Genomic DNA, 56,355 nt, shown 5'->3' with positions numbered 1-56,355 from the left:
CTGTCGACCCACGCACGGCTTGCACGGTGGTGGGACCGGCCCGACGAAGACGGAACGGCCTCATCGCAGTTCGGGCGCGCAGGGCAGTTCGGGTACAGCGCGGTTCGGGAACTCAGAGCAGTTCGAGCAGGAACGGAAGCTCCTGCGTCGCATACCAGGCGAGGTCGAAGTCCTCGACATCGCCGATCGCCAGTTCGGCGTCCTCGTCCCCCAGGTCGGCCGCGTCCACGACGACGACCGCGGTACGGACCGCCGCCTCGGCGTCGGCGCCGTCGACGTGCACCGACGCCACCGCCGACCGCGCGATCGGCCCGGCCACCTTCACCACCGCGTCGTCGAGTTCGGGGCGCAGCGTGACGGCCTCGACATCGGCGGCCACCACCGCGCGTCGGGGCGGGAGTCTGGGCGTGTCACCGGGCTTGGTCTCCCCGGCATCGGCGGCGAGATCCGCATCGGCCTCGGCGTCGGCGGGTTCGGGCGCCTCCCCGGCGAGCAGCCGCAACGACGCCCGGGCCGCCTCGCGCATCGCGACCTCGGCGAGTTCCTCGTCGTCTCCCGAGAGGAAGGACTCCCGCAGGGCCGGGGTCAGCGCGAACCCGGTGCCCCCGATCGGCCGGAACTCGCCGGTCGAGTCCAACTCCATCAGCATCGCCAGCGTCGCCGGAAAGTAGACCCTCATCCCTCGATCCTTCTCCACTGCCAGACCGTCGCGTCTGCCGGTCCCGACCCTAGTCGCCCGGCGCGCACCCGGCTCACCCGGCGCCCGCGAGTTCGTCATAGGCCTCCCCGACGTAGTCGGCGAGTGCCGGTAGGTCACCGATCACGCCGCGGTCGGCGATGAACCCGAAGCGCAGCCTGCCGCGATACTCGACCACCCCGATCGCCAAGGCATGGCCCGCGATCAGGCCCGGCACCGGATAGATCTCAGAAACCTTGCGGCCCAACACGTATCGGTCCGGGACCGGTGCGGTGAACAGTGACACCGGGACGTTGTACCCACGGTTGCCCAGCGACCGGAACGCCCACGAGCTCAGCTCGGGGAACGGGACCATCCCGAGATCACCGAGGATCGGGCTGGGCCCCGGCGTGACCCGCCGCGCCGACTGCGCATAGCGATCCGCGAGACCGGCCACCTGCGCCAGACGAACCGTCGGATTGTCTTCTCCGACAGGAAGATCGGTGACGAATCCCGGTGCTCCCACATCGACCCAGCCGGGCTCGTCGTCGAGCCGGCCGACACCGGGATCGCGGGTGGCGAGCGGGATCTCGACGCGCACGGTGTCGGTGATGGTGGCCGCCACGTCGTAGGACAGCAGCCAGCGCCGGATCACACCGGTGATGATCGCCAGTTCCACGTCGTGGACGGTGCAGCCGTGGTGTTCGGCGATCTTCGCGCATCCTCGACGCGGCACCGAGGCGACCGCGAAGATCTGCGACGAACTGCCCGGGGTGTTGAGCGGACTGTCCGGTGCGGCGTCGGTGACGTCGCGGATCAGGTCACCCGCGCGCCGCACCACGCTGCCGATCATCGACCGTGCGGTCCCGACGACCCCGTTGCCGGTGACCATCGACTCGACGAACTCGCCGGGCCGGGAGACGGCCTCGGCGATCGCCCCGATCACCAGGGCCGTCGACCCGGGCAGGTGGCGCGGCATCCACAGGTCCTCGTCGAACGCACGCACCGTCGGCCCGTCGTCGCAGATCACCTGGCTGATCTCCGGGCCGGAGAAGTCGTCGACGAGGCACCGGTGGGTCTTGGTGAGCACGGCGAACCCGCCGTCGGGCAGGCCCTCGATGAGATACATCTCCCACAGGGGCCGGGACCGGTCCAGGGGCCGCGACATGACCCGTGAGATCAGGTCGGCCAGGGCGGCCATCGTCCCGGGCTGCGGCAGCCCGGAGCGCCGGATGTGGAAGTTGATGTCGAAGTCGGGGTCGTCGACCCACACCGGACGCGCCAGTCCCAGCGAGACCGACCGCACCACCTGCCGATAGCGGGGCGCGAGCTGTAGCCGGTTCTCGACCAGCGACACCAGCGCCGGATAGTCCGGGCCGGACACGGGCTCGGACTTCGGCGCACCACCCCCGCGGGCGGTCGATGACCGGCCCGAGCGGGAACGGCGGTCGGGACCGAACACGAGCAGCGCGCCGAGATGACTCGTGGCCCCCGAGGGGTCCAGGAAGTAGTACATCGCCTCGCGTGGCGACAACCGGTTGACCACCTTGCCGATCCTAGGGCACCGGCCGGTTGCAACCGTCGGCAACCGTTGACCGACACACCCCCCGAAACCTTGACTCAGGGAACCCCGCCCGACACCGAACGGAGCAACAACATGCGCGCAGCACGCTACTACGACCGTGGCGACATCCGGATCGAGGACATCCCCGAGCCCGAGGTGGCCCCCGGCACGGTGGGCATCGACGTCGCCTGGTGCGGCATCTGCGGCACCGACCTGCACGAGTACGCCGACGGCCCGATCTTCATCCCGCCGTCGGGACATCCGCAGCCGCTCAGCGGTGAGAGCGCACCGGTCACCCTGGGACACGAGATGTCCGGCGTGGTGTACGCGGTCGGCGAGGGCGTCGACGACCTCACCGTCGGTGACCACGTGGTGGTGGAGCCCTACATCGTCGGCGACGACGTCGACACCGGCCCGGACAGCCACGACTACCACCTCTCCCACGACATGAACTTCATCGGCCTCGGCGGTTGCGGTGGCGGCCTCGGCGAGAAGATCGCCGTGAAACGGCGCTGGGTCCATGCCATCTCGAAGTCCATCCCGCTCGACCAGGCCGCGCTGATCGAACCGCTGTCGGTGGGCTATCACGCGGTCGAACGCAGTGGTGCCGGCGCCGGCGACGTCGCATTGATCACCGGTGCCGGACCGATCGGTCTGCTGACCGCCGCCGTGTGCAAGGCCGAGGGGATCACCACGATCCTCAGCGAGCCGTCGCCGCTGCGCCGTGCCAAGGCGCTCGAGTCGAAGGTCGCCGACCATGTGATCGATCCGAGCAGCGAGGACGCCGTCGCCCGGGTCACCGAACTCACCGGCGGTCGCGGTGCCGACGTCGGATTCGAGTGCACCTCGGTGCAGCCGGCACTGGACACCCTGTTCGACGCGCTCAAGCCCACCGGCGTGCTGGTGGTGGTGTCGATCTGGGGACATCCGGGCAGCGTGGAGATGCAGAAGCTGGTGCTCAAGGAGATCGACATGCGCGGGACGATCGCCTACGTCAACAGCCATCCGGCGACCATCGCACTGGTCGAGGAGGGCAAGGTGGATCTCTCCCCCTTCATCACCGGTCGCATCGGTCTCGACCAACTCCTCGACGAGGGCTTCGACACCCTGCTGCACCGCAACGAGACGGCGGTGAAGATCCTGGTCTCGCCCTCCGGCGCCGGACTGGACTGAACGGCGCCGGTGCCGGTGCCGGCACCGGCTCAGGCCAGTTCGAAAACAACGAGCCGCCAACGGTATTCGGTCTTGAATGCCGTACTCCGATACCGCGATGCGGCCGGGCCCGCCCCGGCCGCGTCGTCACGGACACGGCACGGCACCCGCTCGATCCGGGCGGCGAAGGCACGTACCCGACGACCCCGGGAGTACGTGCCGAAGACCTCGGCGGCCGCAGGCCCGCACATCTGCACGTGCACACGCCGTACCCGGGCGGCACCGGTCTGGCCCTCCCCGCCCGTGCGGGCGAGATCGGCACCGACGAGCGCCTCGACCCGCTCGAGGAGCGACGCCGACACCAGGGCACCGACATGTGCGAGCGGGCGGCGGTGATCGAGGATCTCGAACAGGGCGGTCACCGTCGCCTGCGCGAAGCGGTGTGCCGCAACGGTCGCCGCGGGTATCGCCGCGGGACGTCGCGGCGTCTGCGGAACACGCGACGGCGGTGACGATCTGGGCCCGGATGCGGCTGTGGTCACCGCGGTCGGGGGCACGGTGACCACCACCGAGGCGGTGACGGCCGGTGCCGGCTCGTACACCGGCGCGGCGACGATCCGGATGCGGGAACGGGACGGGACCTGCTGCTGGGTATCGAGCGACATGGAAATCAGACGCAGCGGGGGCCGCCGCGGTTCCACTTCCCACGAAAAAAGTTTCGCGGCCCGGCGGCGTCCACGCGAGAGCCCACCGTTACCGCAGGCAACGGCCCGTCATGGTGCCCGAGAGGACAGTGGTGCCCCGAGAAAAAAGTGGTGCCCGTTGCCGGACACCACTTCGCTCAGTTGCGCTTCTTCTTGGCCTTGGGCGGCTTCGGCCCGGTTCGGGTACCGGCCCGCGCGGCGGCACGACGCTCGCGGCGGTTCGCGGAGGTGACCGCCGGGTCGTCGAGTTCCTCGTCCTCCGAGTGCACCACGGTCCCGCCGCCCTCGTCGGGGCCGGAGAAGCTGAGTGCGGCCTCGTCGGACTCCGAGTCGTCGATTCCGACCGCGCGCAGTGCCGCCGGCGCCTGCTGGGCCCCGTTGGTGGCGGCTGCCGCCCCGGCGAGCGCCGGAGCCGGATTGCGGTCGGTGGCCGCGGCCGGTGCCGGGACCGGCGCGGACTCGGTCTGCACCTGCACGTTGAACAGGAACTGCAGGCTTTCTTCCTTCAGACCCTCGAGCATGCCGGTGAACATGTCGTAGCCCTCGCGCTGGTACTCCACCACCGGATCACGCTGGGCCATCGACCGCAGGTGGATGCCCTCACGGAGGTAGTCCATCTCGTAGAGGTGATCGCGCCACTTGCGGTCGAGGACGCTGAGCAGGATGGTGCGCTCGAGCTGGCGCATCGCACCCTCGCCGGCCACCGCGGTGATCTCGTCCTCGCGGGCGGTGTAGGCGGCCTGTGCATCGGCGATCAGCAGGACCTTGAGCTCCTCGGCGGACATGTCGTCGCGCTCACCGAACTCGTTCTCGCCGACCACTTCCCGGGGGTCGAGGGTGATCGGGTACAGCGACTTCAGGGCACTCCACAGTTCGTCGAGATCCCAGTCCTCGGCATAGCCCTCGGAGGTTGCCCCCTCGACATAGGCGCCGACGACCTCGGCGACCATCTCGAGGACCTGCTCACGGTGGTCGGTGCCCTCGAGAATCGTGCGGCGCTCGGCGTAGATCACCTTGCGCTGCTCGTTCATGACCTCGTCGTACTTGAGGACGTTCTTACGGACCTCGAAGTTCTGCTGCTCCACCTGGGTCTGCGCACTGCGGATGGCCTTGGTGACCATCTTCGCCTCGATCGGCACGTCGTCGGGCAGGTTGACGCGGTTCATGATGACCTCGAGTGCGGCACCGTTGAAACGCCGCATGAGCTCGTCACCGAGCGACAGGTAGAAACGCGACTCGCCCGGATCGCCCTGACGGCCGGAACGACCGCGCAGCTGGTTGTCGATCCGGCGCGACTCGTGACGCTCGGTACCGAGCACGTACAGGCCACCGGCCTCACGGACCTTCTCGGCCTGGTCGGATGCCTCGGAGCGGGCGGTCTCGATCGCCTCGTCCCACGCCGCCTCGTACTCGTCGGGGGTCGACACCGGGTCGAGTCCGGCCTTGCGCAGCCGCGTGTCGGCGATGATGTCGGGGTTGCCGCCGAGCACCACGTCGGTACCACGACCGGCCATGTTGGTGGCCACGGTGACCGCGCCGATCCGGCCGGCCTCGGCGATGATCTGCGCCTCCTGCTCGTGGAACTTGGCGTTCAGCACGGTGTGCGGGATGTCGCGCTTGGCGAGCTGCCGGGACAGGTACTCCGACCGCTCGACGCTGGTGGTACCGATCAGCACCGGCTGGCCGGCCTCGTGACGTTCGGTGACGTCGTCGACGACCGCGGCGAACTTGGCCTCCTCGGTCTTGTAGATGAGGTCGGTCTGGTCCTTGCGGAGCATCGGCCGGTTGGTCGGGATCGGCAGCACCCCGAGCTTGTAGATCTGGTCGAACTCGGCGGCCTCGGTCTCGGCGGTTCCGGTCATGCCGCTGAGCTTGTCGTACATGCGGAAGTAGTTCTGCAGCGTGATCGTGGCGAGGGTCTGGTTCTCGGCCTTGATCTCGACGCGTTCCTTGGCCTCGATGGCCTGGTGTAGGCCCTCGTTGAAGCGACGGCCGTCGAGCACACGGCCGGTGAACTCGTCGACGATGAGGACCTCACCGTTGCGGACGATGTAATCCTTGTCGCGCTGGAAGAGTTCTTTGACCTTGATCGCATTGTTCAGGTAGCTGACCAGCGGCGAGTTGGCGGCCTCGTAGAGGTTGTCGATGCCGAGCTGGTCCTCGACGAACTCGACGCCGGCCTCGTGCACGCCGATCGTCTTCTTCTTGATGTCGACCTCGTAGTGCACGTCACGCTCGAGCAGCGGGGCGATCCGCGCGAACTCGACGTACCACTTGCTCGACGACTCGGCCGGACCGGAGATGATCAGCGGGGTACGGGCCTCGTCGATCAGGATCGAGTCGACCTCGTCGACGATGGCGAAATTGTGACCGCGCTGGACGAGCTCGGTGAGTGCGTGCGCCATGTTGTCGCGCAGGTAGTCGAAGCCGAACTCGTTGTTCGTTCCGTAGGTGATGTCGGCGGCGTAGGCGGCCCGGCGCTGGTCCGGGGACATCCCGGTCAGGATGACCGCGGTGTCGAGGCCCAGGAAGCGGTGCACGCGACCCATCCACTCGGCGTCGCGCTTGGCCAGGTAGTCGTTGACGGTGACCACGTGCACGCCGTCGCCGGAGATGGCGTTGAGGTAGGCGGGCAGCACACAGGTCAGGGTCTTGCCCTCACCGGTCTTCATCTCGGCGATGTTGCCGTAGTGCAGGGCCGCGCCGCCCATGATCTGCACGTGGAAGTGCTTCTGGTCGAGCACTCGCCAGGCCGCCTCACGGGCGACGGCGAAGGCCTCGGGAAGCAGTTCGTCGAGTGTCTCCCCGTCGGCGTACCGGGTCCGGAACTCGTCGGTCTTGGCCTTCAGGTCGTCGTCGGAGAGCGCCTCGATCTCGTCGGACAGCGATTCGACGTGGGATGCGATCGCATCGAGTCGCTTGACCATGCGGCCTTCGCCGATGCGCAGAAGCTTGTTCAGCACCGTGGATCGAGTTCCTCACTGTTGTCGACGTCGGAGACTGGGCCTCCTCGATGGCGGCCTCCGCCAAAATGGTGCACAGGCCATCGTTCATGGTACCGACGTCGTCGGAGGAGTGGCAGTTCGCACCCGGGTGGGACCCGCCGGTGGCGGCGCCGGGGTCTCCGGCGCCGCCACCGCGGGGCTCACGCGAGTCGGATCAGGCCGTAGTCGAACGCGTGGCGGCGATAGACCACCGACGGCCGATCGGATTCCTTGTCATGGAACAGGAAGAAGTCGTGTCCGACGAGTTCCATCTCGTAGAGCGCCTCGTCCACCGACATCGGTGCCGCCTCGTGCTCCTTGATACGCACCACCCGGCCGGGTTCGGAATCGGCGACGCCATCGTCCCAGGCCGGTTCGGCGAAGGTGGCCGGCGGTCCGTCGACGCCGAGCTGGTTGCCCTGTAGCGGCGGCGCACCGACCTCGGTGGCCTCGGCCACCGACTGCGGGCGCCGGTTTCCGTGATGGACGCGACGGCGGTCCTTCGCCCGGCGAAGTCGCGACTCGATCTTGTCGAGCGCCGACTCGAGCGCGGCGTAGAAGTTGTCGCCACATGCCTGGGCACGCACGACCGGGCCCTTGCCGGTCGCGGTGAGTTCCACCTGTTGACACACCTTGGACTGCCGACGATTTCGTTCGTGGTAGAGCTCGACGTCGAATCGGAAGATCGATGGGTCATACCGCTCGAGACGGGCGAGCTTGTCGCCGACGTAGACGCGGTAATGCTCTGGGATCTCGACGTTGCGGCCCTTGAACACGACGGTGGCGTTCGGTTCGGCAGGTTCCTCCGACTCGACGGTGCCGGGCGGCAGCACGAAGGCCGACGCGGCGTCGTAGTCGTCGACCGCGGCGATACGTGATTCGCGTTGGCCCTTGCGGTGCATGACAGATGACATTCAACTACCTCCTGGAAAGTGTGTCGACGGATCCGACTCCGGGAGTCACGGGGAAACCGATCCGAGCGCGACCAGAGGATTGAAAGTTATTGGCGCTCAACGAGATTCGGGATTTCCGACACAAACCGCGGATGAACTCGGACACAGGAACCGTGGCAATGCCGGTCGACGACCGGCACTCATGTTCAGTGGCTTCACCTCCCGGCGTGGGCCGCTCCTGCGAGCGGTCCGCGATGACCAGCTACCTCCAGTACCCACGACCGTAGTCGGATGTTCGCCGTTCGGCCATGATTCGGCGCAGTAGCTCACACGGCGTTTCGCAGATCGGGACGAAAGGCCCGCACCGTCGCACCGTCGGACCCATCACGATGCCTGACTTGTCCTCTGTGCACCGACATCCCGAGGAACCCCCTGCACTCGGTGCACCGTCGGTCCACAGTTCGTCATCTGTCCCCGGACCGCAGCGGGACCACGGGCCGGCACGACCGCGTCCGGGGCACACTCGCTGCCATGTCCACACGCAGCCATCTGTCTCTGATACCGAGAGCGATCGCCGCCGCCGGCGCCGACCTCGTCCTGCCCCGCACCTGTGCCGGATGCGGGGCCGCCGACACCGACTGGTGTGCGCGCTGCGCCCGGCACGTCGCCGACGCTCCGGTCGAACTGCGGCCACGGGTCGACGTCGGGGTCGCGGTGTGGGCGGCCGGACGCTATCGGGGCCCGTTGCGCCACGCCATCCTCGCGGTGAAGGAACACGGCCGCCGCGATCTCACCGGCCCGCTCGGGACCGTCCTCGCCGACGCCGTGACCACCGTGGCCCGGTGGGGCGAACTCCCCGACAGCCCGCGGCTGACACTCGTCCCGGCACCCACCCGCCGCGCGGCCGCCCGACGCCGTGGCGGCGACCCGGTCGCCGGGATCGCCGCCGTGGCCGCCGCACGGCTCGGCCCACGGGTGGGCACCGACCCGTTGTTGTTCACGGCGTCGGCCACCAGGGACTCGGCCGGGCTGTCGGCGCGGGACCGACGGGCGAACCTCCGCGGCGGCATCCGACTGCGTCCCCACCACCTCGGCACCGCCCGGATGTCGGCGGTCCTCGTCGACGACGTGCTCACCACGGGTGCCACCGCCGCCGAGTCGGTGCGGGTCCTCCGGCATGCGGGGATCGATGTCACGGCCGTGGTGGTGCTCGCCGGCGCGTGAGGCCCACCCCGACGACCCCGGCGGGGTGTCGCTCAGACGATCAGGGGATGACCGGGATGGTGCCCGGGGTCATGGCCGGCTCGACCTCGGTCCAGTACTCGTCGGCCTGGCCGTTGCTGCTGCCCAGTCGCAGCACCCCGCGCTGGTCGGAGATGTAGACCGTGGTGGGGTTGGCCACCACCGCGGTGACCGGCGGCGACACGTTGCCGCTGAGCAACCCCACCGCGGGGGTGCCGTTGATCGACAACTGCACCACGGGAGAATCCCAGCTCTCGCGGGCGATCATCAGCGTGGTCGGTGACGCCCAGTCCAGCGACACCGCGCGGCTACCGATGTTGTAGGCCGCGATCCGCGGATGGGCCAGGGTCAACCGGCCGTCGGCGTTGGTCGCGAGCACCGCGAACACCACCTGACCGCCGACGATCAGCCCGACACGCACCCCGTCCGGCGCGACCTGCAGTTCGGTGATCGAACCGCGCACCAGCGCCGACACCTGTCCCGGATCGATCTCGATGGTCCGGGGTTCGCCCGTCTCGTCGTCGCGTATCCACTGGGTCGGTTTGCCGTCGACCACCGCCCACACGACATCGGAGTCCGGTCCGAACGACGGTCTGGTCACCGTCAGCCCGGACGCGATCGGCGTCGTCGCCGCACCGTAGTCGCCGACCGTGAGGTTCAGCCGCGGGTCGGTGCCCTCACCCGCCTGGACCGCGGCCACCCGCTTCCCGTCCGCCGACAACGCCGCCGAGCGCACCAGACGACCGGTCCCGAGCGGGCCGCCCACCGCGACCGTCCCGGTGTCGGTGACCTTCAGCAGCGCCCCGCCCCGGATGACGTTGAGCCCGACGTCGGTGGCCGGCATCACCGACGGATCGAACGACCGCACGTCGGTGGTCTGCCAGCCGCTCGCGCGGTCGGCGAGCAGGGGTGCGCCGTCGGCGTTGATCACATACGGGCCGCCGATGTCGGCACCGTTGAGGGTCCAGATGATCTGTGCGGCGAGCACCGTCCGATCGCGCACCGACAGATTGCCGATGCCGATCAGCTCGATCCGGACACCGCCGTTCGCTCCCGGGGTCACCGGACCACGCAAGGACGCCCCGGTCGGCAGGGCCGAGTCGACGGCCGAGGCGAGGTCGGCGGCCGGACCTGCGAGCAGCACCCCGACCAGCGTCGTCGCATCCGAGTCGAGTCCGGAGTACAACCAGCGCGGGTCGGGTACGAGATGCGATCGGGTGCGGTCGGTGAAGTAGGCCGACACCGCACGATGGGTGATCTCGAACTGGGTGCGGTCGATCATGGTGCGCTCGGGTAGGGTGCCGTCGATCCGCCACTGCCGGCCGACCTTCGACAAGGTCACCGTGGTCTCCACCCGGCCGGTGGCCGGGGTCAGCTGCCCGTCGCTCATCAGCACACCGACGTTGTCGCCCACCAGGCGCATCCGCACACTGTTCTCGCTGCGCTGGTCGACGTACGTGTTGATCTCGTCGAGGATCAGCGCCGCACCGCGATCGTCCCACTGCTCGGCCGCCGAGGTGGTCAAGAACTTCCGGGCCGCGGCATGGCCGTCCGCGGGTGCCGCCGTCGCCTTCAGGAACGCGCGGACCAGGGCCTCCGGGTCCATGTCGGCCTGCGGTCCCGGTACCGCGTCCGACGGCCCCTGACGCGCGAAGGAACTGATCGGCTGCGGCGAGGAACTGTTGGGGACTCCCCCACATGCGGTGAGCAGCGACAGGACCACCCCGAGGATCACCACCGCCACCGATCGACGGGTCACCCGATGGCCGCGCATGCGGTTGTGCAGCTCACTCATCGTCGGCCGGTCCTTCACCGGCGCGACCGGAGGTCTTGGTGGCCGAGCGGGTCACCGGCTTGACCGCACCGACCGGCTTGAGCGGCAGCGGGCTGCCCAGCACCTTGTGCCCGCGCACCAACGGCAGCGTCAGACGGAAGCAGGAACCCTGACCGGGCTCACCCCACGCCTCCAGCCGTCCCTGGTGCAGACGCGCGTCCTCGATGCTGATGGCCAGACCCAGGCCGGTGCCACCGGACCGGCGGAACCGCGACGGGTCCGACCGCCAGAACCGGTTGAAGACGAGCTTCTCCTCACCCGGGCGCAGGCCGATGCCCTGGTCGCGGACGGTGATCGCGACCGCGTCACCGTCGGAACGCATGCTCAGGGTCACCGGGTTGCGTTCGCCGTGATCGATCGCATTGGCCAGCAGGTTCCGCAGGATGCGTTCGACGCGGCGTGGGTCGATCTCGGCCAGCACCGGCTCGGCGGGCAGATCCAGGATCAGTTCGGTCCCGGTCTCCTCGGCCAGGTGCGCGACGGTGGCCAGCGCGGCGTCGATCGGGATGGCCATGTCCATCCGTTCGGCGGCCAGCTCGGCCATCCCCGCGTCGTGCCGGGAGATCTCGAGCAGTTCGTTCAGCAGGGTCTCGAACCGGTCGAGTTCCTTGTCGAGCAGTTCCACCGACCGGCGGCGGACCGGGTCGAGCTCGTCGCGGCCGTCGTAGAGCACGTCGCTGGCCATCCGGACGGTCGTCAGCGGGGTCCGCAGCTCGTGGCTGACGTCGGAGGTGAACTGCCGTTGCAGTCCACCGAACTCCTCGAGGTGGGTGATCTGCTTGGACAGGCTCTCGGCCATGTCGTTGAACGACATCGCCAGCCGGGCCATGTCGTCCTCGCCGCGCACCGGCATGCGTTCGTTGAGCCGGCCGTCGGCGAATCGGACCGCGATCCGCGACGCCGAGCGCACCGGCAACACCACCTGCCGCGACACCAGCCATGCGATCGCCATCAGGAGTCCGAGCAGCACCACCCCACCGGTCAGCAGGGTGCCGCGGACCAGGTCGACGGTGTTCTGTTCACCGGCCAGCGGGAACACCAGATACAGCTCGAGGCCCGGAACGGTGGAGTTGGTGGGGGTCCCGACGATGAGTGCCGGGCCGCTGCCACCGGTCCCGTTGGGCACCGACGCGTACTGGTAGGCGATCTGTCCGCCCTGCACCATGTCGCGCAGTGGCCGCGGGATCTCCGATACCGGGCCGACGCCGGTGTCCTCGCCGTCGCGGTTGTTCACCGGGACCATCAGGACGATGTCGAAGCTGCCCACGGTGCCGGCGGTCTGCCCGCTGTCGACATCGCGGTCGGTCAGGGCCGACCTGGTCTGCCGTAGCCGGTTCTGGATCGACATGTTGCTGTCGCCGCTGGCGAGATCACGTTCCACCGCGATCCGTGCACGGTCGATCTCCTCGGTCGCCGCGGTGAGTTTCGCGTCGAGCAGCCGATCGGTGATCTGACTCATCAGCACGAAGCCGAGGATCAACAGCACCACCACCGACAGCACCAGCGTCGACACCACGACACGCAGCTGCAGCGAACGTCGCCAGATATGACCGAAGACCGCGCCGATGCCGGTCGCGGTCCGGGTCAGACGTCCGAAGGTGCCGTTGACGCGCCGTCGGGTCCGGCCGATCACGGCGGGCCGGCCTTGTAGCCGACCCCCCTCACCGTGAGCACGACCTCAGGGTTCTCCGGGTCGGTCTCGACCTTGGCGCGCAGACGCTGCACGTGCACGTTGACCAGCCGGGTGTCGGCGGGATGCCGGTAGCCCCACACCTGTTCGAGCAGGACGTCACGGGTGAACACCTGGCGCGGCTTACGGGCGAGTGCCACCAGCAGATCGAACTCCAGCGGGGTCAGCGAGATCGGCACGCCGTCACGGGTGACCTTGTGCGCCGGTACGTCGATCTCGACCGGACCGATCGAGAGCAGTTCGGCCGGCTCCTCGTCGGTACGACGCAGCCGGGCACGCACGCGTGCCACCAGTTCCTTGGGCTTGAACGGTTTGACCATGTAGTCGTCGGCACCGGATTCCAGACCGAGGACGACGTCGACGGTGTCGGACTTCGCGGTGAGCATCACGATGGGCACACCGGAGTCCGCACGCAGCACGCGACAGACGTCGATGCCGTTCATCCCGGGCAGCATCAGGTCGAGCAACACCAGGTCCGGGCGGATCTCGCGCACCGCGGTGAGTGCCTGCGTACCGTCGCCGACGACGAAGGGTTCGAACCCCTCACCCTTCAGCACGATCGTGAGCATCTCGGCGAGCGCGGCATCATCATCGACGACGAGGATCCGTGGCTTCATGCCCCCAATGGTGACACTTCTGTGACCGCGGCGTGGTGACCGACGCGCCGGACTGTGTATCACCGCAGGTCGCGTCGCGCCTTTCCACAACCTTCGAGTCGACGGCTCGATCGATGCCGGGATGGGGAACAATCGGCACCACACACCGACGAGATACGAGGGAGGGCCGCGTGGGCCGGTTGATAGCGGTGGAAGGAATCGACGGCGCCGGCAAGAACACCCTGGTCACCGGACTCGTCGAACACTGGCGGGCACAGGGTCTGCGCGTCGCCACCTTCGCGTTCCCGCGGTACGGGCGGACGGTGTTCGCCGACGTCGCATCCGAGGCCCTGCACGGCGACCACGGCGACCTGCGCGAGAGCGTCTACGCGATGGCGTTGCTGTTCGCCCTGGACCGGTCCGCCACCGCCGAGGAGCTCCGGTCGGCGATCGCCGGCCACGACGTCGTCGTCGTCGACCGCTATGTGGCATCCAATGCCGCCTACAGTGCCGCCCGCCTGCGCGAGGACGCCGACGGCGCCGTGGTGCGCTGGGTGCACGACCTCGAGTTCGGCCGGTTCGCGCTGCCGGTCCCCGATCGTCATCTGCTGCTCGGCGTACCCGCCGAGGTCGCGATGGCCCGGGCCCGCTCGCGTGCGTCGTCGGATCCGGGCCGTGCCCGCGACCATTACGAGCGCGACGACGACCTACAGGTCCGGGTCGACGCCGTCTACCGTGCCCTGGCCGCGTCCGGCTGGATGTCACCGTGGGCCGAGTCCGTCGACCAGACACCCGCCGACCTCGCCGACGTCCTGCTCGCGCCGACGACCGCATCGACCGAATGACCTTGCCCGACCGCCCGCTCCTGCTCCGCTAGCCTGGTCTCATCGAACATCGCGAGGACGTCCCATGACCCAACCGCCCGCCGGCGGCCCGCCCCAGCAGTGGGGGCCGAATCCCGGTCAGATGCCGACGCGCGCGATGGGAACCCACCAGGTCCCCCCGTCCGGGGCGGGCGCACCTCAGCCCTATCCCCGGGTACCGCAGGGATATCCGCAACCGGGCAACCCGCCCGCACCGGCTCCCCGGCAGCAGGTGCCGCAACAGCCGGTGCCGGGGCAACCGGTTCCGGGGCAGCCGATGCCCCAGCAGCCGTTCCCCTACGCACCCGTACCGCCGCAGGCCGGACCGGCCTACGGTCCGCCGGGTCCCGCCGGTGGCCCACCCGGGATGGGGCCGGGTGGCATGGGACCGGGTGGCATGGGACCGGGCATGCCTCCGCCAGGTGGTCCGCGCCGCAACTGGGGTGCGATCACCGCGATCTCCCTCGGCGTGGTGGCCGTCCTCGCCATCGCCGCGCTCGCCATCACCCTGATCGTGCAGAACACCGGCGACGGCACCACCGTCGCGAGCGATCCCACCACGTCGACGACCGGGTCGGGATCGACCGCACCGAGTACCGGAACCGACCCGGGTGGATCGAATCCCACCGAGCCCGATTCCACCTCCGGTGACGTCCCCGCGGCCGGCGACCCGACCGTCGCCTATGCCGTCGCCGAGGCGATGCAGCGCTACCTCGACGCCCTGAACGCACGTGACCTCACCCGCATGCGCAGTGCGGTGTGCAGTGAGGTCCGCGACGAGGTGCCGTCCCCCTCGAACAACGGCGGCACCATCGTCCTCGACCGGCTCGCCCTGCGATCGGTCACCGGCGATGTCGCCACGTCGGACGTCGTCATCCACACCGAGATCGGGTCACAGCGCACCGCGCCCGATGTGAAGCAGGCGTCGTTCCGTCTGGAAGAGGGCACCTGGTTCTACTGCCCGGGCACCGAGGCCGACATCGGCATCTGAGTGGTATCGGTACCTGAATGGTATCGGCATCCGGGCGGGTATCGGTATCTGGGCGGGTGTCTCAGACCTCCCAGCAGACACGAGTGGGCCCCGGCGACCTCACCGGTCACCGGGGCCCACTCGTCGGGTCGACGCCCGCTCAGTAGCGGTAGTGCTCGGGCTTGTAGGGGCCCTCGACGTCGACGTTGATGTACTCGGCCTGCTCCTTGGTGAGCTTGGTCAGCGTGCCGCCGAGAGCCTCGACGTGGATGCGCGCGACCTTCTCGTCCAGGTGCTTGGGCAGCCGGTAGACCTCGTTGTCGTACTCCTCGGACTTGGTCCACAGCTCGATCTGGGCGATGACCTGGTTGGAGAAGCTGTTGCTCATCACGAAAGACGGGTGGCCGGTCGCGTTGCCCAGGTTCAGCAGACGTCCCTCGCTGAGCACGATGATCGAGTGACCGTCGGCGAAGGTCCACTGGTCGACCTGCGGCTTGATGTTCAGGCGGGTGGCGCCCGAACGCTCGAGGCCGGCCATGTCGATCTCGTTGTCGAAGTGGCCGATGTTGCCGAGGATGGCCTGGTTCTTCATCTGCTCCATGTGCTCGAGCAGGATGATGTCCTTGTTGCCGGTCGAGGTGACGACGATGTCGGCATTGCCGATCGCCTCCTCGACGGTGACCACGTCGAAGCCGTCCATCAGCGCCTGCAGCGCGTTGATCGGGTCGATCTCGGTGACCTGCACGCGCGCACCCTGGCCGGCCAGCGACTCCGCGCAGCCCTTGCCCACGTCGCCGTAGCCGCAGATCAGCACCTTCTTGCCGCCGATCAGGACGTCGGTACCGCGGTTGATGCCGTCGACCAGCGAATGGCGGGTGCCGTACTTGTTGTCGAACTTGCTCTTGGTGACCGAGTCGTTGACGTTGATCGCCGGGAACACCAGCTCACCGGATGCGGCGAACTGGTACAGGCGCAGCACGCCGGTGGTGGTCTCCTCGGTGACCCCCTGGACCGACTCGGCGATGGTCGACCACTTCGTGGTGTCCTTCTCGAAGGACGCGCGCAGCAGATCCAGGAACACCTTGTACTCGGCCGAGTCGTTCTCGTCGGCCGGCGGGACCACACCCGCCTTCTCGAACTGTGCGCCGCGCAGGACCAGCATGGTCGCGTCGCCGCCGTCGTCGAGGATCATGTTGGCCGGCTCGCCGGGCCAGGTGAGCATCTGCTCGGCCGCCCACCAGTACTCCTCCAGGGTCTCGCCCTTCCAGGCGAACACCGGGACCCCCTTGGGCTCCTCGGGGGTACCGTGCGGGCCGACGACGATCGCGGCCGCGGCATGGTCCTGGGTGGAGAAGATGTTGCACGAAGCCCAGCGGACCTCGGCGCCGAGTGCCACCAGGGTCTCGACCAGGACTGCGGTCTGCACCGTCATGTGCAGCGAACCGGACACGCGGGCACCCTTGAGCGGTAGCACCTCTGCGTATTCGCGGCGCAGTTCCATCAGACCGGGCATCTCGTGCTCGGCCAGCGAGATCTCCTTGCGGCCGAACTCGGCCAGGGAGAGATCGGCGACCTTGAAGTCGATCCCGTTGCGGTTGTCTGCCGTAGGTGCGTCGTTCTGCACCGTGGTCATGTGTTCCCCTTTGTGTGTCGGTCGAACTCTGGTCGAGAGAACTGCAGTGGAATCGTGCACCGCCGCGCAGATGGGCGCGTATCGGTGTCACGACGCCATCGATCCGCAGACCAGGCTATCCGACCCTCACCACACGACGTCAGTGGTCTCCGGCGGCCCTGTCGCCCGCGCCGACCGGGTCCGGGACCTCACCGCGCGCGCGGCGCCCGACCATCGAGTGGCGCATCCCGTAGAGGAAGTAGACGGCGACGCCGATCACCATCCAGATCACGAAGCGCAGCCAGGTCAGTGCGGTCAGATTGAGCATCAGCCACAGACATGCCGCGATCGCGAGCACCGGGATGATCGGTCCGCCCGGCACGGTGAACCCGCGTTGCAGGTCGGGGCGGCGACGCCGCAGGATCATCACGCCACCGGCCACCACGATGAACGCGAAGAGGGTGCCCACGTTGACCATCTCCTCGAGACGGTCGATCGGGAAGAATCCGGCGACCACCGCGACGACCACACCGATCAGCGCGGTCAGCCGGATCGGTGTCCCGAACCGGGGGTTCGTCGCGGCCAGACCACGCGGCAGCAGCCCGTCGCGGCACATGGCGAACAGCACCCGGGACTGGCCGAGTACCAGCACCATCACCACTGTGGTGAGACCGGCCAGCGCGCCGATCGCGATGATCTTCTCCGCCCAGGTGATCCCGTTGAGGGCGAACGCGGTGGCGAGGTTCTTCGGTTTTCCGTCACCGGCACTGGTGGCGAGCTGGGTGTAGCTGACCATGCCGGTCACGACGATGGTGACCAGGACGTAGAGCACGGTGACGATGGCCAGCGAGCCCAGGATTCCGCGGGGCACGTCCTTACGCGGGTTCCGGGTCTCCTCGGCAGTGGTCGCGACCACGTCGAACCCGATGAACGCGAAGAACACGATCGAGGCTGCGGCGAGCACGCCGTACCAGCCATAGGAGCTGTCGCCACCACCGGTGATCAGTGAGAACAACGACGAGTCGACGGACTTCTCGACGCCCTCCCCCTTCTCCGCCGGCGGGATGAAGGGGCTGTAGTTGCTCGCCTTCACGTAGAAGAAGCCCACGATGATCACCAGCAGGACCACGCCCACCTTGATCGCGGTGATCACCGCACTGAACCGCGACGACAGTTTGGTTCCCAGTGCGAGCAGGACCGCGACCACGGCGACGATGACCATCGCCCCCCAGTCGATGGTCTGGGAGCCCACCTCGACCGTCCCGCCGCCGAAGCCGAAGACACTGCCCAGATAGGACGACCAGCCCTTGGACACCACCGCGGCACCGACCGCGAACTCGAGGATGAGGTCCCAGCCGAGGATCCAGGCCAGGAACTCGCCGAACGTGGCGTAACCGAAGGTGTATGCCGACCCGGCGACGGGGACGGTGGAGGCGAACTCGGCGTAGCAGAGGGCGGCGAGTGCACAGGCGATCGCCGCCATCACGAAGGCGAGGGAGATCGCCGGGCCGGCCTTGTTGCCCGCGGTGGTCGCGGTGACGGTGAAGATACCGGCGCCGATCACCACCGAGACGCCGAACACCATGAGATCCCACGAGGTGAGGTTCTTCCGGAGCCGGTGTCCCGGTTCGTCGGTGTCCGCCATCGACTGCTCGATGGACTTCGTCCGGGTCAGCGCATTGGCCACGGTCCCAGCTCCCTCCGACGTCGATCCATCCCCCCGAAGGATGGCCGCACGAGTTGTGTGCTGGCGACGTTAGTCCTTCGACTCACCGCAGGAGGCGGAACCGCCACGCACCGCGTGTCGGTTCCGCGGGGCCCGGTCCGGCGGGTCGGCGACCGACCGGACCGGGTGCGGTCACCCGGACGCGGCGACCCGCGCCGTTCTCACGCGCCGGAGAACCGGCGCGCGATCATCGAGTCTGTCTCGTGCATCACGTTGCGGGCGTTGCCGACTCCGCGACCGAGTCCGACGAGCTGTTCGCGAGACTGCGCGAACACCTGGTCCCAATGCTGCTGGGCCTGCTCGTAGGCCGACTTGGCAGCCGGCGACCGCCAGTTGCCGTCGAGTGCGGCGACCTGGCGTTTGAGTTGTGCGGCAAGATCTTCGAGCCGCTGGAATTGATTGTTGAGTCCGCCCTGCAGATCGCCGAGTGCGGCGAAGTCGTACTGGATTCTCCCGGACATGTCCGTCCTTCCGATCGGTGGTGTGGGTTGCCGACGGCCGCCCGAGTCGGGCGAGCGCCGGTGATGGGTGTGGTCGCGAGAGCGTGGAGTCGACGCTCCCGCGGTAGGCCTGCCGGCCCTACAGCCGCAGCGGCCCTTCGGAACCGAGGTCGGCAGCCGCCATCGCGTCGTGATCCTCGTAGCCGGTGAAGCCGGCGGTCAGCTTGGTGCGGATGTCGTCGAGCGCCTGGTTGAGTGTGTTCGCCGACGAGTTCCAGTCGGTGTGGGTGGCGTCGAATGCCGTCGATGCCCGACCACTCCAGGTGGCCATCCCGCTCGACGCGGTGGACGCGATCTGCCGGATCACCCCCTGCATGTCGTCGACGATCTGGGATACCGTCTGCGCTGTCGCAAGACCGGACGAGACGTCGATGTCGACAGCCCCCGCAGCCCCTTCGAGATTCATGGTGCTCCTCCTGTGTTCCGGCACCGACGTCGCGATGCCCCCGAGCGACATCCGGGATGGATGTCACTGATGCCCGGTCGGTACCCGGGCCTTCCCCGACCGGTCACGGGAACCACCGCCCGTCCGGGAGCGTCTCGACCAGCAGGCGTACCCCCTGCGCCAGCCGATGGCCGGTCCCCGGTGTGAGCGTGGTCCAGCGACCACCATCGAGAGAACCACTGGGGCTGAGCACGATTCGGCCCCGCTCACCGTCGACGACGGCGAGCGCCCCACAACTCTGGGTGACGACACCCGCGCCGTGCGCGATCGCCACGATCTCGGTCCGTGCCGCCGGTGCGGCCAACGCCGCCGCCAACCGCGTCGCGTCGTCCGCCCTCGCACCGATCGTCCGCAGCACCGCGGCGGCGTCGTGCCGGTCACCGCACCGCGCCAGCCGATCGACGAACTCGTCGGTGGGGACCCGGATGTCGGCGAAGGTCATCGGTGGCGCCTGCCCGCACAGCGCGCGGATCACCGCGCCGAGTCCGGCGGCATCGGCGATCTCGGGGAACCCGAGAGCGATCCGATCTCCGGTCCGCACCGCGAGCACATGCTCGTGGCCGCGCCGGGCGAGACAGGCGCGGCGTGGGCCGTCGGCACCGAAGACCCGGACGGCGAGTTCACGCTCGGGGCCGGTGAGCACGCGCACTGCCGTCGACGACCAGTGGTCCGGGCGGTCGTCGACGAGGGCTCCGCACTCCTCGAGTTCGCGGTCGGCGGCACGATCGGCGGCTGCCGAGAGCTCCGCGTCGTCGTCCGTCGGCCACAGATCGAGGACGACCGGCCATGTCGGGAAGCCGGTGCGCTCACCGAGTCGGCGCAGCGCCGCGACCCCCAGTTCCGCCCCGCGGGTGTTCGCGAGGACGGCGTCTGGGACGAGCCCCGCCCGGGTTCTGGTTCCGGTCATCGGGTCACCTCGTCGCCCGGTAACACGAGCGTCTCGCTCAGGTAGCGCGGATCGAGACCGTGGGTGCCCTCGACCACCGGCGCGTCGGCGACAGCGACCTCGGCCCACGTCGCCGGACCGTCGCCGGCCACCCCCGCTGCACTCACCGTGACCGCAGCCCCCATCGGATGGGTGCGGACGTCGTCACGACCGGTTGCCGCGATCGCCGCGGCCGGGGCCATCGGGGCGATCGGTGGCGTGATCGGCGGACTCGGCGGCCGGGAGTCGACCGGAGCGGACACCCGCGTGGGTTCGGCGACCGTGGACGCGGGGACGGTCGGGGTGTAGGCGCCACGGATCGTCGGGACCGATGGCACGACGACGGCCGCCGAGAGCCCGGAGACGGGTTGGGCCGCAGTGGTGTCCGCGGCGGACCCGTCCGACGACGACCCGGGCGCCGGTGGTGCTGCCGTGATGGCACCCGCGGGTGCCGGATGCGGTGTGAGCCAGGGTCGTGCGACGGGTTCTGCGGCCACCTCGTAGGCCTCCATCACCCGTGCGGCGCGCACCCGCTGATCGTGGACGGCCCGTTCGGCGTGTGCGGCCGCGCCGGAGACGAGCGGCACCACCGACGCGGCGGTGGCGGCGAGGTCGGCGAGACCGTCGACGAGGGCGATCTCGGCGGGATCGGGCATCGCCAGCCGCGCGACGGTGACGGCGGCGGCCTGCTGTTCGACGAGCACCGCCGCGGTGGCGGCATTCGCCGACATCTCCGCAAGCCAGTCGCCCAGCGCAGACAGCTGCCCGAGTACCGATTCCGCTGCCCCCGATTCCCATCCGGCTCCGAGTTCGGCGAGGACCTTTCCGTATGCGATCGCTGCCCTGCCCATTTCGGCCGACACCACCGACCATGCCATGGCCGACTCCGCGAGTGGGGACGGTCCGGCCCCGGCACCGAGATCGGCAGCCAGTCGCGCACTGGTACGTGCGTCCCAGATGATGCCGGTGAATCCGGTCATTGCCCATTCCTCTCGTCACTCGGGATGTGGTGTCACAGGTGTCGCACCGGCCACCGCGGCCGGCTCGAATCCGTCGGTACCGCCACGGTGCGGTGTTCGTGCGCAGGCCGGTCAGACCGGGGTCGACCGCAGACCGCTCGCGGCGGCGTCGTCGGCGGCACTCACCCCGCGCGCCTGATCTCGCATCGCCGTGGCGAGGGCACGCAGCCTGACCACCCCGCCGGCGGCGTCGGTGCCGAACCGTCCGGCGACCTCGGTCACGGTGTGTGCCACCGCGACCGACACCTCATCGCGTCCGGACGGCGGCACGTCGAGTGCCGGAGACCATCGTGTGAGTCCGGCCTCGAGGGCGTCGGCGATGGTGTCGAGTTCGGCGGCGGCGCCGGCCAAGACATCGGGATCGATGTCGATTCTGTTGCTGCTCATGATGTCTCCTGAACGGTCGGGTTCCGGATCGGGATGTCGGGTCAGATCGTCGGGCCGTCGGGACCGAGTCGGAGCCGGATGTCGGGCATGGGTTCGGGTGGGGCGTCGGGGGTGTCGTCGCCGAGGACCGGTGGCGCGACGCCGGGTGTGACACCGACGAGGTCGCGCCCGTTGTCCTCGGTCACCAGGTAGTCGGGCACCTCGTGGTTGCCTTCGCCACCGAGACCTCGCGCCGCCCCGGCGGCGGCCACCGGGGCCATCGACGCCGGGACAGGTGCCGCGGCGACCGATGCGGCCCGCGTCGACGGACCGGGCGTATAGCTCGCCGGTTCGGTGGCACCGACCCCGCCGGGTACCGACGTCCGGGCCGCGCCGAGCGGCCCGGCCCCGAGTCCACCCACACCCAGTCCACCGCCACCGACCCCGCCTCCACCTGCGGCCGCACGGACCGGCACGGCGCCGGCCCCGGCGGGCGGGCCGCCACCCGCGCCGTCCGGACCGTCGGGGGCGGTCGAACCACCGGGCCGGACCGGCGTCGTCTCACCGGCGGCGAGCATCTTCGCCATCGGCGTGATCAGCATCGACGGCAGTTCCGTCGCGGTCGACACCATCGGGGCGATCGCGTCGAGAACGGTCCCGGCGACGGCGAACGGTGACTGGGCGGCGGCCCCGGTGGCCGCGGCCGGTGCGGCGGTCACCGGGACCGGCGCACCGTTGACGGTCATGTGCGTGGTGGGGGCGAGGAGTTGGGCGCGGGTCACCGCCACCGCGGCGGTCGCCTCCGACAGTCCTTCGGCGGCGAACCCTGTGACCAGCGGCAGTCCCGCCCCGCTCGGGATGAGTGGCACTGCGGCCAGCATCTTGCCGATGGTGGCCGCGAGGATCGCCTGCACGGCGGCGAGCCCGGCGGCCACGATCCCTGCGGCGGTCTGGATGTCGAAGGAGATGCCGGTGCCCTGCGCCGACAGCTGGCCGCTGTTGACACTCGCCTCCCCGGTCTTGGTGGCCGCCGCGATCGAGCTCTGGCCCACCCAGAGTTTGTCGGCGAGTTCGAGGGCGCTCTGCGCCATCGTCATCGAGGTCTCGAGCACCGTGGACAGACCGTCGAAGACCATCGTCGGATCGAAGTCGGCCATCGCGAGATCGCCGGTGCCGAAGCCGCCGAGCAGATCGGTGATCGGTTTGACGAGCAACCCGAGGTCCACGGTGGGCAGTGGCGGCAGGCCCGGAAGCGGTGGCAGCGGCGGGATCTCGGGAAGACCCGGCAGTCCGAGACCGGCGAGGACGTCACCGACGGGGCGATCGAGGATCGGCCCGAGCGGTGTCGCCGCGATCATCTCGTTCACCGACAACTCGCTCAACGCAGGCAGATTCGCCCCCACGTCCACACTCGTCGCCGCCCCGGTGCCGCTCATCGCGATCTCCCCGGCCACGCCCCGCGCCCGGTCACAGCACCGACCGCAGCGTCGCGGCCGACTCCCCGTCGACCCCCTCGAGGTCGGCGAGGCCGAGCACCGCCTCGGCGGCGGTCGCCGCGTGCACCGCGGCCAGACTGCCCACCGAGCCCAGATGCGCGGCCTGCGCGGCGATGAACGCCGCCAGGAACTCCTGACCGATCAGCCCGAACACCGGAACCATGGCCAGGGTGTTCGCCGCCGCGTTCACCGATCCGGCGGTGGTCACAGCGGTCCCGATCGCGGCATTGGTGGCCGCGAAGCCCTGCAGGATCTCCGGTGTCAGCGACACGTCACCCACGATTGCCCCCTTGATCTGTGTGTCCTCTTGTACTCACTGCGGTTTGTGGTCACTGCGGTTTGTGGTCACTGCGGTCTTCGCCGACCGCGACCCACTCACTGCGTCGCATCCGCCCTCGCATGAACCGGCTCCGATGTCCGCCCCGATGCCCCCGGCATCGGGGCGATCAGCCGTCCGGCCGGGTCTCGACCAACTCGGTGAACGAGTCGGTGAACTCCTCGGTGACCGCGGCGCGCGCAGCAAAAGCACGTTGCGCGGCCAGCGCCGAGGTCGTCACGATGGTCTCGCCGAGGCGTGCGCCTCCGAGCCGCTCCATACCGTCGGCCAGCCACAGCCCGAGCAGCACACCGTTGCCGTCCACCTCGACGGTGACCGCATCATCGGCCGAGGTCTCCCGGACCCGGATGCGCGCCAGCTGCTCACCGAATTCCCGCAGACGGCCCAGCTGTGCCGCCGCCCGCGCCTCGAGTTCGTCCATCGGCCAGGCCATCTCGACCCTCACACCGACCGCAGCCACGACGCCGGCGCGGAGACCTCGTCGTCGTCGTCACGGAGTTCTTCGGCCGCGAGGTCGTCCGGACGTGGCAGCCCCATCAGGTCGACGGTGTCCCGGGCGATCCCCGATCCGATCAGCTCGGACCGCAGACGGATACCTGCCGCCATCGCCGACTGCCGGCACAGCCGCAGGATCTCCTCGGCGAGAAGTGTCGGCCCCTTGGCGAGTTCCGCGTCGTCGATGCGTACCGCCAGGGGCAGTCCCTGCCCGGTGGTGATCACCGACAGCCGGCCCGAGCGTGACCGTGCGGCGGACGTGCCCGCCAACGGACCGGTCGTCTCCTGCGTGCGGCCACCGGTTCCGTCGGTGACGGTGTGGTCATGAACCATGGTCTTCCCCCTGTGAGCGTCGATCGACAAGACGCGCGCCCCGCCCCGTTGCGGTTCCCCTGGCAACACCGAGGTCTGCGAGTCCACCCGTCCGGGTGATGTGACTCCGATCTCAGTGGGTCCTGATGATGCCACAATCCCGGCGACCCGGCCGAATTCCATCCACAGCCGATCACCGCACGTGAACGGGCCATTCGTGGGTAGACTCCGCTCCCAAGTCTGCCGGGCACTGCCAGACCGGACCATCAGACACCTGCACAGGGGGGACCACATGCATCCAGATCGAATCGACCCATATCCGGATTCCGACGCGGCCGACCGGGGACCCGCCGCCCACGATCCGGCCACCGGCCACGAGGCGCCGGCCCCGGCGCCGCCGCCGTGGCTGCAGTTCGCCCCACCGCCGGCACCCGGGCAGGCACCCGTTCCGGTCCCCGCCCCCACCTCCGCGATCACTCCGCCCGACCACATCCCGCACGATCTCCCGCCGGACCCGTTCCCCGCCACCGCCCACACCGCGGCCCCGGCCGGTGCAGTGTCGAACGGTGCTGTGCCGAACGGTGCGGTGCCGAACCACCCCGTACCGAACCACCCGGTACCGGACCACCCTGCGCCGATCGGTGCGGGAGCAGGTACCGGCACCGTGAATCCGGCGGCACCGCAACCCGATCCGATTCCCGTCCAACCCATGCCGCCAACGGATCCGGGTGCATTCACACCCTTCCCACATGGTGCCGGGATGGCGTTCCCGGAACCGCCACCGGGCGTCCCGTTCCCACCGGCGAGCGCGATGACACCGGCGCCCCAACAGTTCGGGACACCGCCACCGGCACCGCCACAGGGATTCTCGCCCAACGGATTCGAACCCAATGGCTTCGAACCCAACGGCTTCGGTCCAAACGGCTTCGGACAGTCGGGGCCCGCACTCGACGACGTCGCCCTGCTCCGCAAGGCGCGTCGGGCTCCGGCCCGCGGGTGGCGTCGGGCGGTCCACACCTTGTCGGCCGGGGCGATCAACCCGGGGGACTCGTCCTCCGAGTTGCGCTATCAGCAACTGCTGGAACGGCTTCGGCGCCCGGTGCGCGGCGACTATCGGATCGCGGTGCTGTCGTTGAAGGGCGGCGTCGGCAAGACCACCACCACCGTCGGCCTGGGCTCCACATTCGCCTCCCTGCGCGGCGACCGCGTGATCGCCGTCGACGCGAACCCCGACCTCGGCACGCTGGCCCAACGCATTCCGCAGCAGACCGCCTCCACTGTTCGAGACCTGCTCGCCGACGGCAACGTCTACCGCTACAGCGACGTTCGCGCCCACACGTCACAGGCGCCCAGCCGTCTGGAAGTGCTGGCCTCCGAACGAGATCCGGCGATGGCTGAGGCCTTCAGCGAGGAGGAGTACCGGGGTGTGATCGGCATCCTGCAGCGGTTCTACAACATCATCATCACCGATTGCGGGACCGGCCTGTCCCACAGTGCGATGAACGGTGTCCTGGACCTGGCGAATGCGATCATCCTGGTCTCCTCCCCCGCGCTCGACGGCGCCCGCAGCGCGTCGGCCACGCTGGACTGGCTCGAGGCGCACGGGTATTCGCACCTGGTGGCCCGGGCGGTGGTGGTGCTCAGTTCATCTCGCTCCGGTGCGTCCACCATCGACGTCGACCAACTCGCCCAGCACTTCCTGACCCGATGCCGTGCGGTGCAGACCATCCCGTTCGACGACCACCTGTCCGAGGGCGCCGACGTCGATCTCGAACTGGTCGGCAAGGGCACCCGCCACGCCTTCGTCGAGCTGGCCGCCATCATGGCCGACGATTTCGCACCGACCGGTCACCGGCACCCGGAGCCGCTGTTGCCCCAGTGACCGGCCGACGGTGACCAGCGGACCCGGCGAGCGTCAGTCGCGGTCCCGGCGACCGTTGTCGGCAGTCGGCTCGGTCCCGGAGACCGCGGATGCGTCGACGGGGCCAGCGGGATCGTCGGGGTTCGCAGGGTCGGAGTGGTCGCCGGGGTCGACCGACGTCTCATCGTCTGTTTCACGTCGGTCTGTTTCACGTCGGTCTGTTTCACGCCGGCTGCGCAGCCAGCGGCGGCCCATCGCGATCCCCATCGGGACGACGACGGTGAGCACCGACGCGATGATGAACACCTCGAGATGGTCACGGATCAGCGGCACCTGGCCGAGGAAGTAGCCGAGCATCACGATGCCCGCCGCCCACACGAAGCTGCCGAGCACCGAGAACAGCGTGAACACCCGGTACGGCATGCCGCTGAACCCGGCGAACAACGGGGTGAGCGTGCGCACCACGCCGATGAACCGGCCGAAGAACACCGTCAGCGGGCCGTACCGCTCGAAGAATCGGTGGGTGCGCTCGACATACTCCGGTCCGACGGCGCGCCGCATCCTGCCCTCGATCACGCTACGACCCACACGCCGCCCGATGAAGTAGCCGCATTGGTCGCCGAGAATCGCCGCCAGCGGCACCAGGATGCACAGCCACCAGACCTCGGCGAACGGGTTGGGCTGTGCAGCAAGCACTCCGGCGGTGAACAGCACGGAATCGCCGGGGAACACGAAGCCGATGAGCAGGCCGGTCTCGACGAAGATCAGCACACACAGGCCGATCAGGCCGCCGGTCGCGAGGAACGAGTCGATGTCGAACGGATTCATCACCGTCCAGACTAGGGCTTCTGGACGACTGTCCCACTCTGGCCCGCCCAGTTCGCCGGGACGTCAGCTGCCGGCAACACAACGGGCGAAATGTGCCAACCTGGGGTTTACTCAAGGGTAAAGATCCATCGGATTCCAACGCCGAGCGGATCCCCAGCAGGACCGGACAGCCGGACAGTCCAGCCGCCGACCGGTCCCCCGATGGCCACATCACAGCGCCGTGAGCAAGGAGTCGATCATGACCGGACCCCGACACCCCATGCCGCCGAATCGTTCGATCCCGACCGGCGGGACCTCGACACCCAATCTGCGGCCGGTCTCCGACACCGCGGTCCGGATCGAATACCACACGATCCACGGATATCGACGCGCCTACCGCATCGCCGGCAGCGGACCGGCGCTGCTGCTGATCCACGGCATCGGCGACAACTCGTCCACGTGGAACGAGGTGATCCCGATGCTCGCCCAGCACTACACGGTGATCGCCCCGGACCTGCTCGGACACGGCCTCTCCGACAAGCCCCGCGCCGACTACTCGGTGCCGGCCTTCGCCAACGGCATGCGTGATCTGCTGGTGGTGCTCGGGATCAGCAAGGTCACCGTCGTCGGTCATTCGCTCGGCGGCGGCGTCGCGATGCAGTTCTGCTACCAGTTCCCCCGGTTCGTCGAGCGGCTGGTGCTGGTCGCGGCCGGCGGCGTGACCCGCGAGGTCAATCCCGTGCTGCGGGCCGCGACCCTGCCGGTGGTCAACGAGGTGCTCACCCTGCTCCGCATCCCCGGCGTGATGCCCGCACTGCGCGGAGTCGCCGGTGCCCTCGTCTCCCTCCCGCATGTCCCCGGCGTGCCCCGGTCCCTGTCACCGCGCCGGGCCCTCAACGACCACGAGGACCTCGTCCGGGTGCTCGGCGATCTGGCCGACCCGCATGCGTCGGCGGCGTTCATGCGGACGCTGCGCGCCGTCGTCGACTGGCGAGGGCAATCGGTGACGATGCTCGACCGGTGTTATCTGACCGAACGACTCCCGGTGCTGTTCATCTGGGGCGACGACGACACCGTCATCCCCTATGAGCACGCACTGATCGGACACGCCGCCATCCCCCACTCGCAGCTGCAGACGTTCCCCGGTTCCGGCCACTTCCCCTTCCATGACGACCCCGAGCTGTTCGTGCAGGTGGTGACCACTTTCCTGGAGCAGACCGACCCGGTGGTCTTCGATGCGCTCCACTGGCGGGCACTCATGTCCACCGGCGGTCCCCGGCCCGAGGAGTTCGTCGGTGACGACGACACCGTGGAGGCCGTGCTCGACGCGATCGAGGACGAACGTTCCGCCACCTGACCCGGCATTCGTGCGACGATGGGCCGATGAGTGGCCCGTTCCCCCACGAGCATGATCCCCAGCGGCTCCCGCCCGACCTGACGAAGCAGACGCCTCCCGGCCCGCCGGCGACCCCGGGATATCCATCGCCCGGCTACGGAACCCCCGGCTACGGCACCCCCGACTTCGGAACCCCCGGCTACGGCACCCCCGGCTACGGGCCCGGCCCCACGCCGGGGATGGGCACACCGGGGATGGGCGCACCGGGGATGGGCCCGGGCGCGGCGGGTGCGGCGCTGGTCGTCATCGGTGACATCACCTGCACCCAGACGCACGTCATCACCCCGTCGGGCACCTTTCCGATCGCCGGGACCCAGTGGTCGGTGCTGGACATGTCCCGGACCAGCGAGGAGATCTCGCAGACGGGGATCATCCTGGCCCTCGTCGGCTTCGTGTTGATCTGTGCCCTGAGTCTGCTGTTCCTGCTGATGAAGGAAACCAAGACCACCGGATACATCCAGGTGACGGTGCACGGCCACGGCATCACCCATGTCACCAACATCCCGGCCCTCAATGCCGGCGCGATGTTCGACATCAGCAACCGCGTGCAGTACGCGCGCAGCCTCGCCGCCGCCTGAGAGCGCCCGCTCGGCTCCCCCGACCACCCACCGACGACGATCCGATGCCGGTCGCGGTGCCCGGTACGGGCACCGACGTCGACCGGACGACCGACGGCGCCGCAGGTTCACCACCGTCGCGTGAGAGGATGGCCGTCATGAGCTACCAGCCGAACCCCTATGGCACCCCCGATCCATACGGCAGCCAGCCCGGATACGGATCGCAGCCGGGTCAGGGTTCCCAGCCCGGATACGGATCGCAGCCGGGGTACGGCTCCCAGCCCGGCTATGGTGCACAGCCTGCCTACGGCGCCCAGCCCGGCTACGGTGCCCAACCCGCCTACGGCGCCCAGCCCGGATACCCCGCGGCGGGCTATCCCGGCTATCCGGGCTACGGGTACGGCCCCGACGTCGACCCGATGACCGGTGAGCCGCTGTCGGACAAGTCCAAGGTCACCGCAGGTCTGCTGCAGCTGTTCCTCGGTGGATTCGCCGCCGGACGCTTCTACATCGGCGACATGAAGATCGCCTCGATCCAGCTCGGCCTGAACGTCCTGTCCTGGATTCTGTTCATCCTCGGCATCGTCATCATCGGTGTCGCGGGCAGCAACAACTCCGACGGTGGCGCGGTCTTCGGCGTGCTGCTCATGTTCGTGGGGATCGCGATCATCTTCGCCGTCAGCATCTGGGTGCTGATCGATGCGATCATGATGTTCACCGGCAGCGTCCGCGACGGACAGGGCCGCAAACTCCGAGGCTGACCCCCCGACGCTCCCGATCGCCCGGGGCGTCCGTCACCCGCCGCAGCAACCGCCGGTGGAGGTACGGACGTCCCGGGTGATCTCGTTTCGGGCCGCGAGTTCGTCGGCGGCCGGGTAGTCCACACCCACCAGGCAGAGGCCGCGGGCCTCGGCGACCGGCACCGTCGAACTGCGGGTGCGTTCGGTCAGGAGGGCGGCGCACCAGTCGACGTCGCGGCGACCGTCGCCGACGGAGGCGACCGCACCGACCAGTGAGCGCACCATCGACCAGCAGAACGCATCGGCGCTCACCTCGCCGACCAGCACGCCGTCGGCGTCGCGGGTCCAGGCGAAGCGCTGGAGGTCGCGGATGGTGGTCGCTCCCTCGCGGCGTCGGCAGAACGCGGCGAAGTCGTTGAGCCCCAGCAATGTCTGGGCCGCGGCGTTCATCGCGTCCACGTCGAGCCGATGGCGCCACGCGGCGGTGATCCGGGCGACGGTCGGCTCGGCACCCCATCGGGTGTCGGTGAGCCGATACCGGTAGTGCCGGCGCAGTGCCGAGAACCGGGCGTCGAAGTCGGTGGTGACGGTGGTGACGGCCTTGACCCGGACGTCGTCGGGCAGCATCTTCGCGAGCCGTCCGACCAGTGTCGTGGGGTCTCCGCCGATCGAGCGGGTCGCCAGCGCCGCGGCCGGGATGTCGGCGTGGCACACCTGGCCGGTGGCGTGCACCCCGGCATCGGTGCGACCGGCGACGGTCAGCCGCACCGGCACCCGCAGCACCGTCGACAGCCGCTCCTCGAGGGTCTCGCACACGGTGCGCTGACCGATCTGACGGGCCCACCCGGCGAAGTCGGTGCCGTCGTACCCGATGTCGAATCGCAGACGAACGAACCCGCCGTCACCGGGTGTGGTGACGGCGGGTTCGATCATGCGTGTGTCCTCGCTCAGTCGTCCGACTTCTTCTCGTCGGCGACCTCTGCGGGGGCCTCGTCGGCAGCTGCCTCGACAGCCTCGGCCTCGACGGCCTCGGTCTCGGCAGGGGCCTCGTCGGCCTTCTGCGACGCGGCAACCCGGTTGGCGCGGTTGGCCTCGGTGGCCACGGTCGACCCGGTCACCAGCTCGATCACTGCCATGGGGGCGTTGTCGCCCTTGCGCGGCAGGGTCTTGATGATGCGGGTGTAGCCGCCGTTGCGCTCTGCGAAGCTCGGGCCGATCTCCTCGAACAGCGAGTGGACGACGTCCTTGTCGCGGATCACCTTGAGCACCTCACGCCGGTTGGCCAGCTTGCCGGCCTTGGCGTGGGTGATCAGCTTCTCGGCGTACGGGCGAAGGCGCTTGGCCTTGGCCTCGGTGGTGGTGATACGGCCGTGCTCGAAGAGCGACGTGGCGAGGTTCGCCAGCATCGCCTTCTGGTGGCTGGCCGACCCGCCGAGGCGGGCACCCTTGGTGGGCTTGGGCATTGTCTTCTCCTAGGAGGGACTCACGATCTCACGACCGGAAGTCAGGGTATTGGCGAGCGCCTTACAGCTGCTCGGTCTCTGCGAAATCCTCGCCGGTGTCGCCGTCGAACGATGCATCGTCCGACCACGTACCGGTGGCGGGGTCGTAACCGGCGACCTGCGACGGGTCGAAGCTGGCCGGGCTGTCCTTGAGGGACAGACCGAGCGCGTGCAGCTTGACCTTGACCTCGTCGATCGACTTCTGCCCGAAGTTGCGGATGTCGAGCAGATCCGACTCGGTCCGTGCAACCAGCTCACCGACGGTGTGGACACCCTCGCGCTTGAGGCAGTTGTAGGACCGCACGGTCAGATCCAGATCCTCGATGGGCAGGCTGAACGATGCGATGTGGTCGGCCTCGGCCGGCGACGGTCCGATCTCGATGCCCTCGGCCTCGACGTTGAGCTCCCGGGCGAGCCCGAAGAGCTCCACCAGGGTCTTGCCCGCCGACGCCAGCGCGTCACGCGCGCTGATCGAGTTCTTGGTCTCCACGTCGAGCACCAGACGATCGAAGTCGGTGCGCTGCTCGACACGGGTGGCCTCGACCTTGTAGGTCACCTTGAGCACCGGCGAGTAGATCGAGTCGACCGGGATACGGCCGATCTCGGCACCCGACGCCTTGTTCTGCACGGCCGGCACGTAGCCGCGGCCCCGCTCGACGACGAGCTCGATCTCGAGCTTGCCCTTGTCGTTGAGGGTCGCGATGTGCAGGTCGGGATTGTGCACGGTGACACCGGCCGGGGGCACGATGTCGGCGCCGGTGACGGTGCCCGGACCCTGCTTACGCACGTACATGGTGACCGGCTCGTCCTCTTCGGAGCTGACCACGAGGCCCTTGAGGTTCAGGATGATGTCGGTGACGTCTTCCTTCACACCCGGGACGGTGGTGAACTCGTGCAGGACCCCATCGATCCGGATGCTGGTGATGGCAGCGCCCGGGATGGAGCTGAGCAGGGTACGACGCAGCGAGTTGCCGAGGGTATAGCCGAAGCCGGGCTCGAGCGGTTCGATGACGAACTTCGACCGGTTGTCGGCCAGGATCTCCTCGGTCAGGGTGGGTCGCTGTGAGATGAGCATTTCGCGTTCTCTCCTTGTGGCCGCCCGCTATTTGACGGCCTAGAAGGTGGACCGAGCAGCTGTTGCTGCTGGTTGTCGGTGTGATCCCCCGAGCCGCCCGACACCGGGGTGCGGGCTTCTCGGGGTCACACGGGGGCGAACCCCCGTGTGGTCACTTCGAGTAGAACTCGACGATGAGCTGTTCGGTCAGCGGGACCTCGATCTGGGCACGCTCGGGCACGTTGTGCACGAGGATGCGCAGGGTGGAGGGCACGACCTGCAGCCAACCCGGGACCGGACGATCGCCGACGAGCTCCTTGGCGATCTGGAACGGGGTGGTGGCCAACGACTTCGGACGGACGTCGATGATGTCGTACTGGCTGACGCGGTAGCTGGGGACGTCCACCTTCACACCGTTGACGGTGAAGTGGCCGTGGCTGACCAGCTGACGGGCCTGGCGACGGGTACGGGCCAGTCCGGCGCGGTACACGACGTTGTCCAGACGGGTCTCGAGGATGCGCAGCAGCTCGTCACCGGTCTTGCCGGAGCGGCGGTTGGCCTCTTCGTAGTAGCGGCGGAACTGCTTCTCCAGGACGCCGTAGGTGTAGCGCGCCTTCTGCTTCTCCTGCAGCTGGAGCAGGTACTCGCTCTCCTTGATCCGCGCGCGGCCGTGCTGGCCGGGCGGGTAGGGGCGACGCTCGAACGCCTGGTCGCCGCCGATCAGATCGACGCGCAGACGACGGGACTTCTTTGTTGCGGGGCCGGTATAACGAGCCATGTTTGTCTGTTCCTCCCTTTCCCGCTAGACCCGACGCCGCTTGGGCGGCCGGCAACCGTTGTGCGGCTGCGGGGTGACATCAGAAATGGTGCCGACCTCGAGGCCGGCGGCCTGCAGCGACCGGATGGCGGTCTCGCGACCCGAGCCCGGTCCCTTGACGAACACGTCGACCTTCTTCACGCCGTGCTCAGCGGCCTTGCGCGCAGCGTTCTCGGCCGCGAGCTGAGCCGCGAACGGGGTGCTCTTGCGCGAGCCCTTGAAGCCCACGTGACCCGACGACGCCCAGCTGATGACGTTGCCGTTCGGATCGGTGATCGAGACGATGGTGTTGTTGAACGTCGACTTGATGTGCGCGTTACCGTGCGGGACGTTCTTCTTATCGCGACGCCGTGCACCCTTCTTGGGGCCTGCGCTACGTGACTTCGGAGGCATTACTTCTTCTTCCCGGCGATGGTCTTCTTCGGGCCCTTGCGAGTGCGGGCATTGGTCTTGGTGCGCTGTCCGTGGACCGGCAGGCCACGACGGTGGCGCAGACCCTGGTAGCAACCGATCTCGATCTTGCGACGGATATCGGCCTGCACCTCGCGACGCAGGTCACCCTCGACCTTCACCGAGGCCTCGATGTATTCGCGCAGCTTGGCGACATCGGCGTCGGTGAGATCCTTGGCGCGCAGGTCTGCGGACAGACCGGTACCCGCCAGGATCTCCTTGGAGGTGGTACGCCCAACTCCATAGATGTAGGTCAGTGCGATCTCCAGCCGCTTCTCGCGGGGGAGATCCACACCAGCAACACGTGCCATGTGGCATTCCTTCTTGATCTCAGAGGTCTGCTCCCGGTCCGTCCTGCTCCGATGGCCAGACCGTGGTGTCTGGCGCGGCAGGCTCCGGCCTCTGAACCGGAGGTGGGCGGCGACCCGTCTGTCGACGCTGGTGCCGGGAGGGCTTCACAAAGTTCTGTTCAGCTCTGATGCGTATTCAGTTGTCCACTGTGTTCACTCGTGGTGTTTCACCAAGCGATCTGGTGTGGGTGTGCTCAGCCCTGACGCTGCTTGTGGCGCAGGTTCTCGCAGATCACCATGACCCGGCCGTTACGGCGGATCACTTTGCACTTCTCACAGATCGGCTTGACGCTCGGCTGAACCTTCACGTCAATCTCTCCTGTTGTCGCCCGCAGGACACGACCGTAGGGCCGCACCTCGCAGGTGTGGTTTCCCGAACCGGTTGGGCCGGGAGGTCTTACTTGTAGCGGTAGACGATCCGCCCACGACCGAGGTCGTAGGGCGACAGTTCCACGACGACCCGGTCCTCGGGCAGGATGCGGATGTAGTGCTGCCGCATCTTGCCGCTGATGTGGGCGAGCACCTTGTGACCGTTCTCCAGCTCGATGCGAAACATCGCATTCGGCAGCGGCTCGATCACCCGACCCTCGACCTCGATGGCCCCGTCTTTCTTCGCCATGTCCTCCGCGATCCTGGTGGCGCCGTGGCGTCCACCCGGTTGAATCCGTACGTTTCCGTTACTGTGTTGGCACACTTGGGCGTCACCGGCAGGCCTGAACGGCCCCGGTGAACCGGACCCATGACACGCGCAAACCGGCACGCTTCGCGCACCGACGTTCAATGCTACGCGAACTGCGGGAACAGTCCAAACCGGCACGATCGACCCACTCCGGGACGCCGTCGGGGCGTGGCCGACGCCACGTCGGCTGGCAGAATGTGGCGTATGCGCGCCTTCGTGATCCGCACCGCCTTCACCGGTCTGTCGCTCTGGATCGCCACGTTGATCGTCCCGGGACTGCACTTCGTCTGGGATGTCCACGACGCCACCTGGCAGAAGGTCGGCATCGTCTTCTTTGTCGCGGTGGTCTTCGGCGTGATCAACGCATTCGTCAAGCCGATCGTGCAGATCCTGTCGATCCCGCTCTACATCCTCACGCTCGGGCTGATCCACATCATCATCAATGCCCTGATGATCGAGCTCACCTCGTGGTTCACCCGCAACACCACCGGCTGGGGCCTGGAGGTCGACAGCTTCTGGTGGTCGGCGGTCTTCGGCGCGATCGTCATCTCGGTGGTCGGCTGGCTGATCGCCCTGGTGATGAAGGAACCCGACGTCTACCAGGCCTGACCGCCCGCCCGGCCAACAGACCGGTACCGGTCCGGCCGGGACCGAGGTGCCCGGCCGGACCGGTCCGCGTCAGATCGCCCCGAGGATCCGGGCGACCTCGATCGTCGGGGTCTGCGACCCGAGGACCTGGATCGCGACATGGTCGGCCCCGGCGGCGAGATGGGCGTCCACCTGGTGCCGCACGGCCACCTCGTCACCGTGCGCGACGAGTGCGTCGATCAGGTCGTCACTGCCGCCGTCGGCGATGTCGGCGGCGGTGTATCCGAGCCGCTCGAGGTTGGAGGTGTAGTTGCGCAGATGCAGGTAGGGCTTGTCGACCGGCGGACGGCCCACCTTCCGTGCCGCGACCGGATCGGTGTCGAGCACCACCTTGTGTTCCGGTGCCAGCAGCACCCCGTCGCCGAGGGTCTCCCGCGCGATCCGGGTGTGCGCGGGCGGCGTCAGGTACGGATGCGCGCCCAGAGCCCGGTCGGCCGACAGGCGCAGCATCTTGGGGCCGAGTGCGGCCAGCACCCGACGCAGCGTGGGCACCCCTTCGTCGTCGAGGACGTCGAGGTAGGCGTTCACCGCGGAGTACGGGGTGGTGTACTCGGCGGTCGCCTCGGGATGTCCGGCACCGATCCCGAGATAGAACCGTCCCGGGAAGTCGTTCTCGAGGGCGTGGAACTCGCCGGCGATCTTCGCGGCGTCGGTGTTCCAGATGTTGACGATGCCGGTGGCGACGGTCACGTGCTCGGTGGCCTCGAGCACCTTGCGGACCGGCCCGAGGTGCTCGGGCGATCCGCCGAGCCAGATGGTGCCGACACCCAGGTTCTCGAACTCGGCGGCCTGTTCCGGTGAGAACTGTCCCCACCAGCCCCATACGCCGTGTGTGCCGAATCGTTCGACATGTGCAGATCGGTCGGTCGTGGTCACGTGAATCCCTTCGGTGAATGTCACGGTGCGCCACTCCCACCGGATGGCGGATTCCACCGTGCGAAGTCCGTGGTCTGTGCTCGCGGTGCTAGCCCGCGGGGCACCTCCGCCACGCTACCCGCCGATCGCAGCGCCTCCCCCGGCCCGCGCGCCGCCCCACCTGGCATGCTGGACCGGTGCGTGCGGTCATCCAGCGAGTCACCGAGGCCAGCGTCCGGGTCGACGGCGAGGTGGTCGGTGCCCTCGACATCGCGCCCGGTGGGTACGGGCTGGTCGCCCTGGTCGGTGTCACCCACGACGACACCCCCGAGTCGGCGGCCGTCCTCGCCGACAAGATCTGGCGACTGCGGATCTTCGGTGGGCACGACGGCGGACCCGAACGGGCAGCCGCCGACGTCGACGCCCCGATCCTGGTGATCAGCCAGTTCACCCTCTACGCCAACACCGCCAAGGGCCGTCGGCCCTCGTGGAATGCCGCCGCGCCCGGTCCGGTGGCCGAACCGCTGGTCGACGCCGTCGCCGCCGCATTGCGCGAGGCCGGGGCGCAGGTGGCCACCGGCCGTTTCGGTGCGCACATGGAGGTCGATCTGGTCAACGACGGTCCGGTGACCATCCTGTTGGAGGTCTGATGGGCCGCGTCACCGCCCGCCGCCGTGTGGTCCGCATCCGACGCGGGACCGAACCCACCACCCGCGCCGACACCCTGGCCGGCGAGGAACCGCTGGAGATCCGCATCGGCGGTCAGCCCTTCACCGTCACCATGCGCACGCCCGGCAACGATGTCGAGCTCGCGACCGGATTCCTGGTGTCGGAGGGAATCATCGCCCGCGCAGACGATCTCGTGACCGCCCGGTACTGCGCCGGCACCGATGCGAGCGGCGCCAACACCTACAACGTGCTCGATGTGGCGCTCGCCGCACACGTGACACCACCGGCACCCAACCGGTCGCTGCCGTCGAGCAGCGCCTGCGGGGTGTGCGGCAAGGACAGCATCGACGACGTGGCGGTGCGTTCACGATTCGACCTCCGCACCGACGATTTCCGTGTCGCGGCCACGACCGTTCTCGCACTGCCGGATCGACTTCGGCAGGGGCAGAAGACCTTCGACAAGACCGGCGGACTACATGCCGCCGGATTGATCGATGCGGCCACCGGCGAGATGCTGGTGATCCGCGAGGACATCGGCCGGCACAATGCCGTGGACAAGGTGATCGGGTGGGCCCTGGCCCGGGATCTGCTGCCGTTGCGCGCCCACATCCTGCAGGTGTCCGGGCGCGCCGGATTCGAGCTGGTGCAAAAGGCGGTGATGGCCGGCGTGCCGATGCTGTCGGCGGTGTCGGCGCCGTCGTCACTGGCCGCCGATCTCGCCGACGAGCAGGGTCTCACCCTGGCCGGTTTCGTCCGCGGGGAGTCGATGGTGCTCTACACCCATCCCGAACGCGTCACCGACACCACCGTCGACTGAGACGGTGCGCCACATCCCGTCGACCGGGCACCCGAACACGTTCACCGGGCACACCATCCCGTCGACCGGGCACCCGAACACGTTCATCGGGCACACCATCCCGTCGACCGGGCACCCGAACACGTTCATCGGGCGCCACATCCCGTCGACCGGGCACCCGAACACGTTCACCGGGCACACCATCCCGTCGACCGGGCGCCGTCATCGCGGCCGGGACATCTCAGACGTCGAGCCGCTCCCCGCTCTCGGTGTCGAACCAGTGCAGTTCGCGGACGATCGGTGTCAGGCCGATCTCCTCACCGACGATGAACTCCTGGCGGTGGTCGGCACGAACGACGATGCGCCCGTGCCGGATCGCGGCGTCGGCGGTGCAGTACACGAACTGCTCGGCACCCAGTTCCTCCACCAGGTCGACCTGTGCGGTCACCGCGCCCGGACCCACCGGCCCGAGTTGCCATGCCTCGGCCCGCAGCCCCACCGTCACCCGCGCCGGGGCACCGGTGGGCAGCGGCACCTCGACGCCGCCGAAAGCAGCTCTGCCGGTGCCGGTCTCGGCGTCGACGAGGCACATCTGCGGAGTGCCCATGAATCCGGCGACGAACATGTTGGTCGGTCGGCGGTAGATCTCACGCGGGCTCCCGACCTGCTGCAGCACACCGCGATCGAGGACGGCGACACGATGGCCCATCGTCATCGCCTCCACCTGGTCGTGGGTGACGTAGAGCGTGGTGGTGCCGAGTTCGCGTTGCAGGGCGGCGATCTGGGCGCGCGTGCTCACGCGAAGCTTGGCGTCGAGATTCGACAGCGGCTCGTCCATGCAGAACACGCGCGGCCGCCGGACGATCGCGCGGCCCATCGCGACCCGCTGGCGCTGTCCGCCCGACAGCTTCGCCGGTTTCCGGTCCAGCAGCGCCTCGAGTTCGAGCATCCGGGCCACCTCGGCGACGCGGGCAGCGGTGTCGGCCTTGGACATTCCGGCATTGCGCAGGGCGAAACCCATGTTCCCGGCGACGGTCATGTTGGGATACAGCGCATAGTTCTGGAAGACCATCGCCACGTCACGTTCTTTCGGTGCCATCCCCGACACGTCGTCGGCGTCGATCAGGATACGGCCGGACTCGATCGACTCGAGGCCCGCGAGCATGCGCAGCGTGGTGGACTTGCCACACCCGGACGGCCCGACGAGCACCATGAACTCGCCGTCACCGATGTGCAGATCGAGGGCGTCGACGGCGGGCGGGATGTCGTCGGCGAACCGACGGGTCGCCGCGTCAAAGGTCACTGAGGCCATGAGATCTCTCGAATCCTGCTCTGTCGTACGGCACCGGCGGGTGGCACCGTGTCACGGGGTGGGGTGATGTCCCCGGGGAACGATCCGATCGGATCGTTCCCCGGGGACATCGACTTCGGTGGCCGATCAGGCCGGCAGCTTGGGCTTGATCTGACCGTCGTAGATCCGCTGCAGCTGCTGCTGGACGTCACCGAGGGTCGTGCCGACGTCGGCGTTGCGAAGACCGATCTGCTCGTAGCCGGTACCGATGACCTTGTCCGCGCCGGGCAGGAACACCCGCGCGTAGTCCTGCGACTTGGTGTTCGGGAGCTGCTCGATGGCGGTCTTGAAGTTCGGGTTCTTGGCCAGGAACGCCGCCATCGACGGGTCGCTAGCCGCGCCGGTGCGCACCGGCATGTAGCCGACGTTCTGCGAGAAGTACGAGGTGTTGGCGGTGTTGGTGATGAAGTCGACGAACTTGAGCGCATTGACCTTCCGCTCATCGGAGATCTTCGCCGGGATGGCCAGACCCGCACCACCGGTCGGACAGCCCTTCACACCGTTCGGTGCCGGCAGGAACGCGGTGCCGAAGTCGAACGTGGCGCCCTTGGTGATGCCGGAGAGGTCACCGGTCGATGCGATGGTCGAGGCGATGATCCCCGCGCTGAAGTCGGCGGCGATATCGTTGGAGATGGCCGCGTACTTGTCCTTGTTGATCGAATCCGACAGGTACTGCGCCGCCTGGATCGTCTTGGGGTCGGTGAACTTCAGGTCCCACTGGTCGGAGTAGGCGCCACCGAAGGTCCAGGTGGGTCCCTCGAAGGTCCAGCCGAGGTAGTCGGTGGCATTGCCCCAGCCGTGGGCCTGCTTGCCCGAACCCACGACCTGCTGGATCTTGGGCCCCCACTCGCCGAACTCCTGCCAGCTGGCCGGACCGCGGTCGGGCAGGCCGGCCTTGGACCAGACATCCTTGTTGTAGTAGAACAGCGGTGTCGAGCGGGCGTACGGCAGCGCCCAGTGCTGGTTGTTCCACTGGTAGTCGGCGACCAGCGAGGCGACATACTCCGAGGTGTTCACCCCGGCCCGGCCGAACAGGTCGTCGAGCGGCGAGATCGCGCCCCTCAGTGCGAAGTTGAACCACCACACATCCGACAGCACGACGATGTCGGGTACCGATCCACCCGAGAGCGCGGCGTTGAACTTCTGGGCGACCTCTTCGTAGTTCTTGCCGCCGTCGACCAGCTGCACCTTGATACCCGGATTGGCGGCCTCGAACCGGCTGATCAGTTCCTTCTCCACGTCACCGGACTTGCCGGGGTGGTTCGACCACCAGGTGAGGTTGTTGGCGTCGCCACCACCGGACGACGAGGAACTGCTGTCGCCGGAACCGGCGCAGGCGGCCAGGGTCAGGCCGGCGGCGGCGGTGGCGGCCGCGGCGAGGAACCCGCGACGTGAGATGTCGGTCATGCTGTCATACCCCTTTGTGTGTGTTGTCGAGATACGTTGCGCCCGAGGCGGTCAGCCTTTGACCGCACCGGAGGTCAAGCCCTTGATCATCTGGCGTTGCAGCACCAGGAACACCACCAGGATCGGCAGCATCGCCAGCACGGTTGCCGCCATCACCGGGCCCCAGTTGGTCACGCCGTCGTTGTTCTGCAACTGGGTCAGGCCCACCGGCAGGGTGGCCACCGAGTAGTCGTCGGCCATCAGGAACGGCCACAGGTACTCATTCCACTCGTTGACCAGGGTGATGAGCGCGAAGGCGACCATCGTGGGGATCGAGATCGGCAGCACCACCCGCAGCAGCAGCCGCAGGTGACCTGCACCGTCCATCCGCGCGGCCTCGATGATCTCGCCGGGGATGGACAGGAAGTGGTTGCGCATCAAGAAGGTTCCGAATGCCACACCCGCCAGCGGCACGATGATGCCGATGAAGGTGTTGCGGAAGCCGAGCTGGGCGACCAGCGAATAGTTGGTGATCACGGTGATCTGGTTGGGCACCATCAGTGCCGCGATGATCACGATGAACACGACGTTCTTGAACGGGAACCGCAGGAACACCAGCCCGTAGGCGCTGAGCACACCGAGCACGAACTTGGCGGCGGTCAGGATTCCGGTGACGATGATCGAGTTCCGGAGGAACTGCCAGAACGGCACGGACGTCGTTGCCTCCGTGTAGTTCTCGGGATGCCAGGTGGACGGCCACCACACCGCGGGCTGGACGTAGATCTCGGAGCGGTCCTTGAAGGACGCCAACAGGATCCACACCAGCGGCAGCGCCACGATCAGCACCACGGCCACCATGGCGGCATACCCGCAGACGGTGGCGATCCGGGTCTTCGTCGACTCGCTCATCGGCCCTCCCGATCCATGAACCGCACCTGGGCGACGGTGATGATCAGCAACACGAGGAACATGATGGTCGCGACGGTGGCGCCGTAACCGGCACGGAAGTTCCGAAACGACTCCTCATAGACCTGATAGACCATCGTGGTGGTGCCGTTGCCGAGCGGCCCGCCGCGGGTCATCACGTTGATGATGTCGAAGACCTGCAGCGAGTTGAGCATCACCGTGATCGACAGGAAGTACGTCGTCGGACGCAGCTGCGGGAGCAGGACCCGGCGGAAATGCGTTGCGGGACCGGCCCCGTCGATCTTCGCTGCCTCGTCGAGGTCACTGCGGCGGGCCTGCAGTGCGGCCAGGTAGATGACGAAGGTGTAGCCGATGTTCTTCCACAGGTAGGTCACCGTCACCATGAACAGCGCCCAGTGCGGCTGCTGGTAGAAGTCCGGGGCCGCACCGAGCCCGAAACGCATCATCAGGTCGTTGATCAGCCCGAAGTGCGGGTCGAAGACGAACTGGAAGGCGATACCGACCGCGGCCCCGGAGATGACGAACGGTGCGAAGATGGTCGACCGCACGAAGTTTCGTCCCTTGAGCGCCCGGTCGAGCAACAGCGCCAGTGCCAGCCCGATCACCATGCTGCCCACCACCGCGAACAGCGTGAAGATCACCGTGTTCGAGACGATCGTCCAGGTGTCCGAACGGGTGGCCCACTCGCGGTAGTTGTCCCAGCCGATGAACGTGGCGCCCGGTGACGAGATGTTCCAGTCGTAGAACGACATCCGGATGTTCTCGATCAGTGGACGGTAGGTGAACACCGCCAGCAGAACGAGGTTGGGTCCGACGATCGCGAGGAACAACGCGTAGGTACGCCACGGTCGTCGACGCCCCGCTTGGGGCAGTACATGTTCGGTTACCGCAGGCACTCGGGGGAGTATTCAGCCCGATTCGTACGTCTTGCGAACGATCCGGTGCCCTACCGATGACCACTCGGCGTCGGATGCGTGCGCCGAACCCAACACCAGGTGTCACGCTGGTTACCAACCGGATTCGTCACGCCTCGATGCCCCTCGGCCCCCGACCCCGTTGCGCCCTGACGACGCCTGGTCCGGCTCAGTCCTCCTTGCCCGATGCCGCGAGCCGCAGCAGTTGCCCGGCGGTCGCATCGGGCAGGTAGGCCCGTGACACCGCCAAGCCGATCCGGGGAAGATCGGACTCGTCCCGGAACGCGAGATACACCGGCTCGTACCGTGGGTTGAACTTCTTCTTGAACGTGTGCAGCGACCGGAACCCGTAATACGGTTCGAGCGCCTGCCCCAGCGCGTCGAGCACTTTGTCCAGCGGTTCGGCATCGGATTCCCCGGTCCGGGCCAGCGGCGCCCCCGACAACGAGATGAACTGGGCACCCTCGTCTTTGAACGCCACCGCCGACGAGGCGATCAGGTACTCCACCACCGGCCCGAAGCCGTCGGTGCGCCGTCGCATGATGTCGAGCGTCCATCCCGCGACGTCACCACCGGGTGCGAACACCGGCAGCCACGACAGCACCCCGTGCACATTGCCCTCCGGGTCCACCGCGAGTGCCACGCGCACCTGCCGGTCCATCGCCTCCTCGACGCTGCCGAGGGTGAAACCCATCTCGGGAAGCCCCTTGTCCCCCACCCATTCCTCGGAGATCGCCCGCACCTGGGTACGCACCGCGAACGATTCGTCCGGCAGCGTGACCATCCGCATCGAGATGTCCTGTTTGGTCGCCTTGTTCATCGCCGACCGCACGTGTTGCCACGGCTTTCCCTTGAACTGCAGGTCCGGCAGGTCGACGATGGTGTCCTCGGCGATCTGCACACTGCGCCAGCCTCGTTCGGTGACGATCTCCGATGTCTCGGCCCCGATCGAGAACCAGCACGGTGTCGCACCGGCGCTCTCCGCGAGGTCGATGAAGCCACCCACCGCGGCGCGTCGCCGCTCCGGTGCACAGACCGGATCGGCCAGTGCCAGAAGCGTTCCGACGTGTTTCTGGTAGGTCACCACCGAGCGGCCGTCATCGGTGAACAGGTAGTGGTTGCCGGGCCACGTCGTCATCCATGACATCGTGCCGCCGCCGTACTCGCGCAACAGTTCACGGACGTGGTCGACCGGATCCCCGTCGGGGTCCCCGACATGTCGCACGCGCCACGGCACGGCGAAGGTGAACCGCCCCGGCACGAGGATGGCCAGCACCAGCCCCCACAGCAGGGTGGTACCCAGGGTGACCGCACCCTCGGTCTCGACATCGGTGAAGGCGACGAGCGCCAGTGTGACCACGGTGAGGATCACGTTGAGCGATCCCAGGACGACTGCCACCCACCATGCCCAGCGCTTCCCCCGCCGGAGCTGATCGGCGATCAGGACGTTGATCGCCAGCCCGATCAGCATGGCGTACACCGATTCGTCGCCCGCGTCGGTCGGACCGAGCGGTCCACTGCCGGGGAACAGGAACACCAGCAGGTTGGCACCAGCGATCACCAGCACCGCCGCACACCCGAGCATCCGGACCTCGCGCCGGGTGCGCGGAACGTATCCGTGCTCGTTGACGGCGAAGAACTTCTCGCCGACGAACAGCATGATCGTCGTGGCGAGTACCCATTCGACCGACGCGAGTGTGCCCTGGAACAAGAAGGCGACCGCGACGATCGCACCCAACAGCACGCGCACACGCAGGCGCCACGGCGAGCGGATGGTCGCCGAGGCCACCGCCACCGCCGACACCACCAGCGCCCCCACCCCGGTGGCCCGGGCGTCGGCGAGCTGATCGGCCCAGTGCCACGAGGCGAACGGCGCGGAGAACAGCCACACCAGGGCGACGGTCAGCAGACAGGACACGATGTGCCCGCCGACGCCGACGAGGATCGCCTTCACCGTGCCGAGTTGCCATTCGGCCCAACCCATTCCGACGAGGATCACGACGACGAAGACGAGATACATCCAGGGTCCGGGTTCGACGAACGCCGAACTGAGCGGCGTCCACCACCGGCCCTCGCGGAGTGCGGGCAACCCGAAGGCGACGTCGCGATACCACGACTCGTCCGATGCCCGGCCCCACAACGATCCGGTGACCGCACCCACCACCACGAGCGCAACCGCAAGGACGAGGGTGAACGGCAGTCGGCGTACGGCATCCCGCCACGACACATCGAAGTGCATGGTCAACACTACGACGCGGACACCAACCGCCAGGTCCGGTGAGCGGGATCGGGTCCCGAATTCGTCGCCGACGGCGTGAATCCGATGTCCGCCCGACCGGCCCCGCCGGCCCTACCCGGCCGCCCGGACCGGCCGGTGTGGCAGAGAGGTTGCGGTGTCAGGCCCCTGCGGGTCGCGGGGTCAGGATGCGTGGGCCGTCGGCGGTGACGGCGACGGTGTGTTCCCAGTGGGCCGAGCGGGTGCCGTCGTCGGTGACGACGGTCCAGTCGTCGTCGAGCACCGAGGTGTCGCAGGTGCCGAGGGTCAGCATCGGTTCGATCGCCAGGGTCGACCCGATCACCAGGTGCGGGCCCTTGCCGGGTGCACCCTCGTTGGCCAGGAACGGATCCATGTGCATCTCGCGGCCGATTCCGTGTCCGCCGTAACCGTCGACGATGCCGAAGGGCCTGCCGAACTTCCGCTCGGCGTCGTGGGTGCCGTTCTCGATCGCGTGCGAGATGTCGGTGAGCCGGTTGCCCTCGATCATCGCCGCGATCCCGGCCTCCATGGACAGCCGGGTGGCCTCCGACAGTTCGGTGTCCTCCGGTGAGAGTGTGCCCACGCCGAAGGTCCAGGCGGAGTCCCCATGCCAGCCGTCCAGGATGGCACCGCAGTCGATCGACACGAGGTCACCCTCGGCGAGCACCACGTCGGCCGACGGGATTCCGTGTACCACCACGTCGTTGACCGACGAGCAGATCGACCCGGGAAAACCGTGGTAGCCCTTGAACGACGGCACGGCCCCGGCCTCACGGATGACGGTCTCGGCCACCTCGTCGAGGTCGAGTGTGCTCACACCGACCTTCGCGGCATCGCGCACGGCGACGAGCGCGGCCCCGACGATCGCACCGGCTGCGGCCATCGCGTCGAGTTCGCCCGCGCTGCGGAACGGTACGCGCTTCTTACGGAATCCCATGTCCAAACCCCTTGAGCAAATAGGACGCCGGGCCACACCGATCGATCGGTGTGGCCCGGCGTCGGGAGATCACTGTGGTGTCTCGCGAGAGTGTGTCTCCTAGGAGACGCCCGCCCCGAGAGCGCTCAGCACGCGCTGGTGCACATCGTTGATGTCGCCGACGGCGTCGATCGTCTTGACCTGGTCGCCGTAGTAGTCGAGCAGCGGCGCGGTCTCCGACTGGTACACCGACATGCGGTTGCGGATGACGGCCTCGGTGTCGTCGGCGCGGCCGCGGGCGAGCATCCGCTCCACCACGACGTCGGCGTCGACGACGAACGACAGCACCGCGTCGAGCGATCCGCCGCCGGCGGCGAGGATGTCCTTGAGGGCGTCTGCCTGCTCGGTGGACCGCGGGAACCCGTCGAGGATGAAGCCCTTGGCGGCGTCCGGCTCGGACACGCGGGCCCGAACCATGTCGACGGTGATCTCCGACGGCACGAGGTCACCGGCGTCGAGGTAACGCTTGGCCTCGATACCGACCGGCGTTCCCTGTGAGATGTTCGCGCGGAACAGGTCTCCGGTGGAGATGTGCGGGATGCCGAGCGCTTCGCTCAGCAGTTCCGCCTGGGTACCCTTACCTGCTCCGGGGGGGCCGAGAATGACAAGTCTCACTTCAGGAATCCTTCGTACTTGCGTTGCATCAATTGACTGTTGATCTGCTTCATGGTGTCCAGACCCACACCGACCATGATCAGGACGGCCGTGCCCCCAAATGGCAGGTTCTGTACACCACCGCTGTTCCCGATCTCGAGGAACAGGTTCGGCAGTACGGCGATGATACCCAGGTAGATGGAGCCTGGCAGGGTGATGCGGCTCAGCACATATCCGAGGTAGTCAGCGGTCGGTTGACCGGGACGAATCCCTGGGATGAAGCCGCCGTACTTCTTCATGTCATCGGCGCGTTCTTCCGGATTGAAGGTCACCGCCACGTAGAAGTACGTGAAGAAGATGATCATCAGGAAGTAGACGATGATGTAGACGTAATTGCTCGGGTCGGTCAGGTACGTCATGACCCACTGCTGCCACCCGTTGGGGGCGTCCGTCCCCCTGGTGAGTTCCACGATCAGCTGCGGCAGGTACAGCAGCGATGACGCGAAGATCACCGGGATGACACCGGCCTGGTTGACCTTCAGGGGCAGGTACGTCGACGACCCGCCGTACATCTTGCGGCCCACCATGCGCTTGGCGTACTGCACCGGAATCCGGCGCTGGCCCTGCTCGATGAACACCACGCCGACGACGATGATGAGTGCGGCCAGACACACGAGGGCGAAGACGAGGCCACCGCGGCTGGTGAGGATGGTGCGTCCCTCGGCGGGGATGCGGGCGGCGATACCGGCGAAGATCAGCAGCGACATACCGTTGCCGATGCCGCGCTCGGTGATCAGCTCACCGAACCACATGACCAGGCAGGCACCGGCGGTCATGACCAGCACGATGATCGCCAGACCGAAGATGGACTGGTCGTTGAGCGGCTGATCACAGTTGGACGGCAGCAGATTTCCGCGGTCGGCGAGCGCGACGATGCCGGTGGCCTGCAGCAATGCCAGCGCCACCGTCAGGTAGCGGGTGTACTGCGTCATCTTGGCCTGCCCGGACTGGCCTTCCTTGCGCAACTGTTCGAAGCGCGGGATGACCACGGTCAGCAGCTGCACGATGATGCTCGCCGTGATGTAGGGCATGATGCCGATCGCGAACACCGACAGCTGAAGCAGCGCGCCGCCGGAGAACAGGTTGATCAGCGAGTAGACCTGGTTGCCGCCACCGCTGTTGAGCGTGTCGAGGCACTCGTGGACGACCTTGTAGTTCACTCCCGGTGACGGAACCGTCGCACCCAGTCGATAGAGCACGATGATGCCGACGACGAAGAGGATCTTCTTCCTCAGATCGGGCGTCCGAAAGGCCGCGACGAGGGGGGAGAGCACTAATTCCTCCTTGGACGACCACGCATCAGGGTCACCGGGATCCCGGTTGCACGTGCTCGGCTATCGACGTTGATCGGGTTGCTGGGCAACACCGTGTGAAACTCTAACAGCCGTCGGATCGATGCCGGTCAGACGGACGCTGTGACGTCGTCGTGTTCCGACGATCGCACGACATCCGCGGCGGACCGCCTCACCGATGACGACAGAACACCGAAGTCCGCAGCAGGGGCGATTGCTCGCCTCCCACTGCGGACCCGGCACATATCGGATATGTCAGAGCTCGGTCACGCTGCCACCGGCAGCGGCGATCTTCTCTTTGGCCGACGCGGTGAACTTGTTGGCGGTGACGTTGACCGCCACGCCCAGCTCACCGTCGCCCAGGACCTTCACGAGCTGGTTCTTGCGAACCGCACCCGCGGCGACGAGCTCGTCGACGCCGATGGTGCCGCCCTGCGGGAACAGCTTCGCGATGTCGCCGACGTTGACGACCTGGTACTCGACCCGGTTGCGGTTGGTGAAGCCCTTGAGCTTCGGCAGCCGCATGTGGATCGGCATCTGGCCGCCCTCGAAGCCGGCGGGGACGTTCTTGCGGGCCTTGGTGCCCTTGGTGCCGCGACCGGCGGTCTTACCCTTGGAGCCCTCACCGCGACCCACGCGAGTCTTCTCGGTCTTCGCGCCCGGTGCGGGGCGAAGGTGATGGAGCTTGATGGTCATTACTTAACCTCTTCGACTGTCACGAGGTGCCGCACCACGTTGATGAGGCCGCGATTGACCGCATTGTCCTCGCGGGTGACGCTCTTGCGGATGCCCTTCAGTCCGAGGGTCCGCAGGCTGTCACGCTGGTTCTTCTTGGTACCGATGGTGCCCTTGATCTGGGTGATCTTCAGCTCGGCCATGGTTAGACTCCCTGCCCTGCGCGCGCCCGGAGCATGCCCGCGGGAGCGACATCTTCGATCGGCAGACCACGACGTGCGGCGACCTCTTCCGGACGCTGCAGCATCTTCAGGGCTGCCACGGTCGCGTGGACGACGTTGATGGCGTTGTCCGAGCCGAGGCTCTTGGCCAGCACGTCACGCACACCGGCGCACTCGAGCACGGCACGCACGGCGCCACCGGCGATCACACCGGTACCCGGGCTGGCCGGACGCAGCATCACGACACCGGCAGCGGCCTCGCCCTGGACCGGGTGGGTCACGGTGCCACCGATCAGCGGAACGCGGAAGAAGTTCTTGCGAGCCTCTTCGACGCCCTTCTGGATCGCGGCCGGAACTTCCTTGGCCTTGCCGTAGCCGACGCCGACCATGCCCTGGCCGTCACCGACCACCACGAGGGCGGTGAAGGAGAACCGGCGGCCACCCTTGACCACCTTGGAGACACGGTTGATCGTGACGACGCGCTCGAGCTGGTTGCGATCCTGGTCGCGGCCACCGCGGTCACCGCCACGACGGTCGCGGCCACCGCGACGGTCGTTGCGATCGCCACCGGCGTTCGGGTTGTTGTTGTCGTTACCGGCGGGTCCGTTTCCGCCGACACGCTGACGTCCGGGCATCAGAGGTTCCCTCCGGTCATGTTGGTGAGGATAAGAGTGGTCATCAGAAGCTCAGACCTCCCTCGCGGGCGGCGTCGGCGAGTGCGGCGATCCGGCCGTGGTACTCCTTGCCACCACGGTCGAACACGACGGCCTCGACACCGGCAGCCTTGGCGCGGGCGGCGATCAGCTCGCCGACCTTGCGGGCCTGGGCCGACTTGTCGCCACCGGCGGCGCGGACGTCGGCCTCGATGGTCGACGCGGCGGCCAGGGTCTTGCCGGCCAGGTCGTCGATGACCTGAACGTGGATGTGACGGCTCGAGCGCTTGACGGCCATGCGCGGACGCTCCGGCGTGCCGGAGACCTTCTTGCGCAGGCGGAAGTGACGACGGGTGGTCGCGGTGCGACGACGGGTCGAGACGTCCTTGCCGAGGGGCTTGCGATCGTTCTTGGTTGCGGTATCACTCATGGCTTACTTACCCGTCTTTCCGACCTTGCGACGGATCTGCTCACCCTCGTAGCGAATGCCCTTGCCCTTGTAGGGGTCCGGACGACGCAGGCGGCGGATGACCGCCGAGATCTCGCCGACTTGCTGCTTGTCGATACCCGACACCGAGAACTTGGTGGGCGACTCGACGGCAAAGGTGATGCCCTCGGGAGCCTCGATCGGCACGGGATGGCTGTACCCGAGTGCGAACTCGAGGTCACGGCCCTTGGCCTGCACGCGGTAACCGACACCGAAGATCTCCATCTTCTTGGTGTAGCCCTGCGTGACGCCGGTGACCAGGTTGGCGACCAGCGTGCGGTTCAGTCCGTGCAGGGCACGGCTGCGACGCTCGTCGTTGGGGCGGGTCACCACGATGGCGCCGTCTTCCTGGGCGACGGCGATCGGCTCGGTGACGGCGTGGGTGAGCTCACCCTTGGGTCCCTTGACAGTGACGTTCTGACCGTCGACGGAGACGGTGACACCGGCCGGGATCTGGATCGGGTTCTTACCGATACGTGACATGTGTTGCTACCTCCCTTACCAGACGTAGGCGAGGACTTCGCCGCCCACACCCTGGTTGGCTGCCTGACGATCGGTGAGCAGACCGGACGACGTGGAGATGATCGCCACGCCGAGGCCGCCGAGGACCTTGGGCAGGTTGTTGGACTTGGCGTACACACGCAGACCCGGCTTGGACACGCGACGCAGACCGGCGATGCTGCGCTCACGGCTGGGGCCGTACTTGAGGGTGACGACGAGGCTCTTGCCGACCTCCGCGTCCTCGACGCGGTAGTCGGTGATGTAGCCCTCACGCTTGAGGATCTCGGCGATGTTCACCTTGATCTTCGACGAGGGAAGAGTCACCTCGTCATGGAACGCCGAGTTGGCGTTACGCAGACGCGTCAAGAAGTCTGCGATCGGGTCAGTCATGGTCATGGTTGACCGTCAACCTTTCTCGTAGCGGTTCCCATACAACGCAGTACCGGGATTTTCATCCCTGACCTGCGGTGGGCCTTCCACGAAGTGGATAGTTGTATCTGAAGGTTCTCGTCGCCGGTGCCCTTGGCTTTTCGCCGGCACCGGAGACTATTCAGTTGTGTCCCGAGCACCTGAAGTGCACAGGCAACCGCTCTAGTGTAGAGAACACCGAGCTCAGGACCAAATCGATGCCCCCACCCACCTCGCTGATCGAGCCGGGACCGAGCCCCCAGGGCGAGGACCCGAGTCGAGATCCCACTCCCCCCGATGATCGAGCCGGGACCGAGCCCCCAAGGCGAGGACCCCAGTCGAGATCCCACTCCCCCCGATGATCGAGCCGGGACCGAGCCTCCAGGGCGAGGACCCGTGTCGAGATCTCCGCAGCCCACCCCGGGACGCAACCACCATTGCCGATCGAGCCGGGACCGAGCCCCCAAGGCGAGGACCCGTGTCGAGATCTCCGCAGCCCACCCCGGGACGCAACCACCATTGCCGATCGAGCCGGGACCGAGCCCCCAAGGCGAGGACCCGTGTCGAGATCTCCGCAGCCCACCCCGAGACGCAACCACCATTGCCGATCGAGCCGGGACCGAGCCCCCAGGGCGAGGACCCGTGTCGAGATCTCCGCAGCCCACCCCGGGACGCAACCACCCCCGACGCTCGCAGCGGCACGTGACCATGAAGCCGACCCCGACCGACGTCGGTCCCCTATTCTCGGCCAATGAACTGGGAACTGCTGTCGTGCGGCGTTCGCGGCCATCACACCTATCGGCCGGACGAGCCGGCCCTCGCCGACGGGCTGCATGTGGACAGCGCGGCGGGGCAGGCGTGGCGTTGTCTGCGGTGTGGTGACTTCGTGGCCGGTCCGCCCCGTGGTAGCGGTCCGGCCGACGCGGCGCCGGAGGTCCCGCGCGGCGCTTTGCTGCGGGATCTGATCATCATGCGCCTGCTCGCCGTCGAGCGACTGCTGCGCGGGTTGTTCCTGTTGATCGCCGGGATTCTGGTGATCGAGATCCGGCACAGTCAGCAGACGCTGTCCGAGAAGTTCGACGCCGAGTTGCCGCTGCTGAAGCCGATCGCCGACCAGGTCGGCTGGAACATCGACGATTCCCGGGTGGTGCAGCTGATCGAGCGGGCGTTCACCTTGTCGTCCACCACCATCGTCCTGCTCGGGTGTGCGCTCATCGTCTATGCGGCAAGCGAATTCGTGGAGTGTTACGGGCTGTGGTTCGCCCGACGCTGGGGTGAGTACTTCGCGGTGGTCGTCACCAGTGTCTTCATCCCGCTCGAGGTCTACGAACTCACCGAGCGGGTCACCGTCGTCCGTGTCGGCCTGCTGGTGGTCAACGTGGCCGCGGTGGTGTGGCTGATCTGGCGCAAACGACTCTTCGGTGCGCGTGGCGGAGAGACCGCCTACCGCGAGGAGCACAGTGCCGCAAGCCTGTTGACCGTGGAGCATGCCGCCGTCAGCGAATCCGGTGCGCACCGAACGGATCTGGCGGCGGGGCACCCGGATGGGGCCGGCACCCACAGCCCCGACCCCGACGAGCGCGCACCGGCCCGCTGATCGGATCACTCAGGGGATGAGCAACTGCCGCAGTGCGCCACCGCCTTCCAGGTCGGCGAGCGCGTCGGCGGCCTCCGACAACGGCCGTCGGGCCGAGATCATCGAGGCCAGATCGATGCGGCCGTCCATGACGTCGTCCACCAGGTCGGGGATGTCGCGGGAGGGCACGATCGAGCCGTAGTTGCATCCGAGGATCCGCTGGTCGGCGGCGGCGAGCGCGAGCGGGTCGAACCGGGCGACGCTGCCGGTCGGCGGCATGCCGACGATGACGGCCGCCCCGCCGAGTGCCAGTGCGGCAATCGCGGTCTCGGTGGTCGAGACGCGGCCGATGGCGTCGAAGACGAAGTCGAAGCCGCCCGGCATCACCTCGCGAAGTGCCGCACCGGGATCGGCGACGCCGGCGGTGTCGACGGTCTCGGTGGCGCCCAGCACGCGCGCGAGGTCGAGTTTGGATGCGACGACGTCGACGGCGACGATGGTGGCCGCACCGGCATTGCGCGCACCCTGGATGCACGAGAGTCCGACGCCGCCGCAACCGATCACGGCGACCGTCGACCCCGGGGTGACCTGAGCGGTGTTGCGGACCGCACCGACACCGGTCGCCACGCCGCAGCCCAGGAGTGCGATGTCTTGCAGCGGTGCGTCTTTGCGAACCTTGATCGCCCCGGTGGCCGGGACCACCACCCGGTCGGCGAAGGACGACACCCCGAGGTAGTGGTAGGCGGTCTCACCGTCGACGCCGAGGCGGCTGGTCCCGTCGAAGAGAACCCCACGGGGGCTGATGATCTCGGCATAGGTGCTGCACTGGACCGGCCTGCCGGCCAGGCACTGTCGGCACCGGGTGCAGTTGGCGACCCAGGACAGCACCACGTGATCGCCCACCTCGAGCGCGGTGACGCCCTCCCCCACCGCGGTGACCACACCGGATCCTTCGTGGCCGAGGACGGTCGGTGTGGCGACCTCCCATTCCCCGGTCACCACATGCAGATCCGAGTGACAGACCCCGGCGGCCACCACCTCCACCTCGACCTCGTCGCGTCCGGGTCCGTCGAGGTGGACCTCACGTACTCGTACCTGCCGTGTTCCCTCGAGGACGGCTCCTCGCACCGTGGTCATACCGCGTTCCGTTCCGTTCTGTTCATGTTCATCGGCCCTCGGGTCTCAACGGGTGGCGGCGGGACTGCGTGAATCCCGCTGCGCCGATGCCGGTTCCGGGACCGGGCGGTAACCACCCCGCCCGGCCGGCCGGTTGATCAACACGGTGCCCAGCAGATATGAGGTGCCCGCCACCAGGAACGACGGCAGGGACGCCCCCAGGTACTGGAAGCCGGGATTGGGTTCGTAGCTGACCGGGTGCAGCATCGTGACATAGGTGGCCACACCCAGCGCCAGGGCACCGAAGGCGACGGGGTTCCAGCCGCGCCAGTAGGTGTAGTTCGACACCCCGACATCGGCATACAGCTGGCGCAGGTCGATCCGACGACGCCGGAGGATGAAGAAGTCGACCAGCTGGATGGCGCACAGCGGTGCCATCAGGGTGGCGACCCAGGTGAGGAAGCGCCCGTAGCTGTCGTAGAGGAAACCGGGGAACAAACAGATCACCCCCACCGGCACCAGGAACAGCGCGGTGAGCAGCACCCACGGGATCTTCTTGATGGACGTGTTGATCCCGAGCGTCACCATGAGCGCGGAGTAGGCCTGTGTGACCATGCTCGTCAGGTTCGCGAAGGCGATGAACGCCAGGATCAGGATGCCCAGGACCGCACCGCCGAGGGGGATCATCCAGACCGTCGGGTCGTCGGATCCCAGCGTCAGCGCGGCGAAGGCACCGACGATCGCGGCGAACGACGACGCGGCGAACAGGCCGAGCATGTTGGGCCAGAACGAGGCCCGGGGGGTGTTGGTGAGTCGGGCGAGGTTGCCGATGGCCGGATACCAGGCGAACCCGCCCGCGATGTTCAGCTCGACGGCGATCATGAAGGCGAGGTGTTTGTTCTCCATCGGGACCAGCGGCTCGGCGGCGAACAGCTCCGACACCGACACCTTGGTGAAGATCATCACGAGCATCGCGACGGTGATGGCCACGAGTACCGGCGCCGCGATGTCGCCGACGCGACCCACCCGCTCGGGCCCCTTGGACAGCAGCACCCAGGACAGGACGATCGCGATGAGTGCGGCGATCGTGACCACCGCCGACGACGTCGCCCACGACGATCCGGTGAGGGAGTCGGCCACGTTGGTCGCCGAGTGGCCCACCGTGATGCCCAGGAGTGCGACCCACGCGGCGAGTTCGATGGCGATCACCACCATGATCACCTTGATGCCGCGCGGACCGAAGATGCTCCGGAGTCCGTAGAACATCTCGAAGCCGTATTTCGCGGTGGGGATGCACGGAGCCAGGGACACCAGCAGCACGCTGATGCCGTATCCGATGACGATGCTCGCGATCGCCGCCTTCGCGCCGACGAAGGCCGCGACCGCACCGCCCTGCAGGAACGCCCACGTGGCGATGGAGAAGGTGATGTTCATCCCGCTGAACTTGCGGAACGACCAGATCCGTTCGGACCGCAGCAGCGGCTGCTCGTTGGTGGCGGCGTCGTGACCTTGCCCCCCACCCTTCTCGACGCGTCGGCCCGCCTCGGTATCGCGGTCGTTCCCATGGCCGCCCGTCGTGTCCGGGGTGCTCACCACGGGTACCCCCACGCGACCATCGCCACCACGATCACCGCGAGTCCGACCACCGCGCACACGAGGTCCCGGATCGGCAGGTCGTCGAGTACGGACTCCTCGGTCCCCTCGGACTCCAGAAGACGGATCCGTCGGTCGAGTTCGCTCTCGTACTCCGCCGGCCCGGCGGGAGGTGTACTTCGTGTCATCGGTCTGACTCCTTGACTGCCCTGAGCACCGCACGCGCAGAACTGCGTCTGCGGCTGCACTCATTGTGATGTCTCGCGCCACTCCGTGACGGGCGGCGACGATGATTCGGCGAATTACTGATCAACGCGTCAGTCAGGATCTAAACCGATGAAGGTGCCCCGTGTACAGGAAATCGGAAAAGTCGAAAAAAATAGTTGACTGACGGACCAGTTATCGCTAGTTTTCGTTCATCACACCCCGACGGACGGAGTCGGACCGCAGCCGTCACCACCGGCTCGACACCCTCCGCCACCAGGCACGACAACGATGCGATGCCGCTTCCCGCCGTCCCACCTTCCCGGTCCCGCGAAAGGACATCCCTTGAGTGCAAGCAACGGTCTGGCGACCGCCCAGCCCACCGACGCCGCGTTCGCCGCCTTCCGCACCCCGCGATCGGTGGCGGTGGTCGGGGCATCAGCAGATCCGACCAAGTGGGGCCACTGGATCGCCAAGGGCGCTCTCAAGGGACTCACCCAACGTGAGGTCTGGCTGGTCAACCGCACCGGCAACGACGTCCTCGGCCATCGCACCTACGCCGACATCACCGACCTGCCGGGCGTCCCCGAACTGGTCGTCGTCTGTGTCCCCGGAAACCATGTGGCCGGCGTGGTGAGCGATGCCGCCGCACTCGGCACCAAGGCATTCCTGACCATCACCGCCGCCCTGAGTGCACCCGACGCCGTCCGCGACGTGCTCGACCTGCACGGCGCCCGGATGGTGGGGCCCAACAGCCTGGGACTCTTCGACGCCGAGTCAGACCTCCAGCTGGCATGGGGCGAGTTCACCAAGGGCGCGTTGGCGATCGTCTCGCAGAGCGGCCAGCTCGGCTCGGAGATCGCCGGATTCGCCGACGACGCCGGGCTCGGTGTCTCGCGGTTCGTGTCGGTCGGCAACCAGTGGGACGTCAGCGCCCGCGAGGTGCTCGACGACCTGGTCTCGCACACCGCCACCGAGGCGGTGGCGGTCTATCTCGAGAGCTTCGGTGACGGACCGGAAATCGTTGCGGCACTGCGTAAGCTCCGTGATGCCGGAAAGCCGGTGATCGTCCTGTCGACCGGTGCCAGCGAGAGCAGCCGACGACTGGCGGCCAGCCACACCGGATCGCTGACCTCGTCGACCGACCTGATCGACGCGGCCTGCCGGGCCGCCGGCGCGGTGCGGGTGGACACCCCCCTCGAACTGGTCGACCTGGCCGGGCTCCTCGGATCGGTGGGCGTCCCGGCCGGCAACCGCGTCGCCATCGTCAGCGACAGCGGCGGCCAGGGCGGGATCGCCGCCGACGTCGCCAGCCGCGTCGACCTCGATGTCCCCTCCCTGTCGGCCGATCTCCAGACCGAGCTGCACCGCCACCTCAACGACGCGGCGGCGACGTCCAATCCGATCGACCTGGCCGGTGCCGGGGAGGCCGACCTGCGCACCTATGCGCAGATGTACCGGACCCTCGCGTCCTCCGGCGAGGTCGACGCGGTGATCCTGACCGGCTACTTCGGGTGCTACGGCACCGACACCCCGAGCCTGGTCCCGCTCGAACTCGACGTCGCCGACGAGCTGGCCGATC

The 56,355-nt window shown here is 68.0% G+C and carries 59 protein-coding genes (1 of these 59 running past the window's edge); 13 read left to right on the top strand and 46 right to left on the bottom strand.

The window, feature by feature from the left end; translation table 11 throughout:
• Positions 1-112: 112 nt before the first annotated feature.
• Together Q9K23_RS19865 and Q9K23_RS19860 are read right to left on the bottom strand one after the other, a co-directional pair.
• On the bottom strand, positions 113-679 hold the full coding sequence (locus Q9K23_RS19865; protein WP_059039521.1) for a hypothetical protein: 567 nt from the start codon (positions 677-679) through the stop codon (positions 113-115).
• Positions 680-752: 73 nt separating this feature from the next.
• Positions 753-2,222: a wax ester/triacylglycerol synthase domain-containing protein gene (locus Q9K23_RS19860; RefSeq protein ID WP_020791762.1), complete on the bottom strand. Its 1,470-nt coding sequence runs from the start codon at positions 2,220-2,222 to the stop codon at positions 753-755.
• 111 nt (positions 2,223-2,333) lie between these two features.
• Here Q9K23_RS19860 and Q9K23_RS19855 point away from each other — a divergent pair, with 111 nt between their 5' ends.
• A complete protein-coding gene (locus Q9K23_RS19855) occupies positions 2,334-3,413 on the top strand; it encodes a zinc-binding dehydrogenase (RefSeq protein WP_020791761.1) in 1,080 nt (359 codons plus the stop codon).
• A 29-nt stretch (positions 3,414-3,442) separates the two neighbouring features.
• On the opposite strand, the gene Q9K23_RS19850 is transcribed toward Q9K23_RS19855, so the two are convergent.
• From Q9K23_RS19850 to raiA, 3 genes are all read right to left on the bottom strand, one after another.
• The gene (locus Q9K23_RS19850) at positions 3,443-4,057 is read right to left on the bottom strand and encodes an Rv3235 family protein (protein ID WP_053778054.1); all 615 of its coding nucleotides are present in this window, start codon (positions 4,055-4,057) and stop codon (positions 3,443-3,445) included.
• A 176-nt stretch (positions 4,058-4,233) separates the two neighbouring features.
• Positions 4,234-7,059, bottom strand: coding sequence for a preprotein translocase subunit SecA (gene secA / locus Q9K23_RS19845; protein WP_053778053.1), 2,826 nt, complete (start codon positions 7,057-7,059; stop codon positions 4,234-4,236).
• 182 nt (positions 7,060-7,241) lie between these two features.
• Positions 7,242-7,994, bottom strand: coding sequence for a ribosome-associated translation inhibitor RaiA (raiA, locus tag Q9K23_RS19840; protein WP_053778052.1), 753 nt, complete (start codon positions 7,992-7,994; stop codon positions 7,242-7,244).
• A 510-nt stretch (positions 7,995-8,504) separates the two neighbouring features.
• Here raiA and Q9K23_RS19835 point away from each other — a divergent pair.
• Positions 8,505-9,197 carry a ComF family protein gene (locus Q9K23_RS19835; protein WP_305950253.1) on the top strand — a complete coding sequence of 231 codons (693 nt, stop codon included), beginning with the start codon at positions 8,505-8,507 and terminating at the stop codon, positions 9,195-9,197.
• A gap of 40 nt (positions 9,198-9,237) precedes the next feature.
• Here the strand turns inward: Q9K23_RS19835 and lpqB are convergent, their stop codons facing one another.
• From lpqB to mtrA, 3 genes are read right to left on the bottom strand one after another with little or no spacing between them, the layout of a single operon-like run.
• A complete protein-coding gene (gene lpqB, locus Q9K23_RS19830) occupies positions 9,238-10,989 on the bottom strand; it encodes an MtrAB system accessory lipoprotein LpqB (protein WP_053778073.1) in 1,752 nt (583 codons plus the stop codon).
• 13 nt (positions 10,990-11,002) lie between these two features.
• Entirely contained in the window at positions 11,003-12,682 is a 1,680-nt protein-coding gene (gene mtrB, locus Q9K23_RS19825; protein WP_020792983.1) for an MtrAB system histidine kinase MtrB, read from the bottom strand.
• Positions 12,679-13,365 (bottom strand): MtrAB system response regulator MtrA, encoded by a 687-nt coding sequence (gene mtrA, locus Q9K23_RS19820; protein WP_187343565.1) that lies wholly within the window; start codon positions 13,363-13,365, stop codon positions 12,679-12,681. The genes mtrB and mtrA overlap by 4 nt, the downstream gene beginning before the upstream one ends.
• Positions 13,366-13,526: 161 nt before the next feature.
• Here mtrA and Q9K23_RS19815 point away from each other — a divergent pair, with 161 nt between their 5' ends.
• Together Q9K23_RS19815 and Q9K23_RS19810 are read left to right on the top strand one after the other, a co-directional pair.
• On the top strand, positions 13,527-14,180 hold the full coding sequence (locus Q9K23_RS19815) for a dTMP kinase (protein WP_053778050.1): 654 nt from the start codon (positions 13,527-13,529) through the stop codon (positions 14,178-14,180).
• Between the two features lie 64 nt (positions 14,181-14,244).
• A complete protein-coding gene (locus tag Q9K23_RS19810; protein ID WP_305950252.1) occupies positions 14,245-15,189 on the top strand; it encodes a hypothetical protein in 945 nt (314 codons plus the stop codon).
• Between the two features lie 139 nt (positions 15,190-15,328).
• On the opposite strand, the gene ahcY is transcribed toward Q9K23_RS19810, so the two are convergent.
• The 11 genes from ahcY to Q9K23_RS19755 form a co-directional block, all read right to left on the bottom strand.
• Complete coding sequence (gene ahcY, locus Q9K23_RS19805; protein ID WP_020791481.1) at positions 15,329-16,801, bottom strand: adenosylhomocysteinase; 1,473 nt, start codon at positions 16,799-16,801, stop codon at positions 15,329-15,331.
• Positions 16,802-16,940: 139 nt separating this feature from the next.
• Positions 16,941-18,467, bottom strand: coding sequence for an amino acid permease (locus Q9K23_RS19800; RefSeq protein ID WP_020791482.1), 1,527 nt, complete (start codon positions 18,465-18,467; stop codon positions 16,941-16,943).
• Positions 18,468-18,667: 200 nt separating this feature from the next.
• On the bottom strand, positions 18,668-18,967 hold the full coding sequence (locus Q9K23_RS19795; RefSeq protein WP_020793342.1) for a WXG100 family type VII secretion target: 300 nt from the start codon (positions 18,965-18,967) through the stop codon (positions 18,668-18,670).
• 118 nt (positions 18,968-19,085) lie between these two features.
• Positions 19,086-19,412 carry a WXG100 family type VII secretion target gene (locus Q9K23_RS19790; protein ID WP_053778072.1) on the bottom strand — a complete coding sequence of 109 codons (327 nt, stop codon included), beginning with the start codon at positions 19,410-19,412 and terminating at the stop codon, positions 19,086-19,088.
• 103 nt (positions 19,413-19,515) lie between these two features.
• Positions 19,516-20,358 carry an ESX secretion-associated protein EspG gene (locus Q9K23_RS19785; protein ID WP_082366016.1) on the bottom strand — a complete coding sequence of 281 codons (843 nt, stop codon included), beginning with the start codon at positions 20,356-20,358 and terminating at the stop codon, positions 19,516-19,518.
• On the bottom strand, positions 20,355-21,356 hold the full coding sequence (locus tag Q9K23_RS19780; RefSeq protein WP_053778048.1) for a PPE domain-containing protein: 1,002 nt from the start codon (positions 21,354-21,356) through the stop codon (positions 20,355-20,357). The genes Q9K23_RS19785 and Q9K23_RS19780 overlap by 4 nt, the downstream gene beginning before the upstream one ends.
• Positions 21,357-21,467: 111 nt before the next feature.
• Positions 21,468-21,782: a PE family protein gene (locus tag Q9K23_RS19775; RefSeq protein ID WP_053778047.1), complete on the bottom strand. Its 315-nt coding sequence runs from the start codon at positions 21,780-21,782 to the stop codon at positions 21,468-21,470.
• A 41-nt stretch (positions 21,783-21,823) separates the two neighbouring features.
• Positions 21,824-23,197 (bottom strand): hypothetical protein, encoded by a 1,374-nt coding sequence (locus Q9K23_RS19770; RefSeq protein WP_305950251.1) that lies wholly within the window; start codon positions 23,195-23,197, stop codon positions 21,824-21,826.
• A gap of 31 nt (positions 23,198-23,228) precedes the next feature.
• Complete coding sequence (locus Q9K23_RS19765) at positions 23,229-23,537, bottom strand: hypothetical protein (protein ID WP_053778046.1); 309 nt, start codon at positions 23,535-23,537, stop codon at positions 23,229-23,231.
• Between the two features lie 166 nt (positions 23,538-23,703).
• Positions 23,704-24,027, bottom strand: coding sequence for a YbaB/EbfC family nucleoid-associated protein (locus tag Q9K23_RS19760; RefSeq protein WP_053778070.1), 324 nt, complete (start codon positions 24,025-24,027; stop codon positions 23,704-23,706).
• Positions 24,028-24,035: 8 nt separating this feature from the next.
• The gene (locus Q9K23_RS19755; RefSeq protein WP_053778045.1) at positions 24,036-24,422 is read right to left on the bottom strand and encodes a hypothetical protein; all 387 of its coding nucleotides are present in this window, start codon (positions 24,420-24,422) and stop codon (positions 24,036-24,038) included.
• 271 nt (positions 24,423-24,693) lie between these two features.
• On the opposite strand from Q9K23_RS19755, the gene Q9K23_RS19750 reads away from it, so the two are divergent.
• Complete coding sequence (locus Q9K23_RS19750; protein ID WP_305950250.1) at positions 24,694-26,283, top strand: AAA family ATPase; 1,590 nt, start codon at positions 24,694-24,696, stop codon at positions 26,281-26,283.
• 33 nt (positions 26,284-26,316) lie between these two features.
• Here the strand turns inward: Q9K23_RS19750 and Q9K23_RS19745 are convergent, their stop codons facing one another.
• Positions 26,317-27,090 (bottom strand): DedA family protein, encoded by a 774-nt coding sequence (locus Q9K23_RS19745; protein ID WP_082366015.1) that lies wholly within the window; start codon positions 27,088-27,090, stop codon positions 26,317-26,319.
• Between the two features lie 259 nt (positions 27,091-27,349).
• On the opposite strand from Q9K23_RS19745, the gene Q9K23_RS19740 reads away from it, so the two are divergent.
• The 3 genes from Q9K23_RS19740 (at position 27,350) to Q9K23_RS19730 (ending at position 29,783) form a co-directional block, all read left to right on the top strand.
• Positions 27,350-28,426 carry an alpha/beta hydrolase gene (locus Q9K23_RS19740; protein WP_053778069.1) on the top strand — a complete coding sequence of 359 codons (1,077 nt, stop codon included), beginning with the start codon at positions 27,350-27,352 and terminating at the stop codon, positions 28,424-28,426.
• 218 nt (positions 28,427-28,644) lie between these two features.
• Positions 28,645-29,043 (top strand): hypothetical protein, encoded by a 399-nt coding sequence (locus tag Q9K23_RS19735; RefSeq protein WP_238404114.1) that lies wholly within the window; start codon positions 28,645-28,647, stop codon positions 29,041-29,043.
• A gap of 137 nt (positions 29,044-29,180) precedes the next feature.
• A complete protein-coding gene (locus Q9K23_RS19730; RefSeq protein ID WP_305950249.1) occupies positions 29,181-29,783 on the top strand; it encodes an NINE protein in 603 nt (200 codons plus the stop codon).
• A gap of 33 nt (positions 29,784-29,816) precedes the next feature.
• On the opposite strand, the gene truA is transcribed toward Q9K23_RS19730, so the two are convergent.
• From truA to infA, 8 genes are all read right to left on the bottom strand, one after another.
• Entirely contained in the window at positions 29,817-30,695 is an 879-nt protein-coding gene (truA, locus tag Q9K23_RS19725; RefSeq protein ID WP_020790655.1) for a tRNA pseudouridine(38-40) synthase TruA, read from the bottom strand.
• A 14-nt stretch (positions 30,696-30,709) separates the two neighbouring features.
• Positions 30,710-31,225 carry a 50S ribosomal protein L17 gene (gene rplQ, locus Q9K23_RS19720; RefSeq protein WP_020790657.1) on the bottom strand — a complete coding sequence of 172 codons (516 nt, stop codon included), beginning with the start codon at positions 31,223-31,225 and terminating at the stop codon, positions 30,710-30,712.
• Between the two features lie 61 nt (positions 31,226-31,286).
• Positions 31,287-32,339 carry a DNA-directed RNA polymerase subunit alpha gene (locus Q9K23_RS19715; RefSeq protein WP_020790661.1) on the bottom strand — a complete coding sequence of 351 codons (1,053 nt, stop codon included), beginning with the start codon at positions 32,337-32,339 and terminating at the stop codon, positions 31,287-31,289.
• Between the two features lie 151 nt (positions 32,340-32,490).
• Entirely contained in the window at positions 32,491-33,096 is a 606-nt protein-coding gene (gene rpsD / locus Q9K23_RS19710) for a 30S ribosomal protein S4 (RefSeq protein WP_020790662.1), read from the bottom strand.
• 24 nt (positions 33,097-33,120) lie between these two features.
• Positions 33,121-33,528 (bottom strand): 30S ribosomal protein S11, encoded by a 408-nt coding sequence (gene rpsK, locus Q9K23_RS19705; RefSeq protein WP_006338095.1) that lies wholly within the window; start codon positions 33,526-33,528, stop codon positions 33,121-33,123.
• Positions 33,528-33,896: a 30S ribosomal protein S13 gene (gene rpsM / locus Q9K23_RS19700; protein WP_020790663.1), complete on the bottom strand. Its 369-nt coding sequence runs from the start codon at positions 33,894-33,896 to the stop codon at positions 33,528-33,530. The genes rpsK and rpsM overlap by 1 nt, the downstream gene beginning before the upstream one ends.
• Positions 33,897-34,129: 233 nt before the next feature.
• A complete protein-coding gene (gene rpmJ, locus Q9K23_RS19695) occupies positions 34,130-34,243 on the bottom strand; it encodes a 50S ribosomal protein L36 (protein ID WP_005207978.1) in 114 nt (37 codons plus the stop codon).
• A gap of 89 nt (positions 34,244-34,332) precedes the next feature.
• Positions 34,333-34,554: a translation initiation factor IF-1 gene (gene infA, locus Q9K23_RS19690; protein WP_005170487.1), complete on the bottom strand. Its 222-nt coding sequence runs from the start codon at positions 34,552-34,554 to the stop codon at positions 34,333-34,335.
• Positions 34,555-34,818: 264 nt separating this feature from the next.
• Here infA and Q9K23_RS19685 point away from each other — a divergent pair, with 264 nt between their 5' ends.
• A complete protein-coding gene (locus Q9K23_RS19685; protein WP_053778042.1) occupies positions 34,819-35,223 on the top strand; it encodes a phage holin family protein in 405 nt (134 codons plus the stop codon).
• 69 nt (positions 35,224-35,292) lie between these two features.
• On the opposite strand, the gene Q9K23_RS19680 is transcribed toward Q9K23_RS19685, so the two are convergent.
• Positions 35,293-36,138, bottom strand: coding sequence for an LLM class F420-dependent oxidoreductase (locus Q9K23_RS19680; protein WP_020790664.1), 846 nt, complete (start codon positions 36,136-36,138; stop codon positions 35,293-35,295).
• Between the two features lie 176 nt (positions 36,139-36,314).
• Here Q9K23_RS19680 and dtd point away from each other — a divergent pair, with 176 nt between their 5' ends.
• On the top strand, positions 36,315-36,767 hold the full coding sequence (gene dtd, locus Q9K23_RS19675) for a D-aminoacyl-tRNA deacylase (RefSeq protein ID WP_053778041.1): 453 nt from the start codon (positions 36,315-36,317) through the stop codon (positions 36,765-36,767).
• Entirely contained in the window at positions 36,767-37,603 is an 837-nt protein-coding gene (gene fdhD, locus Q9K23_RS19670; RefSeq protein WP_053778040.1) for a formate dehydrogenase accessory sulfurtransferase FdhD, read from the top strand. Before dtd ends, fdhD begins: the two co-directional genes overlap by 1 nt.
• Before the next feature lie 220 nt (positions 37,604-37,823).
• Here the strand turns inward: fdhD and ugpC are convergent, their stop codons facing one another.
• The 14 genes from ugpC to rpsH form a co-directional block, all read right to left on the bottom strand.
• Positions 37,824-38,894 carry a sn-glycerol-3-phosphate ABC transporter ATP-binding protein UgpC gene (ugpC, locus tag Q9K23_RS19665; RefSeq protein WP_053778039.1) on the bottom strand — a complete coding sequence of 357 codons (1,071 nt, stop codon included), beginning with the start codon at positions 38,892-38,894 and terminating at the stop codon, positions 37,824-37,826.
• 126 nt (positions 38,895-39,020) lie between these two features.
• The gene (locus tag Q9K23_RS19660; RefSeq protein ID WP_053778038.1) at positions 39,021-40,340 is read right to left on the bottom strand and encodes an ABC transporter substrate-binding protein; all 1,320 of its coding nucleotides are present in this window, start codon (positions 40,338-40,340) and stop codon (positions 39,021-39,023) included.
• Between the two features lie 51 nt (positions 40,341-40,391).
• The gene (locus Q9K23_RS19655) at positions 40,392-41,228 is read right to left on the bottom strand and encodes a carbohydrate ABC transporter permease (RefSeq protein ID WP_053778037.1); all 837 of its coding nucleotides are present in this window, start codon (positions 41,226-41,228) and stop codon (positions 40,392-40,394) included.
• Positions 41,225-42,142, bottom strand: coding sequence for a sugar ABC transporter permease (locus tag Q9K23_RS19650; RefSeq protein WP_020791780.1), 918 nt, complete (start codon positions 42,140-42,142; stop codon positions 41,225-41,227). Before Q9K23_RS19650 ends, Q9K23_RS19655 begins: the two co-directional genes overlap by 4 nt.
• A 187-nt stretch (positions 42,143-42,329) precedes the next feature.
• Positions 42,330-44,399: a DUF2156 domain-containing protein gene (locus tag Q9K23_RS19645; protein ID WP_305950561.1), complete on the bottom strand. Its 2,070-nt coding sequence runs from the start codon at positions 44,397-44,399 to the stop codon at positions 42,330-42,332.
• Positions 44,400-44,556: 157 nt separating this feature from the next.
• Complete coding sequence (gene map / locus Q9K23_RS19640; RefSeq protein WP_020789575.1) at positions 44,557-45,354, bottom strand: type I methionyl aminopeptidase; 798 nt, start codon at positions 45,352-45,354, stop codon at positions 44,557-44,559.
• A gap of 99 nt (positions 45,355-45,453) precedes the next feature.
• A complete protein-coding gene (locus tag Q9K23_RS19635; RefSeq protein WP_020789577.1) occupies positions 45,454-46,008 on the bottom strand; it encodes an adenylate kinase in 555 nt (184 codons plus the stop codon).
• Positions 46,005-47,321 (bottom strand): preprotein translocase subunit SecY, encoded by a 1,317-nt coding sequence (gene secY / locus Q9K23_RS19630; protein ID WP_020789574.1) that lies wholly within the window; start codon positions 47,319-47,321, stop codon positions 46,005-46,007. Before secY ends, Q9K23_RS19635 begins: the two co-directional genes overlap by 4 nt.
• A gap of 273 nt (positions 47,322-47,594) precedes the next feature.
• Positions 47,595-48,035: a 50S ribosomal protein L15 gene (rplO, locus tag Q9K23_RS19625; RefSeq protein WP_020789578.1), complete on the bottom strand. Its 441-nt coding sequence runs from the start codon at positions 48,033-48,035 to the stop codon at positions 47,595-47,597.
• Positions 48,035-48,217 (bottom strand): 50S ribosomal protein L30, encoded by a 183-nt coding sequence (gene rpmD / locus Q9K23_RS19620; RefSeq protein WP_020789576.1) that lies wholly within the window; start codon positions 48,215-48,217, stop codon positions 48,035-48,037. Before rpmD ends, rplO begins: the two co-directional genes overlap by 1 nt.
• Positions 48,218-48,219: 2 nt before the next feature.
• Positions 48,220-48,870 carry a 30S ribosomal protein S5 gene (rpsE, locus tag Q9K23_RS19615; RefSeq protein ID WP_020789573.1) on the bottom strand — a complete coding sequence of 217 codons (651 nt, stop codon included), beginning with the start codon at positions 48,868-48,870 and terminating at the stop codon, positions 48,220-48,222.
• Between the two features lie 43 nt (positions 48,871-48,913).
• A complete protein-coding gene (gene rplR / locus Q9K23_RS19610) occupies positions 48,914-49,318 on the bottom strand; it encodes a 50S ribosomal protein L18 (RefSeq protein ID WP_053778036.1) in 405 nt (134 codons plus the stop codon).
• A gap of 3 nt (positions 49,319-49,321) precedes the next feature.
• Positions 49,322-49,858 (bottom strand): 50S ribosomal protein L6, encoded by a 537-nt coding sequence (gene rplF, locus Q9K23_RS19605; protein ID WP_053778035.1) that lies wholly within the window; start codon positions 49,856-49,858, stop codon positions 49,322-49,324.
• 15 nt (positions 49,859-49,873) lie between these two features.
• A complete protein-coding gene (gene rpsH, locus Q9K23_RS19600; RefSeq protein ID WP_053778034.1) occupies positions 49,874-50,272 on the bottom strand; it encodes a 30S ribosomal protein S8 in 399 nt (132 codons plus the stop codon).
• A 763-nt stretch (positions 50,273-51,035) separates the two neighbouring features.
• Between rpsH and Q9K23_RS19595 the strand changes: the two genes are divergently transcribed.
• Positions 51,036-51,881 (top strand): DUF2127 domain-containing protein, encoded by an 846-nt coding sequence (locus tag Q9K23_RS19595; RefSeq protein ID WP_020793066.1) that lies wholly within the window; start codon positions 51,036-51,038, stop codon positions 51,879-51,881.
• A gap of 9 nt (positions 51,882-51,890) precedes the next feature.
• On the opposite strand, the gene Q9K23_RS19590 is transcribed toward Q9K23_RS19595, so the two are convergent.
• From Q9K23_RS19590 to Q9K23_RS19580, 3 genes are read right to left on the bottom strand one after another with little or no spacing between them, the layout of a single operon-like run.
• Complete coding sequence (locus tag Q9K23_RS19590) at positions 51,891-52,997, bottom strand: alcohol dehydrogenase catalytic domain-containing protein (RefSeq protein ID WP_305950248.1); 1,107 nt, start codon at positions 52,995-52,997, stop codon at positions 51,891-51,893.
• Positions 52,998-53,042: 45 nt separating this feature from the next.
• Positions 53,043-54,569 (bottom strand): cytosine permease, encoded by a 1,527-nt coding sequence (locus tag Q9K23_RS19585; RefSeq protein ID WP_222838366.1) that lies wholly within the window; start codon positions 54,567-54,569, stop codon positions 53,043-53,045.
• A complete protein-coding gene (locus Q9K23_RS19580; protein WP_020790300.1) occupies positions 54,566-54,757 on the bottom strand; it encodes a hypothetical protein in 192 nt (63 codons plus the stop codon). The genes Q9K23_RS19585 and Q9K23_RS19580 overlap by 4 nt, the downstream gene beginning before the upstream one ends.
• 361 nt (positions 54,758-55,118) lie before the next feature.
• Between Q9K23_RS19580 and Q9K23_RS19575 the strand changes: the two genes are divergently transcribed.
• Positions 55,119-56,355, top strand: the 5' portion of a protein-coding gene (locus Q9K23_RS19575; protein WP_238404005.1) for an acetate--CoA ligase family protein. It continues 842 nt past the right edge of the window; only the first 1,237 of its 2,079 coding nucleotides appear in the window; the start codon lies at positions 55,119-55,121; the stop codon falls past the right edge of the window.

It is taken from the genome of Gordonia sp. NB41Y (genome assembly GCF_030718915.1).
GTDB lineage: Bacteria > Actinomycetota > Actinomycetes > Mycobacteriales > Mycobacteriaceae > Gordonia > Gordonia desulfuricans.
The sequence above is the reverse complement of the archived record's forward strand: the minus strand, read 5'-3'. Positions and strand labels throughout refer to the sequence as shown.

Bases quoted from the DNA above. Each gene is read 5' to 3' on its own strand.
- Q9K23_RS19865 (WP_059039521.1), bottom strand. From the start codon at position 679: ATGAGGGTCTACTTTCCGGCGACGCTGGCGATGCTGATGGAGTTGGAC.
- Q9K23_RS19855 (WP_020791761.1), top strand. From the start codon at position 2,334: ATGCGCGCAGCACGCTACTACGACCGTGGCGACATCCGGATCGAGGAC.
- Q9K23_RS19850 (WP_053778054.1), bottom strand. From the start codon at position 4,057: ATGTCGCTCGATACCCAGCAGCAGGTCCCGTCCCGTTCCCGCATCCGG.
- raiA (WP_053778052.1), bottom strand. From the start codon at position 7,994: ATGTCATCTGTCATGCACCGCAAGGGCCAACGCGAATCACGTATCGCC.
- Q9K23_RS19835 (WP_305950253.1), top strand. From the start codon at position 8,505: ATGTCCACACGCAGCCATCTGTCTCTGATACCGAGAGCGATCGCCGCC.
- lpqB (WP_053778073.1), bottom strand. From the start codon at position 10,989: ATGCGCGGCCATCGGGTGACCCGTCGATCGGTGGCGGTGGTGATCCTC.
- Q9K23_RS19810 (WP_305950252.1), top strand. From the start codon at position 14,245: ATGACCCAACCGCCCGCCGGCGGCCCGCCCCAGCAGTGGGGGCCGAAT.
- ahcY (WP_020791481.1), bottom strand. From the start codon at position 16,801: ATGACCACGGTGCAGAACGACGCACCTACGGCAGACAACCGCAACGGG.
- Q9K23_RS19795 (WP_020793342.1), bottom strand. From the start codon at position 18,967: ATGTCCGGGAGAATCCAGTACGACTTCGCCGCACTCGGCGATCTGCAG.
- Q9K23_RS19790 (WP_053778072.1), bottom strand. From the start codon at position 19,412: ATGAATCTCGAAGGGGCTGCGGGGGCTGTCGACATCGACGTCTCGTCC.
- Q9K23_RS19785 (WP_082366016.1), bottom strand. From the start codon at position 20,358: ATGACCGGAACCAGAACCCGGGCGGGGCTCGTCCCAGACGCCGTCCTC.
- Q9K23_RS19780 (WP_053778048.1), bottom strand. From the start codon at position 21,356: ATGACCGGATTCACCGGCATCATCTGGGACGCACGTACCAGTGCGCGA.
- Q9K23_RS19775 (WP_053778047.1), bottom strand. From the start codon at position 21,782: ATGAGCAGCAACAGAATCGACATCGATCCCGATGTCTTGGCCGGCGCC.
- Q9K23_RS19770 (WP_305950251.1), bottom strand. From the start codon at position 23,197: ATGAGCGGCACCGGGGCGGCGACGAGTGTGGACGTGGGGGCGAATCTG.
- Q9K23_RS19760 (WP_053778070.1), bottom strand. From the start codon at position 24,027: ATGGCCTGGCCGATGGACGAACTCGAGGCGCGGGCGGCGGCACAGCTG.
- Q9K23_RS19755 (WP_053778045.1), bottom strand. From the start codon at position 24,422: ATGGTTCATGACCACACCGTCACCGACGGAACCGGTGGCCGCACGCAG.
- Q9K23_RS19750 (WP_305950250.1), top strand. From the start codon at position 24,694: ATGCATCCAGATCGAATCGACCCATATCCGGATTCCGACGCGGCCGAC.
- Q9K23_RS19745 (WP_082366015.1), bottom strand. From the start codon at position 27,090: ATGAATCCGTTCGACATCGACTCGTTCCTCGCGACCGGCGGCCTGATC.
- Q9K23_RS19740 (WP_053778069.1), top strand. From the start codon at position 27,350: ATGCCGCCGAATCGTTCGATCCCGACCGGCGGGACCTCGACACCCAAT.
- Q9K23_RS19735 (WP_238404114.1), top strand. From the start codon at position 28,645: ATGGGCACACCGGGGATGGGCGCACCGGGGATGGGCCCGGGCGCGGCG.
- Q9K23_RS19730 (WP_305950249.1), top strand. From the start codon at position 29,181: ATGAGCTACCAGCCGAACCCCTATGGCACCCCCGATCCATACGGCAGC.
- truA (WP_020790655.1), bottom strand. From the start codon at position 30,695: ATGATCGAACCCGCCGTCACCACACCCGGTGACGGCGGGTTCGTTCGT.
- rplQ (WP_020790657.1), bottom strand. From the start codon at position 31,225: ATGCCCAAGCCCACCAAGGGTGCCCGCCTCGGCGGGTCGGCCAGCCAC.
- Q9K23_RS19715 (WP_020790661.1), bottom strand. From the start codon at position 32,339: ATGCTCATCTCACAGCGACCCACCCTGACCGAGGAGATCCTGGCCGAC.
- rpsD (WP_020790662.1), bottom strand. From the start codon at position 33,096: ATGGCTCGTTATACCGGCCCCGCAACAAAGAAGTCCCGTCGTCTGCGC.
- rpsK (WP_006338095.1), bottom strand. From the start codon at position 33,528: ATGCCTCCGAAGTCACGTAGCGCAGGCCCCAAGAAGGGTGCACGGCGT.
- rpsM (WP_020790663.1), bottom strand. From the start codon at position 33,896: ATGGCACGTGTTGCTGGTGTGGATCTCCCCCGCGAGAAGCGGCTGGAG.
- infA (WP_005170487.1), bottom strand. From the start codon at position 34,554: ATGGCGAAGAAAGACGGGGCCATCGAGGTCGAGGGTCGGGTGATCGAG.
- Q9K23_RS19685 (WP_053778042.1), top strand. From the start codon at position 34,819: ATGCGCGCCTTCGTGATCCGCACCGCCTTCACCGGTCTGTCGCTCTGG.
- fdhD (WP_053778040.1), top strand. From the start codon at position 36,767: ATGGGCCGCGTCACCGCCCGCCGCCGTGTGGTCCGCATCCGACGCGGG.
- ugpC (WP_053778039.1), bottom strand. From the start codon at position 38,894: ATGGCCTCAGTGACCTTTGACGCGGCGACCCGTCGGTTCGCCGACGAC.
- Q9K23_RS19660 (WP_053778038.1), bottom strand. From the start codon at position 40,340: ATGACCGACATCTCACGTCGCGGGTTCCTCGCCGCGGCCGCCACCGCC.
- Q9K23_RS19655 (WP_053778037.1), bottom strand. From the start codon at position 41,228: ATGAGCGAGTCGACGAAGACCCGGATCGCCACCGTCTGCGGGTATGCC.
- Q9K23_RS19645 (WP_305950561.1), bottom strand. From the start codon at position 44,399: ATGCACTTCGATGTGTCGTGGCGGGATGCCGTACGCCGACTGCCGTTC.
- map (WP_020789575.1), bottom strand. From the start codon at position 45,354: ATGGGATTCCGTAAGAAGCGCGTACCGTTCCGCAGCGCGGGCGAACTC.
- rplO (WP_020789578.1), bottom strand. From the start codon at position 48,035: ATGACCATCAAGCTCCATCACCTTCGCCCCGCACCGGGCGCGAAGACC.
- rpmD (WP_020789576.1), bottom strand. From the start codon at position 48,217: ATGGCCGAGCTGAAGATCACCCAGATCAAGGGCACCATCGGTACCAAG.
- rpsE (WP_020789573.1), bottom strand. From the start codon at position 48,870: ATGCCCGGACGTCAGCGTGTCGGCGGAAACGGACCCGCCGGTAACGAC.
- rplR (WP_053778036.1), bottom strand. From the start codon at position 49,318: ATGAGTGATACCGCAACCAAGAACGATCGCAAGCCCCTCGGCAAGGAC.
- rplF (WP_053778035.1), bottom strand. From the start codon at position 49,858: ATGTCACGTATCGGTAAGAACCCGATCCAGATCCCGGCCGGTGTCACC.
- rpsH (WP_053778034.1), bottom strand. From the start codon at position 50,272: ATGACCATGACTGACCCGATCGCAGACTTCTTGACGCGTCTGCGTAAC.
- Q9K23_RS19595 (WP_020793066.1), top strand. From the start codon at position 51,036: ATGAACTGGGAACTGCTGTCGTGCGGCGTTCGCGGCCATCACACCTAT.
- Q9K23_RS19590 (WP_305950248.1), bottom strand. From the start codon at position 52,997: ATGACCACGGTGCGAGGAGCCGTCCTCGAGGGAACACGGCAGGTACGA.
- Q9K23_RS19580 (WP_020790300.1), bottom strand. From the start codon at position 54,757: ATGACACGAAGTACACCTCCCGCCGGGCCGGCGGAGTACGAGAGCGAA.